Below are 56,480 nucleotides of genomic sequence, written 5' to 3' on the forward strand. Positions count from 1 at the left end.
TTTTTACTCGGTGCGCGGGGCGGTTGCACACCCGTTGCTCCTGGCCGGCTTAATTTGGGGGGTTTGGGGGGGGGGCGGCCTTCCTGCATTTCGCCGGCGGGGGGGCGACCTTCGCCAGCACGCCGCAGCCCACCCCGCAATAGGGGCAGGTGGTCCTCACCTCGCGCGCTTCGTCGATCTCCATGGGTTCAGGCCGCGCGGCTGGCCAGCGCTTCCAGCGCAATGAACAGATGCTCGCCTTCGACCCGCACCGGAATGGTCCGCACCGCGCCCTCGTCGGCGCCGAGCGCCTTGCCCGTCTCCAGCGAAATCACCCAATTGTGCAAGGGACAGGTCACCGCCGTGCCATGCACGATGCCCTGGCTGAGCGGTCCGCCCTTGTGCGGACAATGGTCGTCGATGGCGTAGACCTGATCGTCGGCGGTGCGGAAGACCGCGATCTTCCCCTCGGGCGTGGCGACGCAGCGCGCGCCGCGGCGCGGGATGTCGGAGATGGAGCCAATGGCGATCCAGTTCATCATGATCACTCCGCCGCCTGCGCAAAGCCGACCGAGGCCATCGGCCGGAATTCGTGCTTGTCCTTGCCGGATACGCGTTCCGACCATGGATCGACCTGGGCGAATTTCTGGCTGAAGACGAAGCGGTCGTAATAGGCCTTGCGCTTCTCCCCATCGTCCATGATCTGGCGCTTGATCTCGGGGATGCCGACGCGCTTGGCCCATTTGTAGATGCGCTCGAGATAGCGGCCCTGCTCGCGGTACATCTGCGTCAGCGCCACGATGTGCTCCAGCGCCTCATCCTCGGTCCTGACCAGTCCGAGCACTTCGGTGCCCTTGATGTCGAGGCCGGCAGCCCCGGCAAAATGGATCTCGTAGCCACTGTCGACGCAGATGACGCCGACATCCTTGCAGGTCGCCTCGGCGCAGTTTCGAGGACAGCCCGACACCGCCATCTTGACCTTGGCCGGGGTCCACGAGCCCCACATGAATTTCTCGATGCGGACACCAAACCCCGTCGAATCCTGCGTGCCGAAGCGGCACCAGTCGGAGCCGACACAGGTCTTCACGGTGCGCAGGCCCTTGGCGTAGGCATGGCCGGAGACGAAGCCGGCCTGGCCGAGATCGGCCCAGACCGCCGGCAGGTCCTCCTTGCGGATGCCGAGCATGTCGATGCGCTGGCCACCGGTAACCTTGACCATCGGGATCTCGAACTTGTCGACGACGTCGGCGATGGCGCGCAGTTCGGCGGCGTTTGTCACCCCGCCCCACATGCGCGGCACCACCGAATAGGTGCCGTCCTTCTGGATGTTGGCGTGGACGCGCTCGTTGATGAAGCGCGACTGGTAGTCGTCGGCATAGTCGTCCGGCCAGTCGCAGACGAGATAGTAGTTGAGCGCCGGCCGGCATTTGGCGCAACCGCAGGAGGTCGTCCATTCCAGCTCCTGCATGACCGCTGGAATGGTCTTGAGGCTCTTGGCTTTGATCAGCCGGCGCACCTCGTCATGGCCGAGCGTCGTGCAGCCGCACAAAGGCTGCACCGCCGCCGGATTGTATTTGTCGCCGATGGTCAGCACCATCAGCTTCTCGACCAGTCCGGTGCAGGAGCCGCACGAGGCCGACGCCTTGGTGTGTGCCCTGACGTCGTCGAGCGAGGTCAGGCCCTTGGCCGTGATCGCGCCCGTGATCTTTCCCTTGCAAACGCCGTTGCAGCCGCAGATTTCCGCATCATCCGGCAAGGCTGCAACGGCCGCCATAGGGTCCAGTGGGGCACCCCCCTGGTAGGACTGGCCGAAGATGAGCGTATCGCGCATCTCTGAAATATCGGTCTGTTTCTTCTTCAGATCGTTGAACCAGGCGCCGTCGGCCGTTTCGCCATAGAGCACGGTGCCGATGATGCGGTCGTCCTTCAGCACCAGGCGCTTGTAGACGCCGGCGGAGGCATCGCGCAGCACAATCTCCTGGCGGTCGTCGCCCTCGGCGAAGTCGCCGAGCGAGAACAATTCGATGCCGGTGACCTTGAGCTTGGTCGGCGTGTCCGAATGGACGAAGGCCGCGGCCTCGTCGCCGGCAAGCTGGCTGGCGGTGACGCGTGCCATCTCGTAGAGGGGGGCGACCAGCCCGTAGACCTGGCCATTGACCTCGGCGCACTCGCCGAGCGCGTAGATGTCGGGGTCGTTGCTGCGCATGCCGGCATCGACGACGATGCCGCGATTGACGGCAATGCCGGCCTCCTTGGCCAGCGCCGCGTTCGGCCTGATGCCGACCGCCATGACTACCAGCGTCGCCGGAATGACGGTGCCGTCGGCAAGCTCAATCTGCTCGACCTTGCCGTTGCCGGTGATGGCTTGGGTGTTGGCCTTGGTGATGACCTTGATGCCGCGCTGCTCGACGGCGCGCTGCAGGAGATAACCGGCGGCCGGATCGAGCTGGCGCTCCATCAATGTCGGCATGACATGCAGCACGGTGACATCCATGCCTTGCGCATTCAGCCCGGCCGCGGCCTCCAGTCCGAGCAGACCGCCGCCGATGACCACCGCCTTGGCCCGCGACTGCGCGGCAAGCATCATCGCCCGGACGTCGTCCAGATCGCGATAGGTCAGCACGCCGGGCAGATTGTGGCCGGGCACCGGGATGATGAACGGCACCGAGCCGGTGGCGATGACGAGCTTGTCATAGGGCTCGGTAACGCCATGATCGGAGGTGACGGTCTTGGCCTCCCGGTCGATGGCAACGATCTTGTGGCCCTTGTAGAGGGTGATGTTGTTGGCGATGTACCAGCCGTCGCCGTGGATGATGATCTCCTCATAGGCCTTCTCGCCCGACAGAACGGGCGACAGCATGATGCGGTCGTAATTGACGCGCGGCTCGGCGTTGAAGATGGTGACTTGGTAGCGGCCAGGGGCCTTTTCCAAGAGATGCTCAAGCATGCGCCCAGGGGCCATGCCGTTGCCGATGATGACGAGTTTTTCGGTCATATTCCTGATCCGCTCCGGTGTCACTCAGCCGCGTATGAAAGGGCTGGGGCTTCGGAAGATGCCGCGCGCTCCATCCGCCGAATGCTGAACTGCATCCAGGCAAAGCAAGCGACGACGATGACAAAGAGCAGCATGAAGCAGCTCGACCAGACGCCCGTGAGGTCGTTGAGCGCGCCGAAGGCAATCGGCAGGACGAAACCGCCGAGCCCGCCGATCATGCCGACGACGCCGCCGACCGCGCCAACGCTGCCTGGATAGTAGGCCGGTATGTGCTTATAGACGGCAGCCTTGCCGAGGCTCATGAAGAAGCCGAGCACGCTGGCGACCGCGATGAAAGCCACCGGCCCGATGGCGAAGTGGAAAGCGATCGGCCCGGTAATGCCGTGCACGATATAATCGGTGGGTGGCAGCGACAGGATCAGCGTGGCGGCGGACGACACCGCGAAGGTCCAATAGAGCACGGTGCGAGCTCCGATCCGATCGGAAAGCACGCCGCCATAGGCACGGAAGACGCTCGCCGGGATCGAATAGGCTGCGCCGATCATGCCGGCGGTCGCGATGCCGAAACCGTAAACACCGATCAGGTAGCGCGGCAACCACAGCGACAGCGCCACGAACGCGCCAAAGGCGAAGAAGTAGTAGAAGGCGAAGCGCCAGACCTGCACGTTCTTCAGCGGCGCGAATTCCTGCCAGAAGCTTCTCGCCGGTGCCGCCTTGCCGGCGCGGCGCTCGCGGATGACCGGATCGTCGCCGGTGGTGAACCAGAAGACGGCAGCCATGACGACGAGTGCTGCCGCCCAGATCAGCGCGACCGACTGCCAGCCCCAGGACAGAAGCACGAACGGCGCAAGGAACTTGGTGACCGCGGCCCCGACATTGCCGACACCGAAGATGCCGAGCGCCGTGCCTTGCTTGCCGGCGGGGAAGAAGCGCGAGACATAGGCGACGCCGACGGCAAAGGAGCCACCGGCGAGCCCGACGCCGAGCGCGGCGATCAGCATCTGCCCGTAGGTGTGCGCAAAAGCCAGCAGGAAGGTCGCGACCGCGGCCGCAAGCATGGTCGCGGTGTAGACCAGCCGTCCGCCAAAGCGGTCGGTCCAGATACCGAGCAGCATGCGTACGAGCGAGCCGGTGAGAATTGGCGTGCCGACGAGCAGGCCGAATTGCGTTTCGTTCAGCCCAAGCTCCGTCTTTATGCGGATGCCGATGATTGAAAAGATCGTCCACACCGCGAAGCAGACGGTGAAGGCGATGGTGGACATCATGAGCGCCTGCCGGGAAGCATTGTCCTGGCTCGGCGCGGCTGGGAGATTTGCGGTCATTATCAGGCTCCGGTTTGCGGCGTGGGAGGCACCGCGCTTGTCTGTTCGTTCGCGACTGTCAGCGGCCCGGCATCGGCGAATTGGGTGAAACCGACGTTTGCGCGGTCACTTCGAGGCCCTTGCCGTCGGTCTTGGCGCCTGCGGGAAAGAGGATGAGCGCAGCGGTGAACAGCGCCGCCGTCAGCGCGCTGCTGGCCAGAAAATCGCGGCGCGCGAAGTCCGCGAGGGACGCGCCAGTTCCGATCCGTTTCGTCATCGTCGTCTCCAGTTGGGCGCCGCTTGGGACCAGCGCCGTCGATTGCGTGTTCGGTCAAAACAAAAAAGCTGCTGGCCAGGCCGCCGCGTCCGTCTATCCGGATCGCGTATTGACCTGAGCAGCAGCTTTGCTTGTGGCGCCCGCCATTGGACGCCGTGTCACTTGACCCTTGCGGGCCTACATTCTGAGAAGCAGGAAACGTGCCAATTCGACAGCACTCTGAATTGTCGAGTGAAATCAATGAGAACTGCAGCCGCGCGACTTTTGACCAAGCCCGGCAGCGGATCAAAGATTAGTCAGAATGCCTTGCAGGGCGGCATAATATTTGTGCAATGCGGTATGTTGCCGATTGCCGATGCGGATTGTTTTTCGGTCACGGCCTTACTCCGCGGCTTCGACGAAGCGGTGGCGTTCGTAGAGGAACTTCAGCACCGCCTCGCGGCAGCGCAGGAAGGTGCGGTCGGAAGAGAGTTCGACGCGGCGGCGCGGCCGGGCCAGCGGCACGGCAAGCACCTCGCCAATGGTCGCCGCCGGGCCGTTGGTCATCATGACGATACGGTCGGAGAGCAGCACCGCCTCGTCGACATCATGGGTAATCATGATCGTCGTCGAGCCGAGCCTGGAATGGATGTCCATCACCGCGTCCTGCAGATGGGCGCGCGTGAGCGCGTCTAGCGCGCCGAACGGCTCGTCGAGCAGCAGGATCTTCGGCTCCATGGCCAGCGCCCGGGCAATGCCGACGCGCTGCTTCATGCCGCCGGAGATTTCCGCCGGGCGCTTGTCCTTGGCATGCGCCATCTGCACGAGGTCGAGATTGCGCATGATCCAGTCATGCCGCTCGGCCTTGCTTTTCGAGCGACCGAAGACCTTCGACACGGCGAGGTTGATGTTTTCGTAGACGGTCAGCCACGGCAGCAGCGAGTGGTTCTGGAACACCACGGCGCGTTCGGGTCCGGGGCTGTCGACCTCCTTGTCCTCGAGCAGCACGGCGCCGGCGGACACCTTGGTCAGCCCGGCGATCAGGTTCAGCAAGGTCGACTTGCCGCAGCCGGAATGGCCGATGATGGAGACGAATTCACCCTTGTCTATGGTCAGCCGGATGTCCTTCAACACCTCGCTGACCTGGTTGCCGCGGGCGAAGGACTTGTCGATATGGTCCAGTTTCAGATAGGCCGTCATCGCCCCTCTCCTCACTTTGCCGTTGCGCCGCGGGTGACGAAGGCGCCGACCGCCGCGACCAAACGGTCGAGGCAGAAGCCGGTGACGCCGATATAGGCGAGCGCGACGATGATGTCGGGCAGCCGCGACGAGTTCCACGCGTCCCAGATGAAGAAGCCGATGCCGACGCCGCCGGTCAGCATTTCGGCGGCGACGATGGCGAGCCAGGAAAGGCCGATGCCGATCCTCAAGCCGGTGAAGATGTACGGCGCGGCGGCCGGCACCATGATTTTCACGAAGAACTCGAACTGGTTGAGCCGCAGGATGCGCGAGACGTTGCGGTAGTCCTCGGGGATGTTGCGCACGCCAACGGCGGTGTTGATGATGATCGGCCAGATCGAGGTGATGAAGATGACGAAGATCGCCGACGGGCTGGAATCGCGAAACGCGGCCAGCGACAGCGGCAGCCACGCCAGCGGCGGCACGGTACGCAGGATCTGGAACACGGGGTCGAGACCGCGCATCGCCCAGATCGACTGGCCGACCAGCGCGCCGAGCGCCACGCCGACGATTGCCGCCAGGCCGAAACCGATGGCAACGCGCTGCAGCGAGATCAGCACGCGCCAGGCGAGCCCGATATCCTGCGGGCCATTGTCGAAGAACGGATGCGCGATCAAATCGTAGGCCTCGTTCCACACCTGGCTCGGCGGCGGCAGGCTTGACGTCGGCGACGAGCAGGCGATCTGCCAGACGACCAGCATGAGCGCGATGACGATGGCCGGCGGCACCAGCGCACTGGCCAGCTTGCCAGCGATGGCGAGCAGATCGAAGCGGCGCCGCGCCTTGGCGGTGAACGCGATGACCGCCGCCGGTTTCGCGGGGAACGCCTTCACCTTTGTGTCCTCGATAGTCTGGATCGACATGTCCGGGAAAAACTCCGTGGTCGGGATTTGCGACAAGCGGCGCGAGCGCTGCTTGCGTGCGACAACGGCGCGAGAGGCGCCGTTGCTCTTGGGGTCGACAAACGGCGCATTGCGCCGTTTGCGACGGTCAAGCCGAAGCCTTTATCTTCAGGCTGTCGAGATAGGCGGATGGGTTGGCCGGATCGAAGACCTTGCCGTCGAAGAAGGTCTCGACGCCGCGCGACGGCGACGCCGGGATGTCGGCTGCCGCGACGCCAAGGTCCTTGGCCGCCTCGCGCCACAGATCCTCGCGGTTGACCTGGTCGACCAGCGCCTTGATGTCGGTGGCCGGCGCGAATTTGCCCCAGCGGATGTTCTCGGCGAGGAACCACGTATCATGGCTCTTGAACGGATAGGAGACGCCGCCTTTCCAGAATTTCATGTAGAGATCGGTGCCGTTGGCGACGCGGCCGTTGCCGTAATCGATGTCGCCCTTGAGGCGGCCGATGATGTCGGCGACGGGCACGTTCATCCATTGCCGCTTGCCGATGATGGCGGCCATCTCGTCCTTGTTCTCGCTGGCCTCGCACCATTGCTGGGCTTCCATGACGGCCATCAGGATCGCCTTGGTGGCGTTGGGGTATTTGTCGATGAATTCGGCGCGCAGGCCGAGCGCCTTTTCCGGATGCCCCTTCCACAATTCACCTGTCGTGGCGGCGGTGAAGCCGACGCCCTGGTGGACAAGCTGCTCGTTCCATGGCTCGCCGACGCAGAACACGTCCATGTTGCCGACCTTCATGTTGGCCACCATCTGCGGTGGCGGCACGACGATGGTCGAAACGTCCTTGTCGGGATCGATGCCGCCGGCGGCCAGCCAGTAGCGCAGCCACAAATCATGCGTACCGCCCGGGAAGGTCATGGCGGCCTTGATCTCCTTGCCGGCCGCCTTCTTGGCGGCGAAGACGTCCTTCAGCTTCGAGGCATCGAGGCCGACACCGGTGCCGGCATATTCCTGAGCGACCGAAATGCCCTGGCAGTCGTAGTTAAGCCGCGCCACGATCGCCATCGGCATCGGCTGGTTGTTCTGCGTCACCTTGCCGGTGTGCATGAGGTAAGGCAGCGGCGTCAGGATGTGCGCGCCGTCGATGCCGTTGGCCGCACCGCCGAGCATCAGATTGTCACGCGTCGCGCCCCAGGAGGCCTGTTTGAGCACCTCGACTTCGGGCATGCCGAACTTGGCGAACAACCCTTTCTCCTTGGCGATCATCAGCGGAGCCGCATCGGTCAGCGCGATGAAGCCGAGTTTGGCGCCGGTGACTTCCGGAGCGGCCGTTGCGGCATAGGCGCCGGAGGGCAGCAGCGCGCGCGCGGCCGCCAGGGTTGCTGCGGTGGCAGCACTTGCCATCAGGAAATTGCGGCGAGTCATTCCCTCGATAGGGGCTTCAGTCTTGATGCGTTTCGTCATCATCGTCTCCCGTTGGGCACTGCTTGGGATCAGCGCCGTCGATTGCGTGTTCGATCAAAACAAAAAAGCCGCCGGCCAGGCCGCGCGCGTCCGTACATCCGGGATCGCGTGTTGACCTGAGCGGCAGCTTTGCCTGTAGCGCCCGCCATTGGACGCCTGTTCCGTGACCCTGAGAAGAGTCTGCTTATTGCAAAGCAGGAACCATGCCAGTTTCAGACTAGATGACAAACGTCAATGAGATCAACGAGATGCCACAATTGTCGGCGATCCGGCCCGCCGGGCAAGCAAGCCAAAGATTGTTCATTAGCGCAGTCGCACGCACAACTTTTGTGCAATGCACAAGAATGGCGCGGAAATGATCAGGCCTGGATGTCGGCGGATTTCTGGCCGGCAATGTAGGCGTCGATCTCGTCGGGATCGAAGATCTGGCCGTCGAAGAAACCATCCGGGCCGAGTACCAGGCCGGCCCCTGTCGCGCCGACCGCGGTCGCTGCCTTGAGCGCGCCCTCGACCTTCGAATTGGCGCCGGGAAGTGCGACGCCAAGCGGCTTCAGTGCAGAACGATAACGGTCCGGCCGGTAGCAGTTGCGGGCGATGGCGAGATTTTCCGGCGTGTGCGCCACATGCCCCCAGCGCACCATCTGCGTGTAGAACCACAGCGCATGGCTCTTCCAGGGAAAATTCGCCGCCTTTTCGAAGGGCAGGAAGAAGTCGTCGATGGTCCGATCGGCCCCGCCGCCCAATTGGAGATGGCCGGTCAGGATCGGCATCTGGACGGCCGGTGGCAGGCCGAGGAAGCCGGGCTGCGCCATCACCGCGGCCAATTCGCCATGATTGGCTGGGTCCTGACACCAGCGCGCCGAATGATGGAGCGCGCGCAGCAATGCCGCCAGTGCCTCCGGGTTTTCGTCAGCCCACGCCTTGCGCACGCCGATCACCTTCTCCGGGCTGTTCCTCCACAGCAGCGCCTTGACGGTGACGATATGGCCCGTGCCGGCGGCCACTGAGGCGCTGTTCCAGGGTTCGCCGACGCAATAGCCGTCGATCCGCCCAGCGGCCAGCGCGTCGGCCATGAAGGGCGGCGGCACGATTACGATCTCTATCTGCCGCTCTGGATCGATGCCGCAGGCGGCGAGCCAGTAGCGCAGTTCGTAATTGTGCCCGGAATGCGGATGCACCACCGCGAAGCGCAACGGGTCGTAACCGGCCATAGCACGCTCGCGGATGAGCGCGCCAAGTGCCGCACCGGCGCGCGCCGGGTCGAGATCGGGTTCGGCGCCATGCCCCGCCATGCCGGCCCAGACGGCGTTGGAGATGGTGACGCAATTGCCGCCGAGCCCGAGCGAAAACGGCACTATGGTCTCCGAAGCGAGCGGCGTCAGCCCGAGATTGCAGGCGAGCGGCATCGGTCCCAGCATATGGGCGAGATGGAAATGGCCGATGGCGATGCGGTCGCGGATGTTGGCCCAGGACGTCTCGCGGTGCAGCGTGAGGTCGATGCCTTCGCGCGCGGCAAAGCCAAGTTCGCCGGCCGCGACCAGCACGGCGCTGTCGAAAAGCGGCATGAAGCCGGCGGTGATCTGGTGCTCGGCGCCCATGCTCATTCGTCCTCCGCCGGTCCCAGCAGCCCGGCGGCGGTCACCAGGCTCTGGGCGATGTCGCTGATCTTGCGGTTCTGGTTCATTGCCGTCTTGCGCAGCAGCGTGTAGGCGGCCTCTTCGGAGAGGCCGCGCGATTTCATCAGGATGCCCTTGGCGCGGTCGATCACCTTGCGACTCTCGAGCTCGCCGCGAACCTCTTCCAGTTCGCGCGCCATGCGCGAAAAAGCGTTGAAACGGCTGACGGCCATGTCGAGGATCGGCTTGACGCGCTCTTGCCTGAGCCCGTCGACGACATAGGCCGAAACGCCGGCATCGACCGCGGCCTCGATCGAGGCCTGGTCGGAACGGTCGACGAACATGGCGATCGGCCGCTTCACCGCGCGCGACAGCTGGAACATATTTTCCAGCATGTCGCGGTTCGGGTTTTCGAGATCGATGACGATGACATCGGGCTCGATCTCGGCGATCCGCCGTGCAATGCCGGTCACGTCGTGGATGACGGTGACCCGCTCATGGCCGGCCTCGCGCAAACCCGCCTCGATGATCGCGGCGCGGATGCGGTTTTCGTCGATCACCAGGACGGCGAGAGAAGTTCGGACCATGCCTGCATTGTGACCAAGCGAAGGAATTGTGCAATGCGGTATGATCGAACAATCCCGACATTCGCTGAGCGCGGCGATTGCTGCCTGCCGGCGCGCATAGCGCGATCGCCACCGCCAGGCCGAAGCAGGTCGTCGTCGACCGCGGCGCCCGCGCCTTCCGTTTTGGCGAGAGGGATACGCCCACTATCGCCCCTTGCGGACAGGAACTCCAAAATCGTCCACGAAAACGATTGCCCTGGTCCATCCTGAGCTTTCCAAGTTCAGAGGGGTTCGAGTCCCTGACTTAATCGAGCTTTTTGTGGGCAAAAATCAGAAATCTTCCCGTATCGTTCCGTATGGTTTCCGCGACCGCCTCGTCCAGTCGAATTTCACTTAGCCTATACGCGCCCAAGAAAAGCCTGAACTGAAAGTCAGGGACCGCGCCCAGAAACGGACAGCTTTTGATCAGCCCCAGCCAATGGCGAAAAATCGAATTTGGCCAGCACCCCAGCTATCCTGGCAAAGCTGACAAATGCCTGTCGCGCCTGTTCGGTTGTCATCTGCCCGGCAATCGCGGCGTTGCAGCTTCTCACCGCGCAACTGTATACCGGTCCGCGACGGGCCTTCGGCCATTGATTCAAGAATACGAGCGCCTCCCGAACAGAGTTGATGTCGTTTATCGCGTCACTGGTCTTAACCTGCACGGGGGCAAGGAAAGCCAGACTGTTCATTGTTGCCTCCCTGTGATTGTAAGAGTTGATTCAGCTTCCCATGATGCGGCTCTTTCGTTTGAGGCTATCGGACATCATTTGACCATCCTCGCTATCCTGCGAGGGCCGGGGCTCGCCCCGGCCCTCCTTCGCGACCGTTAGTTGGTGCCGTTGATCGCAATGCGCTTGGCGCTTGCCTGCGCCTGTTCGGACTTCGGCAGCATTACGGTGAGCACCCCGTTCTTGAACGTCGCTGCCACCTTGTCCTCGTCGATCTCGCGGCCCATGCCAAAGCGCCGTTCAAAGCGTCCATAATAGCGTTCGCTGAACTGGCGATCCTTGTCCTCGGTTTCGGATTTCTTCTCGCCGCGAAGCGTCAGGACGCCGTCTTCCAGCATGACCTCGATGTCTTTTTCCTCGAGGCCCGGCACTTCGGCTATCAGTCGAATTTCCTTGTCATTCTCCGAGAATTCGACGCTTGGCCAACTGCCGTTTCCAGGAGTCATCCGGCCGAACACCGAGGGGGTGTCAAATCCGCGTAAGACTTCATCGAAGAGCTTGTTAACGTCACGATGCAACGACATGAATGGATCCACGTCACCACCGCGGTAGACACTGGGGTGGTTGTTGCCCCGGTTCCAAGGCACCAAGTCACGTACACTCATTGTCTTTTCTCCTTTTCTTTTGTTTTTATGGGTCGTAGCCCACCCGTCGGGACGGGAGTGTTCGCGAAGGCCGATCGCCGAAGGTCAGGCGGCTACGTTGCCTTCAATCCGCTTCGACGCTGGCCCGTTGCCGGGTTCGGTATTGATGGCGATGCGGCGCGGCTTCATCTCCTCGGGAATTTCCTTCTTGAGGTCGATGATCAGCAGACCGTTTTCGAGCCTGGCTCCGACAACGCTCACATGATCGGCCAATTCGAAACGGCGGAAGAACGGCCTCAGTGCCAAGCCATGATGGAGGTACTGAACCTCCTCGTTCTCCGCCTTGGTGCCCTCGATCACGAGCATATTTGGCTCATGCGTGATCGTAAGCTCGTCTTCACCGAAACCTGCGACCGCAACGACAATGCGGTAGGTATCCTCACCGAGCTTGGCGATATCGTAAGGCGGCCAGTTATCCGCATTCTGTGAAGGGCTGGCGTTTTCGAGCAGGTTGAAAATACGGTCAAAGCCGATGCTCGACCGGTAGAAGGGTGAAAAGTCCAGGTTCGTTCTCATAACTACATCCTCCTTGGAGCAACATAGATACGAGGGAACGCCAAGAAGCTTGGCGCTCCCTGACACATCGGCCCCATAACGGCGACCGATCAAAAATGAGTTGGGAATCGATTTCCGCAGCGTCAAGGGGGGAAAGACTGCCGAGGCAGTTTCGCGGCCGTCTTCAAATATCTATTGGCAAGCGCTCCATCGAATACCCATGTGCTTCGCTGGTATTTCGAACGGAGGAAAAAAGATGACCATGACGCGCCAAGACGTTATCTCGGTCCTCGGGCCCGTGGACGACGCGACGATTGCCGAAATCATCACGTCCGGTGCCTCGCTCGAGGAATTGAGAGAGGCATGGGCATGGGCCTTTGGTGACGAGGCATGGATGAACCAAGGCCGGCCGCTGCCGGGAACACGGGTGGCAGCGCTAATCGACCTGATCGAGCCCGACGACGAAGGCGACCTAGCAGATCTGGCCCAGGGGGACCCGGGCAAATCATGAAGATGCCGCCGGCGGCTCACCATTCAGGCAGCAGCGTTTAATCGTTTGATCCGTTTGGCAAGTTCCTGCTGAAGGCATCTATATGATCAGGCAACGATAAGGAGGTTCGGCTTCCGCTCCCGTTGCCGCGATGACGCACCGTTCCGCGGCGGTAAATTGCCGCCGCGGTGAATCCAGCGTCCCCCTCTTAAAGGAATTTAGCCATCACTTTCTAAAAGATAGTCTCCTTGGATCTTCGGCCCTGTCATCCATGGCGGCGCTGCGGGTACGGCCTCAATGACACCCACCCTATGTGCCCAAGTGGCAAAGGCCTTATGTGCCGCCTCGACAGACTTTCTGCCATCGTACGCAGAGTAGCATGCATCAGACGCCGCTGCGTGGAGAAGCCCGCGCCTTTCAACCGGCCATTCTTCCAGAAACTCTATCGCATCCATGGCACAGCCGATCTCTTGGATACCATAGCCGTCGTCTCTTACGAAAACCGGCTGTTTGAACGTCGCATTTTCCATTGGTGACCTCCCTTCAAACCGTGCGGCAACTGATCCTGCCTCACCGTGTGCGGCGACGATGTCAGTTCCCGGCATGCCGTCGAGCTTGGCAACGCCATGGCAGACCGGGACGGAAACGGGATTTTCAAAGAAAATCGCCTCCATGCGCTCCTTCCGCTTCTGTTCGATTCGACATCCGGCAACCGCACATAGGAAAAAGATTGGAAACACCTCTTTTCAGTTCAAGGGGAGTTTGGCGAAACGAACAGAAGACCTCCCGAAGCACCTTCGCACACATGCCGGGCTGCTTCGGGATCGCTGCTAGTGTCCTGATTCCGAAGTTTGAGCCATTTCGGTTTGGTGTTGTGCGACTTGAAGCGTAGCCAGACAGAAGCGCTTGATGGTGTTGAGGATATCGTCGGCCGACTTGGTCCATCTGAAGGGCTTTGGATCGGCATTGACAGCTTCGATGTAAGTTCTGATTGCCGCCTCCAACTCCTGTGTCGACCTGTGGACGCCGCGCCTGATCTGCTTTTCGGTCAGGTTAGCGAAGAAGCGTTCGACCTGGTTGAGCCATGAGGCGGCTGTCGGTGTGAAGTGAATATGCCAGCGGGAACGCTTGAGGAAGAAAGCGCGCACGGTGCTGGTCTCGTGGGTGGCGTAGTTGTCCATGACGATGTGGATATCGAGGTCAGCCGGGACATTGGCCTCGATCTCGCGCAGGAATTTCAGAAACTCCTGCGCGCGGTGGCGCTTAAAGCAGCGGCCGATGATGGTGCCGGTGGCGGCATCGAGGGCAGCAAACAGGGAAAGGGTGCCGTGCCGCGTATAATCGTGGCTGCGCCGCTCGATCTGGCCGGGGCGCATCGGCAGCACCGGCTGCGTGCGATCCAGCGCTTGGATTTGGCTCTTCTCGTCGACGCACAGGACCAGCGCTCGCTCGGGCGGGACCAGATAGAGGCCGACAATGTCACGCACCCTTCTCCACAAACAGCGCATCCGATGATAGTTTGAAGCTCTCTGCGCGGTGCGGCTGAAGGCCGAAGGCCGTCCAGATGCGGTGGATGGCAACTCGCTTGCCAACGTGATCACCGGCAACACCGGCAACAACACCTTGGCAGGCCTGGGCGGCGCCGACACACTCATCGGTGACGCAGGCACCGACACGCCCAGCTATGCGGCGTCGGCGGCCGGTGTGAATGTCAGCCTGATGACCGGTGTGGCTCAAGGCGGCGATGCCGAAGGCGACACCTTCTCCAGCATCGAGGGCCCTCTGGGCTCTGCACAGAACGATACGCTCGAAGGCGATGGCGGCAACAACGTGCTGAATGGCGGCGCCGGCATCGATACGCTGAACGCATTCTGTGGCCAGCTTATGAGCCAAGTCGTCATCAAACGCTCTCCGGGCTGTACATATCGAATGGAAACGTGATCCTAAATACCCCATTATCAGGACCTGCGTTCTTCGCTTTCACCAGAGTTGCAATAGTCTCTGATGCAAAACGTTCTATGGGGTGTGACAGGATCAGCGAAATCGTACCGTCTATCAAAGCAGCCCGCGTATCTTCAAAGAGTTCATAGCCTACGGTAACGAAGTCTTCCCGTTTTGGGGTAGCCCTGAGTGCGGCTATCGCACCTGTAACACCACCCCCTGAGATGAATAGTCCGCACATATCCGGATGGTCTGTCAGCAGCTTTTCGACATGTTCACGGGCAACCACGGCTGACTCGTAAGTTGGCAGCGGTTCGAGCAGCGTGAATCCCGAATTATGTTCACGGAAGTAAGAACGAAACCCGCTTTCGTTCATTTCCTGGTTTCGCAATCGGTGGCTGCCCAAAAGAATGCCTATTTTCCCCGGCTGTCTCACCATGCGGTCAAACGCCCAGGCAGCGGTGCGTCCTACTTTCCAATTATCGAGCCCCACAAAGCTGATGCCTCCCTTGGCCGTAAGGGGGCCGATAAGTGAAACGACCGGCACGCCGCTTTCAAGAACTGCGTCAATCGCGTCAGCAACGGCAGGATGCTGCGGCGCTACAATCGCAAGTGCTTCGCACCGCCCGCCGAGCGACTGAATATGTGCCGCGACTTTCTCCGGCGTGAGGTCTTCCATGTACTCGACCGTTAGATCGATATTGCAGGCAGGATAAGCTTCCGCAGCTTGCGCAATTGAATCGCCGAGTAGGCGATAGAAGCGTCTCTCCCGTCGCTGCAGCAAAACCCCGACACGGTGGATCACCTCTTGTGCCTTCGCCGCCTGCTTGATGGTGCCAAGTCCGTAGAAGCCGATTTCCTCAGCGGCTGCCAAAACGCGTGTGCGCGTATTGCTCCGGACCGATTCAGGCTCGGACAGTACACGATTGACCGTTGACACGGATACACCTGCGGCTTTTGCCAAGTCTGGAATGGTTGGTCTCTTCATGTCAAAAATTCCATTACTCTGGTTTCGGCATCTCAAAAAATATCATTCATACAAATTTTCGAAATGATTTGAGACGAATTTCTGAAGCGATAGTAATCCAGATTGACCTGAAAGATGTCAACGTAGCATTCATTGCGCGTTGACGGTGCTCAGCGATCTAGGAGCCGTCAGCGCTTTGGGGGGAGGCCCGGCGCACAATTTGGACGAGGAGGCTCAACGTCGTTGCGTTGAGATCGCGGACTTGCGCGTGCCTGCCGGGATCGGCCGCACGGCCAAAAAAGGCAAAAAGTATGTCGAGCCGCAGCCATGCGGCTTTAACCTGAGGAGGAATTCGACATGTCGTTCACCAAGAAAATAGCCACCGCAGCCATGGCATTCATGCTGGCATCCAGCGCTCATGCGGGTGACACGGATATCGCCGTCATCGTGGGCTCGGCCCAAGATGGCTTCTGGAACATGGTCAAGAAGGGCGTCGATGATGCTTCGCTGATGGTCAAGGCTAATGGCGGCACCGTCAATTTCATGCAGACCCAAAACTATGACAACTTCGGCCCGGACCTCGCTTCGCTAATCGAACAGGCTGTAGCCCAGGGTGCTAAAGGTATTGCTATCCCGAACTGGCTGCCAGAATCCGAAACCCCTGCCCTCAAGGCTGCGCGGGACAAGGGCGTGGTGATCATCTCCTTCAACGCTGGCCAGAGTGAGATGGATAATTACGGCTCGCTAAACTATTTCGGGTCGGACGAATATCTGGCAGGTGTTGAGGGTGGCAAGTATCTGGCTTCTCATGGTGCAAAGAAAATTCTCTGCCACATCCAGAACCCAGGTGCCGTAAATCTCGAGACCCGCTGCAAGGGCGTTCAAGACGGTGCGAAGAAGGCTGGCGCAGACACCTTCATCCTCCGTGTTCCTGCTAACCTTGACCAGGACATGAATGGTACCTCTGAAGCAATCAAATCCGAGCTGATCGCCGATCCGTCCATTGACGCCGTCATCACGCTCGCTGCATGGGCTGCAGATGCTGCCGCTAGCTCCATCGATCAGCAGAGCAAGATCGGCAAGATTCAGCTTGGTACCTTCGATATGTCCGCCTCGGTTCTGGATCGCATTTCGAAGGGCACCCAGACCTTCGCAATCGACCAGCAGCCTTATCTGCAGGGGTTCCTCGCAACCTCCATGCTGTTTGCAAACCTGAAGTTCGGCACTGCGGTTGCAACGAAGCCGGTTCTGACTGGTCCGGCGATTGTCGACAAGACCAATGTTGCTTCGGCAATCGACGGCGTCAAACTCGGCGCACGTTGAGGCTGGCCCGAGGCTGAGACCTGGCCGCTAACCTGGCCGGGTCTCATCCATGCTCCCTCTATGTAGCTTCGTCTGCGCTAACTGAGGATTTTGCTTCCATGACCACCACAAACCTAAGAACCAGCACCGTTGAAACACCCGCCATCGAGAGTGAATCGGCCATTTCATCCATTAAGGCCTTTTTTCGCACCCCCGCCGCTGGTGCTTTCATGGGTTTCGTGGCTGTATTCATCCTTTTTGCGATGTTCGGGTATAGCCGCAACTTTTTGTCCGTAGCTGGTGTAACTACGTGGGTGAACTTCGCGTCACTCATAGGAATGATTGCGATTCCGGTCGGGTTCCTGATGATTGCCGGTGAACTCGATATTTCAACCGGTGCTGTACTTCCCGCGTCCACGATGACAGTTGCGATTGTCTGCGAGCACTATCAGATGCCTGTGCTTGTCGGTGTAGCTGCAGCGCTTGCCATCGGTGCACTGATCGGCTTCATCAATGGATACATCGTAACTCACACGCGCGTGCCGTCGTTCATCGTGACATTGGCGACGCTCTTTGCAGTGGCAGGCATCACGCTCTACCTGTCGATCTTCTTCATCAACAACACCAATTCCTTCTATCACGCGCCAGATTGGGCAAAATCGCTCTTCGGCGGGAAGGTGTATGGCTTCAATTCTTCCGTCTTCTGGTGGGGTGGGCTTATCGCAGCATTCGTCTTCTTTCTGCATTACTCTCCGAAGGGAAGCTGGGTGTTCGCTCTTGGTGGAGACCAGGAAAGCGCGAGAAACGCAGGTATTCCTGTAACCAGGATGAAGATTGCACTCTTCATGCTGTGTTCCATATCGGCGGCCTTTGCTGGTGTCCTTCAGGTGATGACATTCAGCTCCGCAACGTCTCAGGCCAATTTTGGCCTAATCTTCAACACCATTATCGCCGTGGTCGTAGGTGGCGTTCTCCTCACGGGTGGTTTTGGTACTGTAATGGGCATTGTCTTCGGGGTGCTGACCCTTTCGATTGTTACCCAAGCTATTGGTTTCACAGAGATCGACAGAAACCTGTCCTTCCTAATTATCGGTGTCATGCTTTTGATCGCTGTCCTGCTCAACGACACGTTTCGTCATTTGGCCACCAGCTGGTCGACGTCCAAAAAGAAATAAGGAGAGCGACAATGTCCGATAAGAAACCCGTTCTCGAATTTCGAAACGTCGACAAATCGTTTGGCCATATTGATGTTCTGAACGATATCAGCCTCAAGGTCGGTGAAGGTGAAGTGCTCTGCCTGCTTGGCGACAACGGCGCGGGTAAGTCGACGCTCATCAAAACGCTGTCTGGTGTCTATCAGCCGACGCGTGGCGAAATTCTGATGGATGGTCAGCCCGCACTTTTCTCCAGTCCCCGTGAGGCTCAGGAACGCGGGATAGCTACAGTTCACCAATTCGGTGGGACATATCCTTTGATGTCCATAGGACGTAACTTTTTCATGGGTTCGGAGCCGACAAAGGGTTGGGGACCGTTCAAATATTTCGACCGCAAAACCGCCACCCGAGTGGCAGTTGCAGAGGTTCAGAAAATGGGGATCACACGCATCACCGACGGGGATCGCTTGGTCGGTGGCCTTTCCGGAGGGGAACGCCAGTCGCTCGCGATTGCCCGTGCTGTCTATTTCGGAGCCCGTGTTCTCATCCTTGACGAGCCGACGGCAGCCCTCGGCGTCAAGCAGGCTGCTCACGTACTGCGTATCATCAATGAAGCCAAGCGTCGTGGCCTCGCGGTCATTTTCATCACCCATCAGGTGATGCATGCCATGGCAGTGGGCGATCACTTCGCAGTGCTCATTCGGGGTGCAATTGCGGCTGACTTCCGCAAGGGGGAAAAGACACGCGAGCAGATCGCTGATCTGATGGCCGGTGGTGAATCCATGGCCAGTCTCGAAGCCTCACTTGAAGGGTATATGGAGACCCATGACGGTCTTCCGCCACCGCCCGCTCACTGACTGAATATTGGCATTGCCGCCAAGTAGTGGAATTCGTTGAATGGAAGCGGTTGAGCTCTTGTGCCAGCCGAATGGAAGGAGTTTGTCCAATGGTGCGTGTAGCAGTCATGGGTGCAGGGCTGATGGGCGCTGACCACGCCAAGATCGTCGTGGAGGAAATGCCGGGCGCGACCCTTCAGGTGGTCTGCGACATGGATGAAGTCCGCGCTCGCAAGGTGGCCGATGCCCATGGTGCGGCAGACGTTGCAAGTAATCCGGAAGCCGTGATTGCCCGTGCCGATGTGGATGCGGTGATCGTCGCGAGCCCGGACTTCACTCATGCGCCGCTGTCACTCGCCTGCATCAACGCGGGCAAGAAGGTGCTCTGCGAAAAGCCCCTATCGCAGTCCTCGGCCGAATGCCTCTCGATCATGCAGGCCGAACAGGAAGTTGGTCAAAAGTTCGTCCAGCTCGGCTTCATGCGGCGCTACGACCAGTCCTATGTCGAGATGAAAGAGGCAATTGAAAATGGCACGCTTGGCCGAGTCCTGATGATGCACAACTTCCACCGCAATGTGGAAACGCCAGCCTCCGACTTCACCGGTGCCATGGCAATCACCAATTCCGCCCCGCATGAGTTCGACGTCGTGCGCCATGTACTTGGCACCGAATATGCCTGGATCTCTGCCTTCCAGCCGAAGCGCTCTGATCGACGCGTCGCGCCCGTCTTCATGATCCTCGAAACCGTCGATGACCAGCTCGTCAACATCGAGATCAACAACAACGCTGCGTACGGCTACGACGTTCGTGCCGAACTCGTGGGCGAGCAGGCGAGCATTTCCATGAGCCATGTCGCTTATACCCGTCTCGAACGCTCGCTTGGCGTCCACACCGGCTACGATGCCGATTGGCGGACCCGCTATTTCGATGCCTATCGCCGCCAGAACCGCGCCTTCCTACGCTTCGTCGACACAGACGTGTTTCCCGAGATCGCATCAAGCTGCTGGGATGGCTATGCCGCAGCAGTTGCCGCGGAGGCAGGCGTAACGGCACTCGCTTCCGGACAGAAGCAACCCGTCACCATGATTTCCAAGCCGGAGTTCTACGCATGAAACTGGGTTTCGTATCCGACAGCCTTGGGGGCATGCCGCTCAATGACCTTCTCGACAATGCTGCCCGCATGGGTGTCTCGGGGGTTGAGCTCAACACCTGCGGCTGGTCGACCGCTCCGCATTTCGACCTGAAATACATGCTCGGCAACACGGCCGCGCAGAAGGAGTTCCGGAAGTCCTTCTCTGACCGTGGGCTTGATGTGATCAGCCTCAATGCCAATGGCAATCCGCTTCACCCGACCGATCCGGCTCAGGGCGAAGGTCTGAAGAACACCATCCGGGTCGCGGGCGAGATGGGCATCAGGACGGTCTGCACCATGTCTGGCCTGCCTGCGGGCAATCCGTCCGATACCATGCCAAACTGGGTCGTCTCTTCCTGGCCGCCGGAAACACAGGCGATCCTCAAATACCAGTGGGAAGAAAAACTCTTCCCGTTCTGGACCGAGATCGTGGCGCTGGCAAATGAATGCGGTGTGGAAAAGATTGCGCTCGAACTGCATGGCAACCAGTGCGTCTACAATGTGCCGTCTCTGTTCAGGCTCCGCAACGAAGTCGGCCCGGTCGTTGGGGCCAACCTCGATCCCTCGCACCTCTTCTGGATGGGAGCCGATCCGCTGATCGCGGCCGAAACGCTGGGCGACGCCGTCTATCACGTCCATGCCAAGGACACTTTCCTCAATGCCCCGAAGCAGGCGACGACCAGCCTCTTGGAAAACGGCAGTCTCACCGACATCCCGGCGCGAAGCTGGTCCTACATCACGCTCGGCTTCGGCCACAGCGAGGAATGGTGGCGGCAGTTCTGCTACCGCCTCAAGATGGCAGGCTATGACGGCTGGCTCTCCATCGAACATGAGGACGTCCTCCTTAACGCGCTCGAAGGGCTCGAGAAATCCGTGACCCTTCTGAAGGGCGTCATGCCTGTCGCCCCAGCCGATTTCAAATTGCAGGATATCTGACATGAGCTTTCAACTGGCAGCCTGTGCGGAAATGCTCTGGCAGGACAAACCGATACATTGGCGAGCGTCCCGCTTGCATGAGATGGGGTTTGGCGTCGGCCTGTGGAATTATCCCGCCTGGGACCTCGATGAACTGGAGAAAACCGGCGCGACATTCACAATAATGAACGGCTATCTTGAGGGGCGATTGGCTGACTCAGAGGGGGCCGACCTTATCCTCAAATCTGCGCGGGAAACCGCACAGGTTGGCAAGCGCCTTGGTGTTCATCGCCTGAACCTTCATGGTACTGGTCTTGGAGATCAGGGGCTGCCCATTCAGCAAATGGCACATGTCGCACCGGGCATGTGGCTGAAAGCACGCGATACCCTGCACCGCATCTGCGACATGGCAGAAGAAGAGGGCGTCACGTTCACCCTTGAAAACCTGAACCTTCGCGAACATCCCGGCTGCCCGTTCAATTCAACGGCAGATGTACTTTCGCTGGTCGCTGCCGTCGATAGACCGCAGCTCCGGATCAATCTCGACCTCTATCATACCCAGATCGGCGAAGGGGATGTGATCCGCCATGCAGAAGCGTGTCTTCCATGGATCGGAGAAATCCAGGTCGCCGACAATCCCGGGCGATGCGAACCGGGAACGGGTGAAATGAACTGGCCGATGATTGCAAGAGCGTTGGACGCCATTGGGTATGCGGGGCCTGTGGGGATGGAAGCCTTTGCGAAAGGCAACCCGGAAGATGCGCTAGAGGCATTCCGTAATGCGTTCACGATTTGAAACAGTAAGGAAATTGATATGCTGAAAGTAGGTCTCCTCGGGGCAGTCCGCATCGCAGGCGTCCACGCAACGGCCATCTCCACGAATCCGGGCAGCCGGGCAGGATCCGGAAGGGTATCGACTGGTCAATCGCTCAATTCGAATAGGTGGCCATTCAACGAGCATCCAGCTTGAGGCCACTTTTTGGACGTTGTTGGACGAGATCGCCCACGGACAGGGGATGACGGCGCCGAAATTCCTCTCGACACTTTACGATGAAGCACTGGAAACCAACGGCCATATCCCGAACTTTGCCTCCATGCTGCGCACCACGTGCGCGCTCTGCGCGACAGGCAACCACTCGACAGCGAACCCTCGGAATTGACGAACAAGGCAGCCTGACACGCGGGCACTACTCAAAACGTCCGAATACCGGAAATCCCGTGTAGCAGCCGCCTGCTACCAGCGACCCGAATTTTGGCGCTATCTATTAGCATTGGCGGATCTGACGGAGGCGGTGTAGGGTTCGCGTCACAAGAAGAATGAGCCGTATCCACGGCACTGCGAATCTGGGAGGATTCATGGTCGAGATTATCTCCAAGCGGGATGGCCCGCGGCGCGAGGACGTACAAGTCAAAAGACTGATCGAGCAGAACCGCTCGACCATCGTTCGCCTTGCCGACCAGATCAGCGGCGGCGGCTATTCGGCTTCCAAGAAGCCACGCCAGCAACCAAAGGCCGAAGGCCTGATCATCCATGTTGGCGGTGGTGCCTCGCCTGTGGCTGAAGCCAAACCGTCCATCCATGTCACCATGAACGGTCGTGTGATCTCCAAGGATCAGAACACCGGCCGCCAGCTTCATCATATCGGCGATGTCCGCAACCGGGATGGTAGCCAGATTTTCGTCCTGGCAACGAAGCAGAACGGCTTTTTCTCACCAGTCGACGAAACCGTCGCCGAGGCGCTTGCCGAACTGGACGGGGCCCACCTGACTGCGACCTATAGCGAAGAACAGCTTGCCGCCGACATCGGCGCGAAACTCGGCATCGACTGACCACCGGCACTCGGGCGTCGCTGAGCACGCCCAATCCGCGACAGCATACAGAAATGGCATACCTCAAAGGTACTGTGATGACTGAATGAGACACGCGAACGGCCCCGATCAGATGAAGACCGATGCTCTTCCGGCGCGTGCGTCGATGGCCACCGGACAGTTGGTTCTGGACAACATCGACTATGACGAGCGCGCCACCATGCGCGCTTGGGAAAGTTTTCTGGCTGACGAGCCGAAGTGCGCCCGCGATCCGGTCCATGTCCGCTCGCTGATCCACGATTCCTGGTATCGCAGCGCCACCGGCGGCATCAACGCGCAAGGCATCGAAGCGCCGCTGAGCAGCGATCGTGACGAGATCGAATATCTGACCCGTGCCAATGCCGAGCTGCTTTCGGCGGCGCGGCGATCGTTTGCGTCCCTTGGCCAGTTGCTGGAAGGGACGGGAGCGATGCTGGTGCTCGCCGACAGTGATGGCGTGCTGATCGACGCGATCGGCGACAAGAAGACCTTGCATGACGGCATGGACATTCATCTGGGCATCGGCGGCAAATGGAACGAGGACGCCGTCGGAACCAACGGCATCGGCACGGCGCTTTGGACCGGCGAACCGATTTTCGTCCACGCCGCCGAACATTTCTGCGCCGGCATCAAATCCTGGACCTGCGCCGGTGCGCCGATCCGCGATCCCCTGGACGGCAAGATCATCGGTGTCGTCGACCTGTCAGGCTATTCGCCGATCTTCCGGCCGCACAACACGGCGCTCGTCGCCGCCACCGCCAGGCAGATTGAAAAGGCACTCGCCGAACAACAGCAGGAGCAGCGCACGCGCCTGCTTGAGGCCTTCATTTCCTCGGCACCCAGCTACCGCCGGAAAGACGGGTTGGTGATCGTCGATCATCGTGGCCGCGCGATCTTCTGCAACAACGTGCCCAATGGCGATACGACGGAGATGATGGACGGCCCGATGGAACCGGGGCGTGGTCGTTGGCTGATGAACCTGCCGGCCTCCGGCTCGGACACCGATCTCGCCAACGCACTGCCGGCGCATCTGCGATCCTGCCATGTCACGCCGCTGAAGCTTGATGGCGATCTTCGTGGCGCGGCTCTGGTGTTTCCCTCGGTGCCGGCCGTCTCGGGCATGACGGTGATCCGCCGGGAGGAGAGCAAGCACCTGCGAACCGCCGCCGCCATGATCGTCGGCGAAAGCGAAAAATTGCTGGCCGCCGTCGATGTCGCCTCCCGTGTGGCCGGGTCGAAGGGTGTCACCTCGTTGCTGATCGAAGGCGAGACGGGTGTCGGAAAAGAGTTGTTTGCACGACTTGTCCATGCCGGCAGCCGGCGCACCGAAAACGACCCTTTCATCGCCATGAACTGCGGTGCAATCACCAAGGAACTGTTCGGCAGCGAATTGTTCGGCCACGTCGGCGGCGCCTTTACAGGAGCTTCGCGTGACGGCAAGCCGGGCATCTTCGAACTCGCCAATGGCGGCGTGCTCAGCCTTGATGAAATCGGCGAGTTGCCGCTCGAAATCCAGCCCTTCCTGTTACGTGTGCTGGAGGAGCGCGTCGTCCACCGCATCGGTGACTCCAGAGGCCGGCCGGTGGACGTGCGACTGGTCGCCTCGACCAATCGCGACCTCAAGCAGGAAGTCGCGGCCGGGCGCTTCCGCAGCGATCTCTATTACCGCATCGGTGCGGTCTCGATCCATGTCCCGGCGCTGCGCGAGCGCGGCGACGACGTGCTGCTGCTGATCGAGCATTTCAACCGTCAGATCGCGAAGCTGGCAGGCAACGAACCGTTGGAGTTTTCAAACGCCGCGCTCGATGCGCTGCTTGCCTACCGCTGGCCGGGCAATGTGCGCGAGTTGAAGAACCTGGTGGAACGCCTGCATATACTGGCGCGCGGGGGCACGATCGACTTGCAGGACCTTCCCGGAGAAATCAGTGCGGGCGATCGCAGCGCGATAGCCATGCACGGCGACCATCCCGCAGCCATGCTTGAAGCACCCGTATGTACATTCGAGGACGCGGAACGCCAGGCGATCAAGAATGCGCTTGCCGCGGAGAGCGGCAATCTCAGCAAGGTTGCGCTCAGGCTCGGCATTTCGCGGCCGACGCTCTATCGCAAGCTCGGTCAATACGGGATCCGGCGCGGCTTCCTTTAGGCGCAGCTCCTTTCACCTCCGCAATAAAAAACCGCGGCATTCGCGCCGCGGGATTGGGAGAATTCGTCGACCGAGATTGCCTTCAGGCAGCGGTCGCGGAAATGATCAGGCCTTTACGACCGCACCGGTCACTTTCTCCGAGACGTAGCCGAGGATGTTGCCGATGATCAGCGAGATCACCACGGCGGCAGCAACCTTGATGATGCCGCCGGCACCTTCGCCATAGGCGGCGGCAGCAAGCAGAAAAAGCGCGGCAGTCGTTGCATAGCCATAGACCGCCGACGGAATGGCGCTCAGCAATGGCAGCTTGGCGGCGAGGATCAGGACAATGATTGAAATGCCGACACAAATGCCGGCCATGATCGCGGTAACACCAATAGACGTCAGTGCTATCAGTGCGCCGGCGGCGCAGATCGCTCCCCAGAGGTTTGCAACCGCCGAATTCTTGAAACCGGCTTCCTTGCCGCCACAGTGATAGAAACTTCCCCAGCCGACAAATACCGCCCAGATCAGCAAATAGGGGTTGCCGATGGTGATCGCTGCCCACGTTGCAATGCCGCCCATAATGCCGATGACGACGGCCAACCCTGTGATAAGATCCATATTGTCCTCCCGTTTTTCCAAAGCTCGAAGCAAAGAATCTCGATCGGGATCGCGCTTCGCTGACGTCCCGACACGGAAAACGCCATGGCATCAGCCACAGGGTTCAAGAAAAGGCCTGCCGGATCAGGCAAGCAGTCGGATCGAACCGGACGTGGCACCCGTCCGCGCGAAGTCCGGTCCAAATGTTTCAGGGCACGATGACGCCACGGCCGGTGAACCGGCGGTTCTTGAAATCGTCGAGCGCGGTGTTGATGCTGGCGAGATTGTATTCGGTGTAGTGCATCTTCACCTTGCCGTCGGCGTTGAGCTCCATCAGTTCGACAAGCTCGGTGAAATTGCCGACCAGGCTGCCGCCGATGTTGATCTCCTCGATGACAAGATGCGCGGTCGGCACGTTTATGTTGCCGCCATAGCCGACGACGAACAATTGCCCACCCTTGCGCACCATCTTCCAGCAGATGTTCTCGACACCGAGTTCACCGACGAAGTCGATCACCACATGGGCGCCGCCACCGGTGATCTGGGCGACTTCCTCGACGACATTCGGCCCACCATCGAGGATGAAATCGGCGCCAAGGTCCTTTGCCAGTACCCGCGCCGCCGGCTCGCGATCGACGGCGATGATGCGACAGCCCGAAATCGCGTGCAGCGATTGCAGCGCGATGTGGCCAAGCCCGCCTATGCCGAGCAGCACGCAATAGCTGCCTGGGCGGAGCAGTTTGGCGGCCCGCTTGGCGGCGCGGTAGGCGGTGATGCCGGCGTCCGCCAGCGGCGCCACTTCGATCGGCGTGATGTTGGCATTGAGCTTGATCAGCGATCGCTCGCTGGTGATGAAGTATTCGGCGAAGCCGCCATTCATGCCGAGGCCGGGGAACTGGCCGTTGTCGCAATACATGTCCTCGCCATGGCGGCAGTTGAGGCAGATGCCGCATGAGCGGAAGGGATGGCAGATCACGGCGTCGCCGCGCTTGACCGAGCGGACGCCGCTGCCGACCTCCTCGACCCAGCCGGCATTTTCATGGCCCATGATGTAGGGCAACAGCGTGCCTTCGGGATCCATGGTCGGCTTCCACACGCCCTCGATGATGTGCAGGTCGGTGCGGCAGAGGCCGGCGGCACCCACCCGCACGATCACCTCGTCGGGAGCGGTGATCGTCGGTGCCTTGACCTCCTCGATCTTGAGTAGGACGTTCATCTTCGGGTCGTACTCGTAAAGTCTGGCAGCTTTCATGGCTGTGTCCTTTCAACGTCGAAATCGTTCCGTCGGAATTGTCGCCTCAGGCGCGGCCGAGCCTTTCGGAGCCGCCGCCACGTGCCGGGCCGGCCGTCGGATCCTCATCCTCGGCAAGATCGCCAATCAGCGTTTCGGTGGTCAGGATCAGCGTCGCCACCGAAGCCGCGTTGGCGAGCGCGGTATAGGTGACGCGGACCGGATCGATGATCCCTGCCTCGAACATGTTCTGGTATGCGCCGGTCGACGCGTTGTAACCGTAGCCGCCATTGATGCGGGTGACCTCGGTCACCACCGCTTCAGGATCGGCGCCGGCATTGGCGGCGATGCGCCACAGCGGCCGCGACAGCACCGAGCGTACGAGGCGCACGCCTTCGGCAACATCGCCATCGACGCCGGCCGCCAGCTTGTCGAGCAGTGGCGCGATCTGGGCGAGCGCCGAGCCGCCGCCGGCGACCACGCCCTCTTCGGACGCGGCGCGCACCGCGTTCAAGGAATCCTCGATCAGCTGGATGGTCCGCTTCTGCTCGACCGGCGTGACGCCACCGGCATAGAGGATCGCGGTGCCGCCGGAGAGCTTGGCCAGGCGTTCGCGCAGCTTGTCCTGGTCGATGTTGGGCGGCGAGGCTTCATACTGCCGCTGCACCTGGGCGCGACGCGAGGCGATTGCCGCATGGTCGCCGCCGCCGCGAATGATGGAGGTGTAGGACGAACTGGTCTTCACCCGGTCGGCCGTGCCGAGATCCTCGGCGGTGATATCCTCCAGCCGGCCGCCGAGATCGCGCGCGATCACCTTGCCGCCGGTGATGATGGCCAGATCCTCCATCATCGCCTTTCGCCAGTGGCCATATTCCGGCGGATGGACGACGAGATATCGTCCTGGCCCCTGCTTGCCGAGCAGCGTCACCACCACTTCCGGCGACATTTCCTCGGATACGATCAGCAGCGGCCGGCCATCCTCGTCGGCGATGCGGCGAACCGCATCGAGCTGCCCGGGCTCCTTGATCTTGAGGTCGGTCATCAGGATGTAGGGCCGTTCGAGAACAGCCTCCATCTTCTCCTGATCGGTCACCATGTGATGCGAGAGGTAGCCGCGTTCGAAGGACATGCCCTCGACGACGTCAAGCGTTGTCTCGGTGGTGACGCTGAAGTCGGTGGTGATGACGCCTTCGGCGCCTACCCGCTGATGGGCTTCCGCCACCAGCGCGCCGAGCTTGCTGTTGGTCGCGGCGATGTTGGCGACCGACGCAAGAATGCCGTTGCCCTTGGCCGGCTTGGCCGAGGCCTTGAGTGCCGCCACCACCGCCGCCACGGCGAGGTCGATGCCCTTGCACAGATCGACGGATTTCACGCCACGCTCATTCGCCTCGACGCCACTCTGGATGAGCGCGTTGGCGAGCACGATGGCCGTCGTGGTGCCGTCGCCGGCGATCTCGTTGGTCTGCATCGACACTTCGCGCACGACTTGCGCGCCCATATTTTCGAAACGGTCGTGCAGCTCGATCTCGGAGGCGATGCTGACGCCGTCGCGGGTCACCATGGGCGTGCCGATCGGCCGGTCGATCATGGCGTTCATGCCTTTGGGGCCGAGCGTCGGCTCGACGGCGGCTGCAAGCCTGAAAACGCCACGGGCGAGAGCCCGGCGAGCCTCGGAATTGTGGAGCATTATCTTGGGCATGATTCCTCCTTCCGCCTTACGGGCGGGTTGTTGGTTGGGGGCCTCGTGCGAGGGAGGCCGTTGCTGTCAGCGCTTCAGGCGGCCGGTGTCGTCCCGGTCGGCACACGATCCAGAATGAAATCGACGAGCGTCGGTTCGCCATCGACCACATCCAGTTCCTTGTATCTGGTCTGCTTGAGCCCACGGCACAGCGCGCCGTTGAACTCCATGTTGATGCGCACACCGCGCAGTTCGGCGAGATGGGCACTGAGTGCGGCCGGCGGGATTTTCTGCCCTTCCCATGTCACGAACACAGGATCGTCGGCCCGGCGGTTGGGAAAACGCTCGAGCAGAGCCGCCCTGTATCTCGGCTTCTGTTTGGCCGCCTCGCCCGGTTCGAACCGCGCGACGTCGTAACCCGGCAGGTCCGTGCCGAGGATTTCCCGATCGGTAAGGCCGTGCGCCTTGAGGCCGCGCAGGACCGCCTCCTGGCGCCGCTTGAAGGCCTTCATCGCGAAGGTTTCGCGCAAGCCGCCGAGATCCTGATCCTCGGCAAGCACGGCAAAAATGTCGCCGAAGCTCTTGCCTTCCGCCATGCCGCGATTGACCTCTTCCGCGAACATGTGATCGTGCAGCTTGACGCGATAGGCTGGCTTCCAGGAGAGCTGGTCGAGCGCCTTGCGGACGCCGTCCAGCATCAGGAACGCGAAGTTGGGCGAGCACCAGTAGGTCGGCAGGCGGAAGTCGACTTCCACGCTGCCATCGCCTGTCACCTGCGCCCGCTCGACGAAGCCCATCTCGGTGACGGGTTCGTCGAGTTCCGGGTCGTTGACCTCACCAAGGCGCCGCCACAGTTCCTTCTCGCGGCCGCTGGATACACTGGCGGTTGCCATGGCTCCTACTCCGCCGCGATGCTGAAGGGCGAGCTGGCAAGCGCCTTCTTCTTGGCTTCGATGTCGATGTTGTAGAGACGCGCGGCGTTGAGGCCGAGGATCTTCTCCTTGATCTCGTCGGTCAGCTGCACACCCCGTTCAGCGGCGATGTCCTCTGGGATCTGATAGGCCCAGAATTTCTCGACCAGCCAGCGCGGCGTCCAGATCGCATAGTCGGAGCCGAACAGGATCTTCTCCGGCCCGAGCCAGAACAGCAGTTCGGCGATGACCTCGCCGAAATAGCGCGGGCGGGAATGGATGAAGGGCAGTGCCACCGCCAGTCCGCCGTAGACGTTGGTTTCCTGTGTCGCGATCCAGCAGAAATCGTCGAGACGCGGCAGGCCGCAATGCTCGATGATCCAGTTGAGGCCCTGAAAATCCGTCGCCGCGTGATCGACGTCATGGACGTCGAACGCGTCCTTCGAGAGCGGCAGGATGGTCGGGCCTTTGTGGACGTGGATGTTCCTGATGCCGAGCTTGTCGCAGAGTTCGAAGCACTTGTAGGCATCGGGATCGGTGAGCTTCCAGCCCTTGGAGGCGCCGTTCCATTCGGCCGTGTACATCTTCACGCCCTTGACGTCGTAGGTCTCCTTGAGGAAGTGGATGTATTCCAGCGCCTTCTCGCCGTCGCGCGGATCGAAGGCGCCGTTGACGATGAAGCGCTCGGGATAGCGCTTGGCCACCTCGGCGTTGCGCTCGATGGTGTTGAAGCCGTTCTTGTAGAAATCCTTAAGATAGGTCGACTGGACGATCGCCACATCGTCGGGACCGTCGATGAACAGGTCGCGATAGAGATCGTCGGCGCTGTATTTCTCGAATTTGCTCTTCTCCCACAGCTGGTCCTTCGGGCTCAAGCCAGTGTGATAGGCATAGAAGCACTCGATGAACTGCTTGCCGTGGATGTTCTTCTGGTTTTCCGGGCTGCCGTCCCAGAAATGGGTGTGGCCGTCGACCACGAAAATGTCCTTGCCTTCCGGTGTTCTGTACATGGTTGCCTCCGCAGCAATCGCGTTGATCGGTTCGGCGCGCCGCACCCAGCGGCACGCCGGATTTTTCGTGGCGGCTATTCGATGTATTCGAACATCTCATCCATGTTGCCGAACAGGATCACAGTGTTGTCGTCGACGCGAACCATGCGGCCGTAGTGGGTGGAGCTGTTGACCTCGAAGGTTTCCGCCGTCATCTCGCGGCCGAGATATTCGCTGATCTCGTCCATCTTGAAGATCAGCTTGCCGGTGCCGTCGATGCGGATCATCGCCGGTTGGTAGGTGACGGTTACGTTCGGCTTCTGGCCCATGAATTCGGCGATGGCCCTCGCCTCGACAGAGTCGTTCATGGTGACGCCGCACTGATGCGAAATCGTCTGTTCGAAGGTGATGTCCTTCATCGCCTTGAAGATGTTGGAATGCGTTGCGTCGCGTGCAGATAGTGACATGACGATTTCTCCTGTTTCAGCGCTTGAGGCCGAGTTCGCCGAGGATCTGGCCAATCCGCTCTTCGGATTTGGCACGGACGTCAGTGAACGCGACCGGCTTGGAATGCGGCATCGACCAGATCGGCTGCAGGCCGGCGGCTGCCTTGTCGGCGAGCGCGCCGTGTTTCTTGACCCAGCCCTGGAAGAGCTTCTTGTTGGCGGCGCCATGCTTCCCGTCATTGGCGAGGAGATGCATGAGGTCGATCGTGTTGGCGAGGTTGCGCTCATAGTCGGCCTCGGCTGCCGAAATCACCGCCGGCGTGATGAAGTCGTGGTTGGCGGCGGCGATCTGCATCAGGAAGCCGGAGCGGAACACTTCGCCCACCAGCGGCTCGAAGATGATGTTGATGGCGAAATACTGCTCGAGATAATCGGTCGCGCCCATGATGGTTTCGACCGCTTCGCGGGTGCCTTGCCAGTTCCTGTCCTCGAGCCAGGCTTTCTTGCCTAGCTCATCGTCCCAGTCGGGAAGATCCATCCCGATCTCGGCGAGGTAGAGGGTGATGTCCTGGGCGAGCCTGAGCTTGTAGGACGAGTTGGTCAGCGTCGCGTTGTTGATCATCTGGGTGTAGCCGTAACGCTGCGCCTGCATCAACGACGTACCGAGCCCGAATTCGGCGTGTTTCCAGGCGCCGAGCTGCGTCTGCAGGATCTTGACCCAAGCCTTGTCGAAGGTCTTTGGGGTGCCCGACTTGCGCGCATTGTTGATGACGCTCTGCACCATCGCCTCGATCTTCGACTGGCGCTGGTAGTGCGTGCGCTCCCACTCCTGGTCGGGAGCGCGGAAGGCATGCCAGTTGGAGCTCTGCGCGGCGGTGTTCTGCTTGACATAGGCGCCCTTGCCGTCGGCGAAAGAGATGATCCAGTCCTGGATCAGGTAGCGTTCCGGGTCGGGCTGGACGTCGACCGTCATGTCCTCGTAGTGGGTGGCGCGCTGGCCTTTCGGGTCGAAATACCGGTACTTCCGGCTGTCGGAGTCGGCGAAGATTGCCGCGCCGGCGGCTCCTGATCCGACTGAACTCGAGGTTGCAGGCATAGTCTCTCTCCCTTGTTGCAGTTGTGGTTGGCTGTGCGCGACCGCCCTCAATGGGCCGGCGTTGCACCTGCCGATGTGGTGAACTTGTCGAAGAAGATCCGCTCCGTTTCGAAGCCGTTCATGAACAGGACCGGCTGCAGCGCATCGATCATCGGCGGCGGGCCACAGGCATGGACATCGCCCTGCCCGTCGACCGCCAGTTGCTTGAGCACGACGTCGACACTCTGGTGCACGAAGCCACGTTCGCCCTGCCATTCGGCGTCGTCATTCGCGTGCGACAGCACGGGAATGAAGGTGACGTCGGAATGATTGCCGACCAGCTCGGCGATCCTGTCGAGATAGAACAGGTCGTTGCGGGTGCGGGCGCCGTAGAAGAAATAGACCGGACGTTTCTCGCCGCTCTTCAGGTGATCGTTGAGGATCGACCATATCGGCGACATGCCTGAGCCGGCACCGACCAGGATCAGGGGTCCTTGCCGTTCGTCGCGGCGGAAGCAGGTTCCGTAGGGTCCGACGACGGTGACTTCGGCTCCGGCCTTGATTCCTCCGGAATCGAGTTCTCCCGAGAACTTTCCCTCAGGGTATTTTTTGATGATGAAGGAGAGTTTTTCGGTTTGGTCCGGCGTATTTGCCATGGAGAACGAGCGCGTAATCGTCTCCCCTTTTTGCGTGGTAACCGTGATGTCGACATATTGCCCCGCCCAGAACTTCATTGGGGAGCCGAGTTCGATCTCAATGCCGCGAATGTCGTGGGTCAGCTGCTCGATGCGAGCAATCCGGCCCTTGTACGTCTTCACGGCGATCGCTTTCGCCAAAATCTCCTCGTCGTAGTTGAGAAGCTCGACTTCCAGGTCGGAGAAGGCGATGCAGCGGCACAACAGGACGTGGCCGCTCTCCTTCTCCATGTCGTTCAGCGCGAAGGTCGAGTATTTCAGCATGTCGACTTCGCCTTCGAGCAGCACGCTTTTGCAGGCCGAGCATTGCCCTTCCTTACAGCCGTGCGGCAGGGCAATGCCCTGGCGGAACGCGGCGTTGAGCACCGTTTCGCCATGCTCGACGTCGAATTCGACGCCGACCGGGCTGAGCCTGACCGTGTGGGTTTCCGACATACGGACCTCCAGTGTGAAAAGAGAGGGCGGGACGAACCCGCCCCCTCTGGCCTGATCAGTTGCAGGGATTGATCGTGAAACCGGCCCGGTATTCCGCCAAGTGCTTCTCGCGGTCCGCGGGCGACATGGCACGCAGCGCGTTGAGCGGCGATCCGAGCGTGTTGCCGCGCACGTCATCGAGCGTCCACATCTCCTTGTCGTCGAAGCGAAGATGCGGCTGCGGAACCAGCGTCTTGCCGTCGGAACGGACGAAGTTCAGGTCCTTGATCGCATCGGCCAGATCCCAGCCGTCATAGAGCGTCTCCCACTCGCGCTTGCCGCTGAAGCGGCCCATCGCGGGCGTCGGCCGGCCCTGATACTCGTCGGCGAAGGCGACTGTTGCGGTCCACTTGTCGAGTTCGTGGGCGAAGGTATGGAGCTGGCCGTCGATCTCGCCGACCACCATGTCCTCGCGGATCAGGCACGGAACGAGGCAGGACCAGCAGCGGTGCGGATAGACGTAGCCGACATCGCTATTGAACAGCAGCACCTTCTCGCCCTTGTGGCTGAGCTTGGCGTACCATTTCCAGAAGTCGCCGAACTCGGCGTACCAGCCCGGATATTTGTGCTCGAACCACTCGAAGTCCTTGTCGGTCTGGGCTTCGATACGCCAGAAATTGACCGGCCAGCCGACCGCGAAGAACTGCCCGACCTTGTGAACATAATTCTTCTTGGTGATGCGTTCCCAGGCCGCCTGGACGTCGTCGTGATGGACCTTGATGCCGTATTTTTCGAGCGGCAGCATGTAGGTGCGATAATAGTCCTCATAGATCCAACGGTGCCACATCTCCGCGTAGGATTCCTTGTTCTTGTCGCGGTTGGTGGTGCCGTATTCGATGAAGGTGCCGATTGCCGCATCGACGATGGCGTGGTTCTGCCAGAAGGCGTAACGCAGATCGCGCTCGAGCAGGAGGTGGTTTTCCGGCTCCTTGAGTGCGGCCATCAGCAGCGAGTGGCCATTGCCGATGTGGCGGCTCTCATCCGACTGCACCGACAGGAAGACGGTCGGCAGCGCGTAGTCGCCGTTGCGGGCGGCTTCCGAAGGCATGGCGACGAACAGCGTGTTGGTGAAGGCGGTTTCAGCCACCACGGTCAGGTACATGCAGGCGGCGGTCATCGTGTCGCCGGTGATGAAGCCTTCGGCGAACTGTCGGCCGATGGTCGTGGCGTAGCATTTTCCGAAGGCTTCTTCGGTGATGTCGAAGCCGGCCGGATCGATGTAGTTCTCCATGTACCATTTCTTCAAATTCATCTGGATCGTCGAGTGACGAAACTCGTCGATCATCTGCATGGTGAAGCCGGTTCGGAGTTCCTCACCAGGCGCGATGCGGGCAACCATCGCCATCGAGCGGGCAGCCGAGATTTCCGGGAACGGAATGATGGCCAAGAAGAGCTTCATCCACTCGACCCAACGCGGCTCGACGTTGCGGAACATGTCGCCGCGCAAGGCCGCATCGAGCGCGCCATAGACGCGGTTGTCTTTTTCTTCCTGCATCGGGAAGTACGACCGCAGGACCTGCTTCATCGGGTCGCGCGGCGTCTTGTTGATCTTGTAGTCGGTCGGAAACGTCATCGCTTCCTGGACGTAGGAAGGATTCCAGCCGAGATCGGCAATCTTCTTGGTCGCCTCGCCGACGGAGATTCCGCGTTGCGAGGTAATCTTGTTAAGCGTCAGAGACGTCATGGTCATAAGCCTCCACCAGGTTTGAGCCGCAGGTCCCTTGACCCCGGCATGAAGCGGCACAAAGCACCGCCAGTGAGAGTGCGAACGGCACGACAAAGGGTTGCGCATTCAGGCGCGACTCATGGTCCGGCCGTTCAAGTGGATCGCGGCAAAGGTTCTCGAGGTGTTTTGGCGGAGACCCGCGGCGCCAACCGCATGGGCGATGGGCGTATCGAAGCGGTCTCTGCTTCCTCCGTTCCTTCGTTCTTTTGGCACCGCGTCAAAAATGCGATGGGCTTCTTGTGGAAAGGTACAAAGCAAGCGCCGTGCCAGTTTGAAAAGAGCGCCCATGGCTGACGTTCAAACAAAATCGCCACTCTTTCGGCATATGAGCAGATGGCCGACCGTAACGTTGTTTTACAGTTGTAAAGTACGCTTGTAATATTTAAAATCTATTCGCATACGCAATATGTTTAGTTAGCAAGTGCAGCAAAAAAAAGAAAACAGATATCATCTATTCAATTCTTCGTCTTTCTCTACTATCTGAAGGAGACGGCCGTGGATGGGCCTGGCGCTGGAGAGAGACCATGCCGAACGATAGAGACAGCCGGAGGCCACCAGAGCCAATGTCCAGCCAGGCCGACGGCGTCACCGGCGATCTTGTCAGGCTGATGCCCCGCGATCTGGTCTTTGTCATGCGCTTCATGGGCGAGAGCCAACATCGCCTCCAGAGCCACTTCCAGGACTTCATCCGGGCCGAGCTTGCCGCCGGCGGCGTCACCACGGAAACGCATCCGATGATCCATCTGTTCATCGAAAACCACGCGATCCTGTTGCGGGACTTCGTGTTTTCCGGCGTTTCGCTGACGCGCCAGTTCCGCGTCGACGAGATCGAGCGCCTCACCGGTGACACGACATCGATGATCCGTGTCGACATCTGGGATCAGCTCAAGAGCCATATCGAGACGGCCGAAAGGCAGTTCCAGTCGCAGGCCGGTACGTTGCCAAAATTGCTGTCGGCTTTCGAAAAACCGCCGGGATCTTTGGGGAGCAAACAATGACGGGAGGATCCGATATCGCCAGACGCCACGCGCTGCTCGCCCGCCGGCTCGATCTGGTCGCCAATGTCTCCGCGCTCACTGCCGAGGCGCTGCGGCTCAATCAGAAACGCTCCGGCATCGAGATGGATGTGCTGCGCCTGGAGCTGGAAATCGGCAGAAGCGGCGCCAGCGAGCAACTGGTGCGGGACTTGCATGAGGCAGAGCAGAGCGCGGCGGCGGTCATGCAGGCATGCGCGGTGTGCGAGCAACGCATCGTCGCAGTGGAAGGCGATGTCGAGGACATTGATCGCCGGCTTGCCGCGACGGCGAACGAGGACTGACGGGAGAGAGAGCATGAACCAGCAGACGATGCAGAACCTGACCTTGTTCGACCTTCTGGCGCGGAGCTGGCGTCGCCCGTCGGCAATCGCCGATTTGCGCTTCAGCGCCGATGGCTCGGCTGTTGCCTTCGCTTCAGTGGATGCAACCATCGCCATTGCCACGGTCGCGGATCACGAGCCGCCGGAAACGCGGATAAGGGTAAGCAACGATCTGGGGCAGACGACGATCCGCCCAAGGGAAAGGCCACCTGTCCCGTTGATCGCCACGGCGGCATTCGGAGATGGCGATGTCCCGCTCGCCGCCTATGCGCATTCCGCCTTTCTGGTCGGCGCGGCCAGCGGTGAGGTGCTGCATCTGACCCCCGACGGTGAAGCAGCGGCCCCTTTGGTCCGGATCGACGGACCGATCGTAGCCATCGATCACAACGCTAGGACGGACATGACAGCCATCAGCAATGGGCATGATGCCTTTCTGTCGCGCGGCCAAGGCGGCGCAGTGCAACTGAAACACGCCGTGACATCGTCCATGGACGCCCTTGCTTTCTCGCCAGGCGGGCGGCGCCTCGCCTGCGGCGGTGGTGATGGACTGTCGATCTGGTCTGTCGAAGGCGACGCTGCCTTGATACGCGATGTCTCCTTTCCAGCGCGCCCGGTGTCGATCCGTTGGAGCGGCGACGGCACGTGGTTGGCCTGCGGGCTCGAAACCGGAGGCTTTGCCCTGGTCAGCATGACCGATGGCCGCGCTGACATCGTCGCGGGATTTCCATCGCCGGTGCGGACCGTGTGCTGGAGCCGGCCGGCGAATGCGCTGTTTGCCTCGGGCGCCTTCCGGATTGCCGGGTGGTCGATGACCGCGCCGCCGGTTGGCGGCGAAACCTCCGGCGCGCTGGAGACGGGTCGTGCCGGGCTGGTGCTGGTCGAAACGGTGGCGGCGCACCCTGAAAAGAAACTCATCGCGGCCGGCGACGCCAACGGCCGGATCACCATCGCCGAGATCGGCGCCCGCGACGAACTCCTCGTCAGGCCTTTCGGCAGCGCGGTCACCGCGCTTGCCTGGTCCGGCGACGGACGGCATCTGGCGGTGGGCGCCGTCGACGGCACCGCCGCGATCGTCACCTTTCCAGCCCAGATGTTCAAATAACGGACGCAGTCCGTATGAAACAGGAGGATAGAATGCAGACCGAACTCACCGCAGAGGACGAGAGCAAGGACGAATTTTTCGAGCGGCTGGCCAAGCTGTCGGAAGAGATGGTGGCCAAGCACGGCAAGGATTTCAGCATGGGCGCGCTGGTCCTCGCCGCCCGCTGGATCGCCGAAAACCGCGTCGGCCAGTTGAAGACCAACTAAACTAACGAGGCTGACCAGCCGGTCGGTGATGTATTGTCTACCTCCGGTGTCTCAGCGAGCTGACGGATGATCCTACCCGGCGCTTCGAGGTCTGGTGCGCATTCCACAGCGGACAAGCCGCGCCGAAGCGGGCAGATTGCAGCTTGGCAGTACTGTGGCGTTTGGTGATGTTCCCGGCCCGGTCGATGCGCGCGAAACCTTGGTCGTTCGATCCTGCGCAAGAGGCCGGCTGCGGCCGCCTTAAGTTCTGACGCCGAAATCACTGCGACGTATTCTGCATATCACCAAGGGCATCACCGCCAGCATCTTCCACATCATCAACAGCCTCGCCGTCGACGCCATCGAGAGCGGCCGCGAGTGCATCACCGATGCATCGATTGAGAACTGGGAGCCGGAGTTCGATGCCGAGGCGGCATTCGCATAATGGAGAACATACGAGAACGGCAATTACCGGTGCGGTTGCCGCCCCCATTCGGACGAACCTCTGTCGTCCTGGATCAGTCGCCATGCGGCCTTCAACGCGGCCTCTCCGTTTGTCATGCTTTGGCACTGCCTTCCAGAGGTGCCGTCGCTGCGCAGCGCCGACCTCCATCTCAGCGACGCTGACCAGATCAGGCTGGCCAACATGTTCGCCATCAAACCGACCGTCTTGCGCGGCATGACCTTCACCAGTGCACCAACGTTGTCGCATCGGCACCGGACACAAATAGAACTCCGTTGCGTTAACAAGGCTTACAGGTATATGATGTAAACCTAGCGTCAATCAGGCACCTGAAGTCGCCTAGGTATATCGAAGGAACCCATTATGCTTGAACTGGAACCGCTCTGCTTTTCTTCTGAATGCCCGAGCCGGGCTCTATTCGATCAGATCGCCGACAAGTGGTCGATGATGGTGATTGCGGTTCTCAATGAGGGACCGCAGCGCTTCAATGCCATCCGCCGCCGCTTGCAAGGGGTGACGCAGAAGGCTCTCACTCAGTGCCTTCGCCGCCTCGAGCGCAACGGTCTTATAGCGAGAGAGGTAATTTCACTCTCCCCAGTGGCGGTGCAATATCAGCTGACGCCACTCGGCCATACCTTGCGGGAGCCCCTTCAGGAACTGCACAAGTGGACGTTGGTGAAACTGCCGGAGGTCACCGAAGCGAGAGAGGTTTTCGACAGCAAGGGCGGCGGGCAGAAGGCAGCAGACAGGTCGCTGATACAATTACGCCTGTGACACGAACTGAGCGGCGGATGCTTTCAACAGATGGTTCGCCATCGTGCACGGAATGATGAACCCGGGTCAAGTATACTCTGCCCTACCAGCGCGACTTCAAGTGCCTGATTGACGCCAAGTTTACAAAAGATACTTATGGCTCCATCAACAATGATGGAGCTTTCTCATGCGTAACAATCTTCAATTCTATATCGACGGAACCTGGGTGCAGCCCAAAAGCACAGCCGTAATCGATGTTATCAATCCCGCGGACGAAACCGTCATTGGTCAAGTCGCGCTGGGCGATGCGAGTGACGTGGACGATGCGGTTTCAGCCGCGCGAAAGGCATTTGAAACGTATTCACTCACCTCGATTGAGGAGCGAATTTCGCTCTTCGACCGGATTATTGCTGCCTACGACAAGCGAGCTAGCGACCTAGCCCTAGCGGTAATGGATGAAATGGGCGCGCCGCAATGGCTTTCAGAGCAACTGCAGGTGACCGTCGGTGTTGCCCATTTCCAGATTGCACGAGCAGCGCTTGCGACCTACCGTTTCGATGAGCCGCTTGGCACAAGCGAAGTCGTACGCGAGCCGATCGGCGTTTGCGCCCTGATCACGCCGTGGAATTGGCCATTGATGCTGATGGCCGCAAAGGTGGCACCTGCGCTCGCTGCGGGTTGCACCGTGGTGTTGAAACCATCTGAAATCGGACCGTTCTCAGGTACGATCTTTGCTGAGATCCTCCATGACGCCGGAGTTCCCAAAGGAGTGTTCAATCTTGTTCATGGCGATGGCCGCGTTGTCGGCAATGCTTTGACGAGCCATCCCGACGTGGATCTTGTCTCCTTCACCGGCTCCACCGCGGCTGGGATCGAGGTGGCTCGCACCGGTGCGCTGACTGTCAAAAGAGTACATCAGGAACTTGGAGGAAAGTCACCCAACATCGTCCTGCGTAGTGCAGACCTCGCATCTGCTGTCGAAGGCGGTGTAGCTCAGATGATGCTGAACAGCGGACAGTCCTGCAGCGCACCGTCTCGGATGCTGGTCCATGTCGATCAGGCTGCCGAAGCTATTGGCTATGCCAAGACAGCCGCCGAAACCTGGTCGGTCGGCCATCCTTCTTCCAATGCAAAAATGGGACCGGTAGCTTCGGAAGCGCAATGGAACAAAATCCAGCGTCTGATCCAGTCGGGGCTCGATGAAGGCGCCACGCTTGTGACTGGAGGGCTTGGCCGTCCCGATGGACTTGATGCTGGCTTTTACGTCCGGCCTACGATCTTTGCCGATGTGCGCAACGACATGACGATCGCACGTGAAGAAATCTTCGGGCCAGTCCTGGTCATCATCGCCTATTCCGACGAAGAGGAAGCAGTGAGGATCGCCAACGACACGACCTACGGCCTTGCCGCCTATGTGCAGGGTGAGCGGGTTGCGGCCGAAGCCATCGCGCGTCGCCTGCGTGCCGGCCAAGTCTACTTGAACAATGTTAATCTTGATCTGGCTGCACCCTTCGGCGGCTACAAGCAGTCCGGCAACGGACGTGAATGGGGTCCGATGGCAATTGCCGAGTTTCTCGAGATCAAGGCCATCGTTGGTTTCCGCGATGCAGCCTGACATCTAGGTTACTTTGACAATGGATGCCCGGAGCCAGATTGGTCCGGGCATTCAGCGAATGTTTACCAACTGGCAACCAAGTTATTCGTGGGACTATTTTTGAAAAGCCACGATGTTCTCACTCAACCAGGCAGCGACAGATCGCGGCGCCTTGCCGGTCAGGTCTGTAAAAGTCGCTGTCGTTTCCGCGAACTCCCTGAACAATCGGTCGATTCCCAGCAGAACATCGGCCACCAGGTCGCTGGCGCCTGAACCGATCAGCGAGTGACGCACCTGCCGCTCCTGCCGATAGACCTCCCGGATGAGATCGTGGGCCGAGGAGTTCAACGTAGAACCGTCGCGACCGATCCTGATCGGTGCAGATGAGCGCGACGTGGTGAATGGCCTTCAGCATACTACGAACTCTAGCCAAGCTGGGGTTTGAGGCCAAGGTCACGGCGTCGCAGTGCCCGCTCTGATGGCTTGGTGAGACCACGCCTGTAGCCGGCGGCATGGACCTTGAACGTCTTTGCTCAATCCTGGGGAATCCCAATTCAGCTAGAATGCGCAGCTCGGAGCCAGGGAGGCATCGCCCCCCTGATCGTGAGAATCGTTCCCCGCGCATGGTCGCCGGGAAGCCTCGCAGGTGCGTTTGGCTGTGCAGGGCATGGACCGAGTCGTACGGCTGGTAACGTGCAAGCCGCTGCTTGGCGAGCCTGTTGGCGAACCTCGTGGCGAACCCGCCAATAAGCCACTGATAAATAACGATAATGGTGGGCCCGGAGGATGTGCGAGAAATATTGATTTCATTGGCTTTTTCGTGGGCCAAAATAAAAAGTCTTCCCGTATTGTACCGTATCGTCCCGCGACCGCTTTAAAGTACCCTTACCTCCTTCACAGGCAGGTACAGGTCCATCTTCGCGGCAGGTAAAAAACCGTCATTTCCGCTAGAGATCGCGCTTCCCAACACGATCTCCCAAAAGCCTGGGTTAAGGATGATCCCGTCCTCTATTCCGCGGCCAGTGCCGTCACTTCTCGCCGGAACGGCAGCGCGTCGCCGATATCGAGTTCGTCCAGCTCACGAGCGAAACGATGGCCGGCGTAGGTCGCCCAGGCAATCGGGCCTGGCGCCTCGGCATCGCCGATGACCTTGATCGAGCGAATGCCACTATCGGCCCACTCGTCCCGCCGCGCCTTCAATTCGCGCCAGACGCCATCGTCCTGTTGGCGCGACGTCACCAGCACCACGCCATCTGCGGCGATGTCATGTCGGGTGCCCGTATAAGCACAGGCAGTGACAACACCTCCCGACACGATGTGAGTCATGATCTGGTTCAGCACGATCTCGACGCCGAGCTCGGCCAGCCGGCGATGGATGGTGCCTTGCTCCAGCGTGTTGCGGGTCCAGTCGGACACATAGGCGGACGGCGTCACCAGCGTCACCTTCGCGCCCCGGCGCGCCATAAGCTCTGCCAGAACGCCACCCATGTAGTAGTGGTCGTCGTCGAACAACACGACGTTGCCGGTCGGTACATTTCCGCTCATCAGGTCGTCCGGGGTATAGAGCGGCATGGCCAGATCCATCGGCATCGGCACGACATGCGCACGCGCCACGCCGTCACGGCGCCATGTCGAGCCGGTGGCAATGGCGATGTTCTGAAACCCGAAGGCCAGGATATCCTCGGCGGACAATCGGCTCTCGAAATAGACGTCGACATTGGACATCTGGCTGAGCTGATATTGGCGATAGTCGCGTACGCGACCCCAGGCGGAGAGACCAGGCAAGCGGCACTCGCGTGCCACGCGGCCGCCGAGCTCGGTGCCGGCCTCGGCGATCGCCACCTGGTAGCCGCGCAGGCCGAGTGCGCGGGCGGCCTCAAGCCCGGCGGGACCGGCGCCGACGATCAGCACGCTCTCACTGTCGCCCTTGGCCTGCATCCGCTCCGGATGCCAACCCTTGCGCCATTCCTCCATGAAGGTCGGGTTCTGCGTGCAGCGCGAGATCGACATGGTCATGTCGCCGGCGATGCAGATGTTGCAGCCGATGCATTCGCGAATGTCCTCGATCCGCCCCTCTTCCACCTTCTTCGGCAGGAAGGGGTCGGCAATCGACGGGCGCGCGCAGCCGATGAAATCAAGCGTACCGGACCTGATCATCTTCACCATCACGTCCGGCGACGTAAAGCGCCCGACGCCGACGACCGGCTTTGAGGTCAGCTTCTTGATGCCGGACACGAGGCTCTCCTGCGCGGCCTCCTCCTTGAACCGCGACGGCCCGGAGCAGTCCTCCCAGGCGCCATGGGCCAGATCCCAGAGGTCGGGCAGGTCGGCATGCATCTCGATCATGTCGCGCACTTCGGAATTGGCGAAACCCAGCTCGCCGATCATCTCGTCCAGCGATAGCCGCAGCGTCAGGCCGCAAGTGTCGCCGATGGCGTCCCTGCCCTCCTCAATCAGCTCCCGCATCAGCCGCGAGCGGTTTTCCAGCGAGCCGCCATACTCGTCGCTGCGCTGGTTGGTGGCGGTCGACAGGAAGTGCTGGATGATGCCGAAGCCATGCGCGCCGTAGAGACAGACCAGGTCGAAACCCGCCAGCTTGGCGCGTTTGAAGGCATTGCGATGCCAGCGGCGCAGGTCGCGTATATCCTGCTTGTCCATGGCGCGTGCCTGAACCGGGTCATTGGTGAAGGTGCGGATGGGCAAGGCCGACGGTCCGCGCGGCACTTCCTTGGTGTAGAGGTTCGGTCCGTTGATACCGGAATAGGCCAGCTGGATGCCGGCCAGCGCGCCATGCTGGTGCATGGCCTTGGCCATCCTGGCGAGCGCCGGGATATCGGCGTCGTCCCACAGCCTGAGCTCGATGAAGGGCGTGATCTCCGAGGTGTGGTGCATCTCGGTTTGCTCGGTGAAAATGACACCCCAGCCGCCTTCCGACTTGATGCGCCGCATCTCGGCCGCGGCGGACGGATCGCGATAGCCGCCGCCATTGCAGTGCGGCACCTGGTAGAAGCGGTTCTTGGCGGTCACCGGACCGATCTTCACAGGCTCGAACAGAATGTCGTAGCGTGGATCACGCATGGTGCTTCCTTCCTGCCAGCGTCGCATCGCGGCATGCGCGGTGATGCTTTCAAACCTTGACGGTGGGTAGATGCCGTGAACCTACTCATAAGTTGCGGCGCGCGCCGGAAAACTACAGATTTCTTCTGTGCCGATTAGGACGCGCCTAATCAGCCCCCGCCGCCTGGGTTAGCATCCGGTGAATCCCGGCTGAGCCAAATGCGACTTCAGCGCCGCGGCCACGCGATGCTAGATAGCGCGCACGGCCAATGAGACATACAACACATGGACAGCATCCGAATCCTTGAAAAGCTGATCGCATTCCCGACGGTGAGCCGCGTTTCGAATCTCGACCTCATCGGCTACGTGACGGAGTTGTTGGCGGCACAGGGCATTGCATGCCAGATCGTCCGCAGCGCGGACGGCCATAAGGCGAACCTTTTCACCACCATAGGGCCGGCCGACACTCCCGGCGTCATGCTGTCCGGCCATACCGATGTCGTCCCCATCGACGGCCAGGACTGGACGCTGCCGCCTTTCGAGATGAGCGCGCGCGACGGCAAGCTTTACGGCCGCGGCGCGGCCGACATGAAGGGTTTCGTGGCCTGTGCGCTTGCCGCGTGCCTCAAGGCCTCGAAAATGAGCCTGCAAACGCCCTTGCATCTGGCGCTTTCCTACGACGAAGAGGTCGGCTGCATCGGTGTGCACAGCCTTATCGACATGCTGCATGCTGCGCCGCACCGGCCATTGTTGTGCATCGTCGGCGAGCCGACCAGCATGCAGGTTGCGACCGGCCACAAGGGCAAGCTTGCGGTGCGCGCCATCTGCAGGGGACGGGAAGGCCATTCGGCGCTGGCCCCCTTGGCACTCAATGCCATTCATCTGGGCTGTGACTTCGTCTCCGCACTGCGCCAAGAACAGGATCGGCTGGCGCGCGATGGCGTACGCGACGGCGACTACGACATTCCCTACACGACCGTCCACGTTGGCAAGATGAATGCCGGCGTGGCGCTCAACATCGTGCCGAACCTCTGCCAGCTCGACTTCGAGATCCGCAATGTCGCGGCCGACAATCCCGACCAAATCCTCAATGGGTTGCGCGCGGCGGCAGCGCGCATTGCCGCTGCGGCTTCAACGATCGCGCCAGAGGCGGCCATCGACATCGATATCACCAACACCTATCCAGGGCTGGACACGCCTGCGAACTCGCAGGCCGTAGGCTTCGTCAAATCGTTGACCGGCGCCAACGACACCATCAAGGTTGCCTTCGGCACCGAAGGTGGATTGTTCAGCCGCGACCTCGGCACGCCGACCATCGTGTGCGGACCAGGCTCGATGGCGCAAGGGCACAGATCGGACGAATTCGTCAGCGTCGAACAGATGCGCCGCTGCGACGGCATGCTGGACAATCTGCTGCGGCGGCTTGCCGATCGCCGGCTTCAGGTGGCATGAAGCAACGCCGCTATTCCACGACCCTACCGCTGCCGAACACGCCCTGTTCGACGACGAAACGGCGGCAATGATCGATGAATGCCTGCACCGTTTGGGTGCGATGCTCAGCGTTGGGTAATGCAACCCCCATGGTCAGAGGCCGCAAATCCCCCTCCAGAGGCACGAAGACCAGAGGCTTGCCGTCCGGCGCCAGCGTGTTGAGCGGCCGCATGTTGGCGATGCCATAGCCGAAGCCGTTCGCAACCATCGAACGCATCACCGCGATGTCGCCGGTGCGCTCGGCAATGTTCGGCCGGATGCCTCGCGAATGAAAGGCCGAGAGGAAATATTCGCGGCTATATGGCAGGTCGAGCAGCACCATCGGCTCGTCGGCCAGCTCTTCCGGCGTGATGGAAGCCTTGCCGGCGAAGCGGTGCCCCTGTGGCAACATGACATAGGCCGGAACCAGCATCAGCGGTTCGAACGTCGTGTCCTGCGACAGTTCTAGATCGTAGGTCAGCGCCGCGTCGATTTCGCCTCGTTGCAACATTTCGAGCAGCTGACCCTGGTTGCGTTCGAACTGCCTGAACCGCACCTCGGGATAGGCGCGCTCGAACTTCATGCGCAGGGTCGGCATGACGATTTGCGCGAAGGTCAGCAGGCATCCGACCGCCAGCGGCCCACGCACCTTCTCGGCGATGTCGCCGGCAATATCGTGCAAAGCGTCGGCGTCGGCCAGCAGCCTGGCGGCCTCCTTGAGGAAAACGCGCCCGCCGGCCGTGAGTGACAGGCCATGCGAATGCTTGCGCACAAAAAGCTGGACGCCGAATTCGGCCTCGAGCTGCGCGATGGACGCCGAGATCGAAGGCGGCGAAACATTGACCTGTTCGGCCGCCTTGGTAATGGAGCCGGCTTCGCCGACGGCGACGAAATATTCCAGTTGTCTCAGCGTGAAGCGTAACGGCATGGGCGGCTATGTTGCCGGTTTGGGCGCTGCGATCAAGCGCCCGCACTGCCTCAGTACTTGATCCATGTCGTTTTCAGCGCGGTGTACTTGTCCAGCGAATGCAGCGACAGGTCGCGACCGAAGCCGGATTGCTTGATCCCGCCGAACGGGGTCATCGGGCTCAGCGCATCGACCGTATTGACGGAAACCGTGCCGGCGCGGAGCCGGCCGGCAACGCGGTGCGCGCGCGAGAGACTGTCGGTCCACAGTGATGCGGCCAGTCCGTACGGGCTGTCATTGGCAATGCGGATAGCCTCCTCTTCGTCGTCGAAGGCTATGACCGAAAGCACCGGTCCGAATATCTCGTCGCGGGCAATCGGGTCGTCATGGGCAACATTGTCGAAGATGGTGGGCTGTATGAAGCTGCCGCGACCGTTGATCGTGACCCGATCGCCGCCGGCAACCAGGCGCGCGGTCTTCTTGCCGGCCTCGACGAACCGCATGACGTTGGCGGCGTGGTGGGCATCGACCATGGCGCCCATTTTCGAGGCCGGGTCGAGCGGATCGCCAGGCTGGGTGGCCGCAGCGCGCTCCGCCAGCTTCTCCAGAAGCGCATCCTTGATGCCGCGTTGCACGAGCAGGCGCGAATTGGCCGAACAGACCTCGCCCTGGTTGAAGAAGATGCCGAACGCCGCCATGTCGGCTGCCGCATCGAGATCGCCGCAATCGGCGAAGACAAGGTTCGGGCTTTTGCCACCTGTTTCAAGCCAGACCTGCTTCATGTTCGACTGGCCCGAATACTGCAGGAACATCTTGCCGACCGAGGTCGATCCGGTGAAGGCAAGGCAATCCACATCCATGTGGCGGCCGAGCGCCTGGCCGGCCGTCTCGCCAAGGCCAGGCACGACATTGAACACACCGGCGGGCAGGCCCGCCTCCATGGCAAGTTCCGCCAGCCGGAGTGCCGAGAAAGGCGACTGCTCCGCAGGCTTCAGCACTACCGAATTGCCCGCCGCCAGCGCGGGCGCGCATTTCCAGGTCGCCATGTCGAGCGGAAAATTCCACGGCACCACGGCGCCGATGACGCCGAGCGGCTCGCGCCGCACCAGCACCAGATCGCTTCCGCCGGTCGGCGCCACTTCGTCGTAGATCTTGTCGATGGCCTCGCCATACCACTGGAAGATCGCCGCAGAACCCGGGACATCGACAGTCGCCGCATCCATGACAAGCTTGCCCGTGTCGAGCGACTCGAGCAGGGCAAGCTCCTCCAGGTTTTCGCGCAGCAGCCGCGCCAGCCGCAGCAGCACCTCCTTGCGGTGCGCCGGTCTTGTGCGTGACCAGACACCGGCCTCGAAACTGCGGCGCGCCGCGGCAACGGCGAGATCGATATCTTCCTCGCCGCAGGACGCCACCTCGGCCAGCGTTTCGCCGGTGGCCGGGTTGATGCTGGCGAAGGTTCGGCCCGAACGCGCCGCGACCGTCTTGCCGTCGATGAACGCCTTGTCGCGAAAACGGATCGCGGATGCCTTGCTGATCCAGTCCTTGTGACTCACGCGGATGCCTTCCCCCTGTGTGCCGGCTACTCGTCGCCCGGCACACCGTAGCTCGGCGCGTCGGACGGATTGATCGCACGGGTCACATAGGCATCGAGCTGCGGCTTGTAGATTTCCCACAGGCTTGCCAATTGCTCGATCGGGCAGTCGTCTGTCCAGTCGCAGCGCAGGTCCGCGACGGGCCATGCGACTTCGCGCACCAGTTTCATTCCAGCGGAGTGGACCGGGCCCGCCTCGCCACCCACTCTCAGCGTGGCGCGCAGGGTCGCGATCAGGCGGTCGCCGAGATGCCCTTCAGAGGCGAGGAAGGCCTCGACCATGGCTTGCGGCACGCCATCATGGGCCAGCATGTTGCCGCCGCAGGCGACATTGTCCGCACGCGCCTCCGCCCAGATGCCAAGCGCCTTAGGCCCGGAGTGAATAGCGGTTGTCCCGGCGACATCGACAGCCAGCACCTGACGGTAGTCGCTGTAGGCGCCGGTGCGCTTCAGGATAGCGACCGCCTCGGCGGCCGAGGCACCGCGCGCCAGCAGTTCGAGCCCCCTGGTGCCGAGCGTCGGATCGGTGACGTTCTGGCTGGCGACCGCGCCCACGCCCGCCTGCGCATAGGCGCAACGCGCCGCCACCGCCGGAGAGGAAGACGACACCGCGACGCCGAACATGCCGGTGCGGCTGCATCGCGCGACGATGGAGAAGGTCATGATGATCAGTCCGGAATGACGGCGGTGCCGTCGATCTCGACCAGCCAGTCCGGCCGCGCCAGGGCCTGCACGACGAGGCCGGTCGAAACGGGATGCACGCCTTTGATGTACTCGCCTATGGTGCGGTAGACCGCCTCGCGATGGCGCACGTCGGTGATGTAGACGACCACCTTCACCAGATGCTCCATGGTGCCGCCGCACTCCTCGATGAGCTGCCTGATGTTCTGCATCACCTTGTGCGTCTGCTCGGCCGGATCGTGGCTATCGACATTCTTGGCGGTGTCGAGATCCTGAGGACACTGGCCGCGCAGATAGACCGTCCGGCCGCCCCGCGTGACGACCGCCTGGCACAGATCATTGTCGAGCTTCTGCTCGGGATAGGTGTCTTTCGTGTTGAACTTGCGGATTCTCGTATGCGCCATTCTGGTCTCCATCAGATCGGGCTCGTGGCTGTTGTCGGTCAGGCGTCCATGGTCTCGCGCCGTGCGGCAGCATGGTAGGCCAGATATTTGCGCTGCGTCGAAATCCGGTCTGCGACATGCTTGGCATCATGCCAGACGCCCCAGATGAAACTCGATCCTCTTCGCGACTGCCAAGGCAGGCCGAGAAAATAGATTCCAGGCTCGGTCGAGACCCCGCGCTGATGCCTTGGCCGGCCCTTCTCGTCAAAGGCATCGACCTTCAACCAGCTGTAATCGACGGCAAAGCCTGTCGCCCAGATGATCGCCGCGATCCCGGCCCCGGCCAGATCGAGCTCACGAAGCGGATTGACCAGGCATTCCGGATCCGGGTCGATCCGCCGGGCCGCGGGCTCCTCCGGGAGGTCGAGACCGTTGCGCGCGACATAGGCGTCGGCCTCGTCCAGAAGCGACATCAGGTTGGCGTCACCGCGGGCAATGTTCTTCGCCAGATCGGGGGCGAAGGTCAGCACGCCGCCCTGATATGTCTTGGTCATGCCGACGAGGGTAAGCCCCTGCGCGGCCAGCCGACGGAAATCAATCGTTTCGCCCCCACGCGCGCCGCTCACCGCAATCGTGACATGTTCCGTGCCAGGCCCCGGGGTTTCGAGGTCCCATTTGCCGAGAACGCCAAGCCACCAGCAGAAATCGCGCCCGCGATAGGCTCGTGGCGGGCGGTCGTGCGGGCCGACCGAGAGGTAGACGCGCCGCCCCGAGCGCTGAAGCTCGTCGGCGATCTGCACACCTGACGATCCCGCCCCGACCACCAGCACCGCGCCCTTTGGCAACTGTCCGGGGTTGCGGTACGCGCTGGAATGAATCTGCAGAATGCCGGCATCGCCGGGGACAAGGGCGGGGATGACGGGGACCTGGAAAGGTCCGGTCGCCGCGACGATGCTGTTGGCTTCGATCACCCCATCGGACGTCTCGACTCGGAATCCGGGCCGACCGACATTTCTTTGCGCGAGCTTGACCTCGACGCCGCAGCGGATCGGCGCATTGATCTGCCTTGCATAGGCGGCGAAATAGTCCGCAACCTCTTCCTTGGAGGGAAAGCCGTCGGGACCCGTCACGGGATATTCCATGCTCGGGAAACGGTCATGCCAGGCTGGCCCATTGGCAACGAGCGAGTCCCATCGCTGCGAACGCCAGCGCTCGGCGATCCGGCCACGCTCGAGAACGAGATGCGGCACCGCGCATTTGCTCAGATGCTCAGACATAGCCACCCCGGCCTGGCCACCGCCGATGACAAGCGTGTCTATTTTTTCCACCGACATTTCTGCGTCCTTTCCCCCCAAGAGTTTCTGCGGATGCGAGGAGGTCAGATCGCTGGTGTACCGGAGGGACTGATTACCGAAAATTACGATTTCACGTGGCAGTGGTTAGCTTGTCCCTAAATGCCAGGAGAGTCGGCCAACGCGAGACTACGACAGCATCGCCCTGGCCGCCTTTTCGCCGATCATCATGGACGGCGCATTAGTGTTGCCGCCAATCAGCGTCGGCATGATCGAGGCGTCCGCCACGCGCAGATTGCCGAAGCCGCGCACCTTGAGGCCGGCGGGATCGACCACTGCCATTGCATCGGTGCCCATCTTGGCCGTGCCGACCGGGTGATAGACGGTCAATGCTTCGGCACGCAGATAGGCGAGGATCTCGTCGTCGGTGACGACATCGGGTCCCGGCAGGATTTCCGGTCCGCGAATATCGGCAAAAACTGGCGAAGCCAGGATCGAGCGCGCCAGCTTGATGCCTTCGACAAGGGTCAGGGCGTCCTGCCCGCCGCTGAAGAAGCGGTGATCGATCAGCACGTTGCGGCGGGTGCCGTCACGCTCAAGCGTGATTTCGCCGACGCTTCCGGGTCTGAGCACGCAGGTGTGCACGGCATAGCCGTGGCCATATTCGACGAGCCGGCCGCGATGGCTGCGGTAGCCCGGAACAAAGTGGAATTGGACATCGGGAATATCGCCGGCATATTTCGTCTTGGCGAAGCCGCCGGCCTCGACATAATTGGTCGTCAGCATGCCCTTGCGCCAGACGAAATACTGAAAGGGTGCAGCCAGCATCGCCGGCAGATTGGCGAGCGACAGGCCAAGCGTCCTGGCGCCGTTCGACCGCACGGTGATCATGCCGTCGACATGGTCGCGCAGGTTCTTGCCGACGCCCGGCACGTTCATAAGCGGTTCTATCCCCGCCGCCTTCAGCTCGTCGGCCGGCCCGATGCCGGAAGCAAGCAGGATGCGCGGCGATCCGATCGCGCCCGCGCTGAGCACGATTTCGGCGCGGCATGTCAGCCTTTGGACCGCGCCGTCCTTGATCACATTGGCGCCCGCGACGCGCCCGCTTTCGACGGCCAGATCGAGCACCTCGACGCCCGACAGGACCTGGAGGTTCGACCGGCCGAGAACCGGCCGGACGAAAGCGGTGTAGGCCGAGAAGCGCTGGCCCTTGTCCTGGGTGACGTTGTAGATGCCCAGGCCGAGTTGGCCATCGGCGTTGAAATCGCGGTTTTCGGGCAGGCCCAGGCCCCGACCCGCCTCTACCCACAGATGGGATACGGCGTTGGGATCCCGCGGATTGTCGACCAGCAGTTCGCCCTCGAAGCCATGATAGGCCGGGCTCTGGGACAGGAGGTTCCGCTCCAGTCTCTTGAAGACCGGCAGCACGTCGGCATAGGACCACCCCGCACAGCCGAGCGCTGCCCACTCGTCGTAATCCTGGGCGGCGCCGCGAATATAGACCATCGAATTGATCGAACTCGATCCGCCAAGAAGCTTGCCCCGGTTGACCGGTATACGGCGGTTGTTGAGCAGCGGCTGCGGCACACCCTTGTAGCCGTAGTCGAAGGCCGGATTGCCGTAGAGCGAGAGAATGCCGGCCGGCACACGCACCCTTGTGCGGTCGTCACTGCCGCCGGCCTCGATGAGGCAGACGCGGTTGGCGGGGTTGGCGCTCAGCCTGTTGGCCAGGACGCAACCGGCCGAGCCCGCGCCGATGACGATATAGTCGAATCCCACGGTCGCGATGCTCATGCCGTGCCTATTTCGTGGTCCACAACGAAGACCACCGGTCTTCGTTTCATGCATGTCGTCTTCCCAAAACCGAGGTCACTTTTGGGCGACATGCATTTAGTGCTCTTCGTCTTCGTCGTTCTTCAAGAGATCGAGGATTTCCCGCTTCATGGCGATGAAGTTCGGCTCCATGACCAGATCCATGCTGCGCGGACGCGGCAGGCCGACGCGGATTTCCTTCTTGATCTGGCCCGGCCGGCCGGACATGACGAGCACCCGATCCGCCAGCAGGATCGCCTCGTCAATGTCGTGGGTGACGAACAGGACGGTTTTCTTGGAATGGTCCCAGATCCTCAAGAGAAGCTTCTGCATGGAGTGGCGGGTCTGGCTGTCGAGCGCGCCGAAGGGTTCGTCCATCAGCAGCACCTGCGGATCGTTGGCGAGCGCGCGCGCAATCGCCACGCGCTGCTTCATGCCGCCCGACAGCTGCGAGGGATAATGGTTGGCGAATTTCGCCAGGCCGACCTCATGGAGAAAATGCTCGACGATCGCCCTGCGCTCGGCCGCCGACATGCCCTTGCGCTTCGGACCGTATTCGACGTTCTGCGCCACCGTCAGCCAGGGAAACAGCGTGTAGGCCTGAAACACCATGCCGCGATCCGGACCCGGCTCGGTGACCGGCTTGCCGCCGACGGCGATCGTGCCGCCGGTGCGCTCCTCGAGTCCGGCGATGAGATAGAGCAGGCTCGACTTGCCGCAGCCGGATGGGCCGACGATCACACAGAACTCATTGGGCGCGACATGGAACGAGATGCCGTCCAGCGCCAGCACGGCGTTGTCGCCCGTGCCGTAGCGCAGCGCCACATTGTCAACGCCGATGTCGGCGCTCTTCGGTTTCGTCGCGAGTGTCAGGGCGTCCATTTCAGCAAATCCTCAATTGGCCCAGGGAGCGACGAGGCGGCGGATGCCCCGGAACAATTGGTCGGTGCAAAGACCAAGGATGCCGATCATGGCGATGGCCATGAAGATGACGTCGACCTGGAAGCCGCGCATCGCCTTGAGCGAGATGTAACCAAGTCCGCTGCGGGCGGCGACGAGTTCGGCGACGACGAGATAGGTCCAAGCCCAGCCCATAGTGACGCGCAGCACGTCGAGCACGTTGGGAAGCGTGGCCGGAAAGACAATGTGGAAGACGGTGTCGCTGCGTTTCGTGCCAAGCGTATAGGCTGCGTTGACGAGGTCGCGCTGGACGCTGCGGGCGCTGTCGGCGATCATCACCAGCTGCTGGAAGAAGATGCCGAAGATGATGACGGCCACGCGCTGCTCGACGCCGATGCCGATCCACAGGATGAACAGTGGTACGAAGGACGTCACCGGTAGATAGCGGATGAAATTGACAAGCGGATCGAGCGCCGCCTGGACGATGCGGTAGGTGCCCATCGTCAAGCCGAGCGGCACCGCCACGATACTCGAAATGACGAAACCGATCAGCACCACCTGGACGCTGGCGAGCACGTGCTCCCACAAGGAGCCGTCAAGCACCATCCTGATGGTGGTGGACAAGACGGATTCCGGGCGCGGCAGGAACATTTCCTTGACCGCTCCGGAATAGGTCAGAGCGAACCAGCCGCCGATGACCGCACACCAGACCAGGACGCTGAGCGTGATGGAGAGAGGGCGCGACACGGCCTGAAACGGCGTGGCGACAGCTTTCCAGGCGGATCGACCGGGCTGATTTTTATCCACGCTCTTGGTCACGATATGGCTGATGGGAGACGTTGCATTCGGTGCCAATGTCACAGGGAAACCCTTTGGGCTGGATAGACCGCAGGCGAAAGGCTCGGCCTGCGGTCCAACGAACTCGCTTTGCGAGGCCAGATCACTTTGTCAGGAAGGACGGATCGACGAGGTCATCGTATTTGATGTCCATCTTGAGCTTGCCGAAGCCGCCCCAGACGTCGCCGCCGAGCTTGATCAGCTTGCCGGCTTCGCCATTCTCGCCACCGGCGAAAAATTGCGCATTGCGCTCCTTGCCGTAGAAGTTCACGCCCGCGGCGGAGGAGGCGAAGTCCTTCGGATCCTTGAGCCAGCCGCCGACGCCCTTAGCCATCACTTCATAGGCTTTCTCGGGATTTTCCTTGATGAACTCGTTGGCCTTGTAGAGCCCCTTCACCAGCGCCTCGACATCCACTGGATTCTTCGTAATGTAGTCGCAGTTCAGCGCCACCACGTCGACGATCAAGCCGGGCGTCTTCGACGAGTCGATTAGGACCTGGCCCTTGTTTTCCTTCTTGGCCAACGTCAGATGCGGCTCCCAGGTGACGGCAACGGGAATGCGATCGGCCATGAAGGCGGCGGCGGCATCATCCGCCGTCATATTGGTGACCTTCACATCGGCCTGGCTAAGACCGGCCTGCTTGAGCAGGATGTTGAACCAGAACTGCGAGACCGAGCCTTCATTCAGCCCGACTTCCATGCCCTTGAGGTCGGCGACGCTCTTGACGCTGCTCGGCGCCAAGACGCCGTCGCCACCATGGCTGTCGTCCAATGCATAGACCGATTTGAAGCAGACGTCCTTCGAACGGTACTTCATGATTTCGTCGATGGTCGAGGCGCTGCCGTCGAGCTCGCCGGCGGCGACGGCCGCCATGTACATCGATGCTTCCTCGATGACTTCGAGCGAGACTTCGAGGCCGCCTTCCTTGAAGTAGCCCATGTCGCGCGCAAGGAAGAGCGGGCCGTATCCGACCCAGGTCGTCATGCCCAGCTTCAAGCTGCCGGCTTCGGCGTGGAGGCTCACCGAAAGCGCGCTGAGGGCAATGCCGGCCGAAAGCGCGGCACGGCGAAACTTCGAGATTATTGTCGTCATCACGTTCCCCTGTCTTTTTCTGAGGTCAGGCGCTGTCCGCACCAAAACAACCCGCCTTCGGACGCATCGCCGAAGGCTGCCACCTGACGTTCTTTTTGTTCTCTTTCAGCCGGCGGATGGAGCAAAGCACGCTGTGTGCGATGCACAAATAATGATTTTCGATAATTCTGCTTAGGCTGGGCCTAACCAAGCCGGCGCTGCCGCGTCTGCGCCACCCACAGACTTTGGCGTGAGGCTGACGATCCCGATGACCTCATCGTTGCTTTCGGAGACGTCAACGACGGTCGCCTCCTCTGTATGGCCGGAACTGGCGAAGCCAGCTATTGACCTAGCTTCTAGGCCGCGACCTGCCCTCGCGCATTCAATGGCGACATCAACACACGAGCGCCTTCGAGCAATTTGAGGCTGTGGCCGAGTTCAGAACCCGCCTAATTGCACGTCGTTGCCGCCGATTACCGCACGCATCGCTGAAAGGTCTTTTGGAGCCGGGAATGTTGAGCTACGTGTGACGGGTGCCATTAAGAAGACGGAGAAAACTCACGAACGGCCCAAACCATTTTACCCCGAAGCCATAGATTTACCCGGCAGCGCTCAATTCAAACTCGATGAATTAGGCGTAAGATATTGATATATAATAATATAGTGGGCCCGGAGGATGTACCGGAATCATTGATTTCATTGACTTTTTCGTGGGCCAAAATCAGAAATCTTGCCGTATATTTCCGTATGGTCCCGCGGCAGCCAAACAGTCGAATATGGCGACCCTATGCCCCCTTCGCACCAGGACCGGCCATCCAGATCGCTTCGCGCGTCATTGGCACTTTTCGGACGGCGCCAAAGCTCGGCCTGTTCGGAGATCGCCAGTTCGTCGTGGAGGTCGAGATAGCGGGCGATGCTCACTCTGCCCGAACCTCTGCAAGTCCTGGCTTTATGACAGGTTGATCACCATATTGCGCAGGAGCGCGACGGATTTTCGCATACCTTCCATCGGGGTTAGCTCGTGTCCTCGTGCTCGATCGACAAGACATCGTCGTCGCCGACCTGCTTGAGCACGGTACCGAACTGCCGCCACTAGTTTATGATGGCTCCGGGCCGGCGACCTTTCGAAGGGTCGCTCGACATACTACGCCGATTGGGAACGTTCTGCTGGTATGGCCCGGTGCTTGGAGGCCCGGGTCCGCTCGATATCACGAGCCTGCCTAAGAGCATCAAGATCGGCTATGCAACATTTTTCGACCATATCCATACGCCCGATCGGCGCGCACGGTTTGCACGGCATCTACCTTACAGTTCCAGGATTGCTGAACCTGGCCGCCAATGGCGAGATCGCCGGACGCATCGCGCCACGACCGCAATTTGTCGGCATGGGCGACCAGGATCCGTTGGCGCCGCCGGCAGCTGTCGATTGCGCGCTCTCGCAAACACGAGCCGCTATGAGCGGGCCAGAGCCGGCGACCATCTCATCCTTCACCGGGAACCCGAGAGCGGCCATGTCGAAACGCCAGCCATACGCGCCGCCGTGGCCGGCTTTTTCCGGCGCTTCCTTACTGACGATTAGCGCGAGGCGACGCGCAGCCCGGCGGAATCGAAGAGGTGCAGCCGCTCCGGCGGCAAAGCCAGGCTGAGCGGCAGGCCCTGCGTTTCGACGCCTTGCCGCTTGAGCACGGCGACCAGCTTGTTGTCGCCGGCAATAATGGCATGAACGACAGTTTCCGGGCCCAGCGCTTCGGCCAGCGTAACCTGCGCGCTGACCGCGCCGCTGCCGCCGTCCGAAAGTTCGATGTCGTGTGGCCGGATGCCAAGCGTCGCGTCGTCTCCCGGCTTTAGCGCGGTCCCGTCGGCTGCGACCGCGGCCGAAAGCCCGCCCGGACCGTCGACATGCACCTCGGTCGCGCTGGCGGAACACACCTTGACCGGCAGCAGGTTCATGCGCGGCGCGCCGATAAAGCCTGCGACGAACAGGTTGGCCGGCGCATTATAGAGGTCGAGCGGTCGGCCGATCTGCTCGATCTTGCCGGCGCGCATCACCACGATGCGATCGGCGAGCGTCATCGCCTCGACCTGGTCATGGGTGACATAGATCATCGTGGTGGCCAGCCGCTTGTGCAGGGCTGCGAGTTCGGCGCGCGTCGAGATGCGAAGTTCAGCGTCGAGGTTGGACAGCGGTTCGTCGAGCAGGAAGGCGGTCGGATTGCGCACCACCGCACGGCCGATCGCCACGCGTTGCTTCTGGCCGCCGGAGAGCTGCCCTGGCCTGCGGTCGAGATAGGGCGCGATTTCCAGCATGCGCGCCGCTT

54 protein-coding genes and 4 pseudogenes (1 of these 58 running past the window's edge) are annotated in these 56,480 nt (G+C 61.1%); 19 read left to right on the forward strand and 39 right to left on the reverse strand.

Translation table 11 applies throughout. The features are described 5' to 3' along the window. Positions 1–103: 103 nt before the first annotated feature. The 13 genes and pseudogenes from NKH19_RS33580 to NKH19_RS20310 form a co-directional block, all read right to left on the reverse strand. Positions 104–184 (reverse strand): annotated as a pseudogene (locus NKH19_RS33580) (hypothetical protein); the annotation flags it as partial. 4 nt (positions 185–188) lie between these two features. Beyond that, positions 189–518 (reverse strand): nitrite reductase small subunit NirD, encoded by a 330-nt coding sequence (gene nirD / locus NKH19_RS20255; RefSeq protein WP_352606443.1) that lies wholly within the window; start codon positions 516–518, stop codon positions 189–191. Between the two features lie 5 nt (positions 519–523). Continuing rightward, positions 524–2,974, reverse strand: a complete 2,451-nt coding sequence (nirB, locus tag NKH19_RS20260) for a nitrite reductase large subunit NirB (RefSeq protein WP_352982699.1) — start codon at positions 2,972–2,974, stop codon at positions 524–526. Positions 2,975–2,994: 20 nt separating this feature from the next. After that, the gene (locus NKH19_RS20265; RefSeq protein WP_352863487.1) at positions 2,995–4,296 is read right to left on the reverse strand and encodes an MFS transporter; all 1,302 of its coding nucleotides are present in this window, start codon (positions 4,294–4,296) and stop codon (positions 2,995–2,997) included. Positions 4,297–4,354: 58 nt separating this feature from the next. Next, positions 4,355–4,552, reverse strand: a complete 198-nt coding sequence (locus tag NKH19_RS20270) for a hypothetical protein (protein WP_352863489.1) — start codon at positions 4,550–4,552, stop codon at positions 4,355–4,357. A gap of 381 nt (positions 4,553–4,933) precedes the next feature. Beyond that, positions 4,934–5,731: an ABC transporter ATP-binding protein gene (locus tag NKH19_RS20275; protein WP_136620067.1), complete on the reverse strand. Its 798-nt coding sequence runs from the start codon at positions 5,729–5,731 to the stop codon at positions 4,934–4,936. Between the two features lie 11 nt (positions 5,732–5,742). Then, complete coding sequence (gene ntrB / locus NKH19_RS20280) at positions 5,743–6,633, reverse strand: nitrate ABC transporter permease (RefSeq protein ID WP_352863491.1); 891 nt, start codon at positions 6,631–6,633, stop codon at positions 5,743–5,745. Positions 6,634–6,760: 127 nt separating this feature from the next. Beyond that, on the reverse strand, positions 6,761–8,077 hold the full coding sequence (locus NKH19_RS20285) for a CmpA/NrtA family ABC transporter substrate-binding protein (RefSeq protein ID WP_352863493.1): 1,317 nt from the start codon (positions 8,075–8,077) through the stop codon (positions 6,761–6,763). 359 nt (positions 8,078–8,436) lie between these two features. After that, complete coding sequence (locus NKH19_RS20290; RefSeq protein ID WP_352863950.1) at positions 8,437–9,675, reverse strand: CmpA/NrtA family ABC transporter substrate-binding protein; 1,239 nt, start codon at positions 9,673–9,675, stop codon at positions 8,437–8,439. 2 nt (positions 9,676–9,677) lie between these two features. Further along, positions 9,678–10,280, reverse strand: coding sequence for an ANTAR domain-containing response regulator (locus NKH19_RS20295; protein WP_352863495.1), 603 nt, complete (start codon positions 10,278–10,280; stop codon positions 9,678–9,680). 410 nt (positions 10,281–10,690) lie between these two features. Beyond that, on the reverse strand, positions 10,691–10,990 hold the full coding sequence (locus NKH19_RS20300; RefSeq protein WP_352863497.1) for a DUF982 domain-containing protein: 300 nt from the start codon (positions 10,988–10,990) through the stop codon (positions 10,691–10,693). Positions 10,991–11,127: 137 nt separating this feature from the next. Further along, a complete protein-coding gene (locus NKH19_RS20305; protein ID WP_352863499.1) occupies positions 11,128–11,634 on the reverse strand; it encodes an Hsp20/alpha crystallin family protein in 507 nt (168 codons plus the stop codon). An 84-nt stretch (positions 11,635–11,718) separates the two neighbouring features. Continuing rightward, complete coding sequence (locus NKH19_RS20310) at positions 11,719–12,189, reverse strand: Hsp20 family protein (protein ID WP_352863952.1); 471 nt, start codon at positions 12,187–12,189, stop codon at positions 11,719–11,721. Positions 12,190–12,424: 235 nt separating this feature from the next. Here NKH19_RS20310 and NKH19_RS20315 point away from each other — a divergent pair, with 235 nt between their 5' ends. Continuing rightward, positions 12,425–12,679 carry a hypothetical protein gene (locus NKH19_RS20315; protein WP_352863501.1) on the forward strand — a complete coding sequence of 85 codons (255 nt, stop codon included), beginning with the start codon at positions 12,425–12,427 and terminating at the stop codon, positions 12,677–12,679. A gap of 197 nt (positions 12,680–12,876) precedes the next feature. Here the strand turns inward: NKH19_RS20315 and NKH19_RS20320 are convergent, their stop codons facing one another. Together NKH19_RS20320 and NKH19_RS20325 are read right to left on the reverse strand one after the other, a co-directional pair. Further along, the gene (locus tag NKH19_RS20320) at positions 12,877–13,332 is read right to left on the reverse strand and encodes a DUF982 domain-containing protein (protein ID WP_352863503.1); all 456 of its coding nucleotides are present in this window, start codon (positions 13,330–13,332) and stop codon (positions 12,877–12,879) included. Between the two features lie 156 nt (positions 13,333–13,488). Further along, a pseudogene (locus NKH19_RS20325) lies at positions 13,489–14,233 on the reverse strand (IS630 family transposase); the annotation flags it as partial. 18 nt (positions 14,234–14,251) lie between these two features. Here NKH19_RS20325 and NKH19_RS20330 point away from each other — a divergent pair. Beyond that, complete coding sequence (locus NKH19_RS20330) at positions 14,252–14,599, forward strand: hypothetical protein (RefSeq protein WP_352863505.1); 348 nt, start codon at positions 14,252–14,254, stop codon at positions 14,597–14,599. On the opposite strand, the gene NKH19_RS20335 is transcribed toward NKH19_RS20330, so the two are convergent. Further along, on the reverse strand, positions 14,559–15,587 hold the full coding sequence (locus NKH19_RS20335) for a LacI family DNA-binding transcriptional regulator (RefSeq protein WP_352863507.1): 1,029 nt from the start codon (positions 15,585–15,587) through the stop codon (positions 14,559–14,561). The genes NKH19_RS20330 and NKH19_RS20335 overlap by 41 nt on opposite strands. Before the next feature lie 336 nt (positions 15,588–15,923). Here NKH19_RS20335 and NKH19_RS20340 point away from each other — a divergent pair, with 336 nt between their 5' ends. From NKH19_RS20340 to NKH19_RS20380, 9 genes are all read left to right on the forward strand, one after another. Continuing rightward, positions 15,924–16,889 (forward strand): substrate-binding domain-containing protein, encoded by a 966-nt coding sequence (locus NKH19_RS20340; RefSeq protein WP_352863508.1) that lies wholly within the window; start codon positions 15,924–15,926, stop codon positions 16,887–16,889. Positions 16,890–16,987: 98 nt separating this feature from the next. After that, positions 16,988–18,043, forward strand: coding sequence for an ABC transporter permease (locus tag NKH19_RS20345; protein ID WP_352863510.1), 1,056 nt, complete (start codon positions 16,988–16,990; stop codon positions 18,041–18,043). 11 nt (positions 18,044–18,054) lie between these two features. Continuing rightward, on the forward strand, positions 18,055–18,879 hold the full coding sequence (locus NKH19_RS20350) for an ATP-binding cassette domain-containing protein (RefSeq protein WP_352863512.1): 825 nt from the start codon (positions 18,055–18,057) through the stop codon (positions 18,877–18,879). Positions 18,880–18,968: 89 nt separating this feature from the next. Then, positions 18,969–19,970, forward strand: coding sequence for a Gfo/Idh/MocA family protein (locus tag NKH19_RS20355; protein WP_352863954.1), 1,002 nt, complete (start codon positions 18,969–18,971; stop codon positions 19,968–19,970). Further along, complete coding sequence (locus NKH19_RS20360; RefSeq protein ID WP_352863514.1) at positions 19,967–20,926, forward strand: sugar phosphate isomerase/epimerase family protein; 960 nt, start codon at positions 19,967–19,969, stop codon at positions 20,924–20,926. Before NKH19_RS20355 ends, NKH19_RS20360 begins: the two co-directional genes overlap by 4 nt. 1 nt (position 20,927) lies before the next feature. Next, on the forward strand, positions 20,928–21,701 hold the full coding sequence (locus tag NKH19_RS20365; RefSeq protein ID WP_352863516.1) for a TIM barrel protein: 774 nt from the start codon (positions 20,928–20,930) through the stop codon (positions 21,699–21,701). Between the two features lie 85 nt (positions 21,702–21,786). Beyond that, entirely contained in the window at positions 21,787–22,065 is a 279-nt protein-coding gene (locus NKH19_RS20370; protein ID WP_352863956.1) for a ribbon-helix-helix domain-containing protein, read from the forward strand. A gap of 196 nt (positions 22,066–22,261) precedes the next feature. Then, the gene (locus NKH19_RS20375; protein ID WP_352863518.1) at positions 22,262–22,735 is read left to right on the forward strand and encodes a hypothetical protein; all 474 of its coding nucleotides are present in this window, start codon (positions 22,262–22,264) and stop codon (positions 22,733–22,735) included. Positions 22,736–22,820: 85 nt separating this feature from the next. Then, on the forward strand, positions 22,821–24,899 hold the full coding sequence (locus tag NKH19_RS20380; RefSeq protein ID WP_352863520.1) for a sigma-54-dependent Fis family transcriptional regulator: 2,079 nt from the start codon (positions 22,821–22,823) through the stop codon (positions 24,897–24,899). A gap of 105 nt (positions 24,900–25,004) precedes the next feature. On the opposite strand, the gene NKH19_RS20385 is transcribed toward NKH19_RS20380, so the two are convergent. From NKH19_RS20385 to NKH19_RS20425, 9 genes are all read right to left on the reverse strand, one after another. Next, entirely contained in the window at positions 25,005–25,502 is a 498-nt protein-coding gene (locus tag NKH19_RS20385; RefSeq protein ID WP_352863522.1) for a DUF1097 domain-containing protein, read from the reverse strand. A 187-nt stretch (positions 25,503–25,689) separates the two neighbouring features. Next, entirely contained in the window at positions 25,690–26,733 is a 1,044-nt protein-coding gene (locus NKH19_RS20390) for an NAD(P)-dependent alcohol dehydrogenase (protein ID WP_352458624.1), read from the reverse strand. A gap of 46 nt (positions 26,734–26,779) precedes the next feature. Beyond that, complete coding sequence (locus tag NKH19_RS20395) at positions 26,780–28,411, reverse strand: molecular chaperone GroEL (RefSeq protein ID WP_352863524.1); 1,632 nt, start codon at positions 28,409–28,411, stop codon at positions 26,780–26,782. Positions 28,412–28,485: 74 nt separating this feature from the next. Next, positions 28,486–29,283 (reverse strand): iron-sulfur cluster assembly protein, encoded by a 798-nt coding sequence (locus tag NKH19_RS20400; protein WP_352863526.1) that lies wholly within the window; start codon positions 29,281–29,283, stop codon positions 28,486–28,488. Between the two features lie 5 nt (positions 29,284–29,288). After that, positions 29,289–30,311, reverse strand: coding sequence for an amidohydrolase family protein (locus NKH19_RS20405; RefSeq protein WP_352863528.1), 1,023 nt, complete (start codon positions 30,309–30,311; stop codon positions 29,289–29,291). 74 nt (positions 30,312–30,385) lie between these two features. Then, on the reverse strand, positions 30,386–30,757 hold the full coding sequence (locus NKH19_RS20410) for an MmoB/DmpM family protein (protein WP_352863530.1): 372 nt from the start codon (positions 30,755–30,757) through the stop codon (positions 30,386–30,388). 16 nt (positions 30,758–30,773) lie between these two features. Continuing rightward, positions 30,774–31,832: an aromatic/alkene monooxygenase hydroxylase subunit beta gene (locus NKH19_RS20415; protein ID WP_352863532.1), complete on the reverse strand. Its 1,059-nt coding sequence runs from the start codon at positions 31,830–31,832 to the stop codon at positions 30,774–30,776. Between the two features lie 47 nt (positions 31,833–31,879). Beyond that, positions 31,880–32,941: an NADH:ubiquinone reductase (Na(+)-transporting) subunit F gene (locus NKH19_RS20420; RefSeq protein WP_352863534.1), complete on the reverse strand. Its 1,062-nt coding sequence runs from the start codon at positions 32,939–32,941 to the stop codon at positions 31,880–31,882. A gap of 55 nt (positions 32,942–32,996) precedes the next feature. Then, a complete protein-coding gene (locus tag NKH19_RS20425) occupies positions 32,997–34,670 on the reverse strand; it encodes an aromatic/alkene/methane monooxygenase hydroxylase/oxygenase subunit alpha (RefSeq protein WP_197033322.1) in 1,674 nt (557 codons plus the stop codon). Between the two features lie 599 nt (positions 34,671–35,269). Between NKH19_RS20425 and NKH19_RS20430 the strand changes: the two genes are divergently transcribed. Genes NKH19_RS20430 through NKH19_RS20445 form a run of 4 tightly spaced genes read left to right on the forward strand, consistent with a single transcriptional unit; the run spans position 35,270 to position 37,371 of the window. Next, positions 35,270–35,704 carry a hypothetical protein gene (locus tag NKH19_RS20430; RefSeq protein ID WP_352863536.1) on the forward strand — a complete coding sequence of 145 codons (435 nt, stop codon included), beginning with the start codon at positions 35,270–35,272 and terminating at the stop codon, positions 35,702–35,704. Then, positions 35,701–36,024, forward strand: coding sequence for a hypothetical protein (locus NKH19_RS20435; protein WP_352863537.1), 324 nt, complete (start codon positions 35,701–35,703; stop codon positions 36,022–36,024). Before NKH19_RS20430 ends, NKH19_RS20435 begins: the two co-directional genes overlap by 4 nt. 13 nt (positions 36,025–36,037) lie before the next feature. Beyond that, entirely contained in the window at positions 36,038–37,165 is a 1,128-nt protein-coding gene (locus tag NKH19_RS20440) for a WD40 repeat domain-containing protein (protein ID WP_352863539.1), read from the forward strand. 32 nt (positions 37,166–37,197) lie between these two features. Continuing rightward, a complete protein-coding gene (locus NKH19_RS20445; protein ID WP_256750209.1) occupies positions 37,198–37,371 on the forward strand; it encodes a hypothetical protein in 174 nt (57 codons plus the stop codon). 41 nt (positions 37,372–37,412) lie between these two features. Here the strand turns inward: NKH19_RS20445 and NKH19_RS20450 are convergent. Further along, positions 37,413–37,567 (reverse strand): annotated as a pseudogene (locus NKH19_RS20450) (short-chain fatty acyl-CoA regulator family protein); the annotation flags it as partial. A 609-nt stretch (positions 37,568–38,176) separates the two neighbouring features. On the opposite strand from NKH19_RS20450, the gene NKH19_RS20460 reads away from it, so the two are divergent. Together NKH19_RS20460 and NKH19_RS20465 are read left to right on the forward strand one after the other, a co-directional pair. Continuing rightward, positions 38,177–38,587 (forward strand): winged helix-turn-helix transcriptional regulator, encoded by a 411-nt coding sequence (locus NKH19_RS20460; protein WP_352863541.1) that lies wholly within the window; start codon positions 38,177–38,179, stop codon positions 38,585–38,587. 166 nt (positions 38,588–38,753) lie between these two features. Next, a complete protein-coding gene (locus tag NKH19_RS20465) occupies positions 38,754–40,181 on the forward strand; it encodes an aldehyde dehydrogenase family protein (protein WP_352863543.1) in 1,428 nt (475 codons plus the stop codon). A 93-nt stretch (positions 40,182–40,274) separates the two neighbouring features. Here the strand turns inward: NKH19_RS20465 and NKH19_RS20470 are convergent, their stop codons facing one another. Continuing rightward, positions 40,275–40,454, reverse strand: coding sequence for a hypothetical protein (locus NKH19_RS20470; RefSeq protein WP_352982708.1), 180 nt, complete (start codon positions 40,452–40,454; stop codon positions 40,275–40,277). Between the two features lie 714 nt (positions 40,455–41,168). Further along, positions 41,169–43,238 carry an oxidoreductase gene (locus NKH19_RS20475; protein WP_352863545.1) on the reverse strand — a complete coding sequence of 690 codons (2,070 nt, stop codon included), beginning with the start codon at positions 43,236–43,238 and terminating at the stop codon, positions 41,169–41,171. Between the two features lie 264 nt (positions 43,239–43,502). On the opposite strand from NKH19_RS20475, the gene argE reads away from it, so the two are divergent. Continuing rightward, on the forward strand, positions 43,503–44,669 hold the full coding sequence (gene argE / locus NKH19_RS20480) for an acetylornithine deacetylase (RefSeq protein WP_352863547.1): 1,167 nt from the start codon (positions 43,503–43,505) through the stop codon (positions 44,667–44,669). Between the two features lie 10 nt (positions 44,670–44,679). On the opposite strand, the gene NKH19_RS20485 is transcribed toward argE, so the two are convergent. The 10 genes from NKH19_RS20485 to NKH19_RS20530 all read right to left on the reverse strand — a co-directional run bounded on the left by NKH19_RS20485 (position 44,680) and on the right by NKH19_RS20530 (position 55,083). After that, positions 44,680–45,615, reverse strand: coding sequence for a LysR family transcriptional regulator (locus NKH19_RS20485; RefSeq protein ID WP_091581784.1), 936 nt, complete (start codon positions 45,613–45,615; stop codon positions 44,680–44,682). 50 nt (positions 45,616–45,665) lie between these two features. Beyond that, entirely contained in the window at positions 45,666–47,147 is a 1,482-nt protein-coding gene (locus tag NKH19_RS20490) for an aldehyde dehydrogenase (RefSeq protein WP_352863548.1), read from the reverse strand. Positions 47,148–47,173: 26 nt separating this feature from the next. Then, complete coding sequence (locus tag NKH19_RS20495) at positions 47,174–47,848, reverse strand: DUF1028 domain-containing protein (protein ID WP_352863550.1); 675 nt, start codon at positions 47,846–47,848, stop codon at positions 47,174–47,176. A gap of 5 nt (positions 47,849–47,853) precedes the next feature. Beyond that, positions 47,854–48,270, reverse strand: coding sequence for a RidA family protein (locus tag NKH19_RS20500; protein WP_352863551.1), 417 nt, complete (start codon positions 48,268–48,270; stop codon positions 47,854–47,856). Positions 48,271–48,308: 38 nt separating this feature from the next. Beyond that, positions 48,309–49,583 carry a flavin-containing monooxygenase gene (locus NKH19_RS20505; RefSeq protein WP_352863552.1) on the reverse strand — a complete coding sequence of 425 codons (1,275 nt, stop codon included), beginning with the start codon at positions 49,581–49,583 and terminating at the stop codon, positions 48,309–48,311. 147 nt (positions 49,584–49,730) lie between these two features. After that, on the reverse strand, positions 49,731–51,335 hold the full coding sequence (locus NKH19_RS20510; protein WP_352863554.1) for a GMC family oxidoreductase: 1,605 nt from the start codon (positions 51,333–51,335) through the stop codon (positions 49,731–49,733). Between the two features lie 96 nt (positions 51,336–51,431). Next, positions 51,432–52,235 (reverse strand): ABC transporter ATP-binding protein, encoded by an 804-nt coding sequence (locus NKH19_RS20515; protein ID WP_352863555.1) that lies wholly within the window; start codon positions 52,233–52,235, stop codon positions 51,432–51,434. A 12-nt stretch (positions 52,236–52,247) separates the two neighbouring features. Next, positions 52,248–53,060 carry an ABC transporter permease gene (locus NKH19_RS20520; protein WP_352863557.1) on the reverse strand — a complete coding sequence of 271 codons (813 nt, stop codon included), beginning with the start codon at positions 53,058–53,060 and terminating at the stop codon, positions 52,248–52,250. Positions 53,061–53,193: 133 nt separating this feature from the next. Beyond that, positions 53,194–54,183, reverse strand: a complete 990-nt coding sequence (locus NKH19_RS20525; RefSeq protein WP_352863558.1) for an ABC transporter substrate-binding protein — start codon at positions 54,181–54,183, stop codon at positions 53,194–53,196. 675 nt (positions 54,184–54,858) lie between these two features. After that, positions 54,859–55,083, reverse strand: coding sequence for a hypothetical protein (locus NKH19_RS20530; protein WP_352863559.1), 225 nt, complete (start codon positions 55,081–55,083; stop codon positions 54,859–54,861). 168 nt (positions 55,084–55,251) lie between these two features. On the opposite strand from NKH19_RS20530, the pseudogene NKH19_RS20535 reads away from it, so the two are divergent. Next, positions 55,252–55,432 (forward strand): annotated as a pseudogene (locus tag NKH19_RS20535) (quinone oxidoreductase); the annotation flags it as partial. Positions 55,433–55,737: 305 nt separating this feature from the next. On the opposite strand, the gene NKH19_RS20540 reads toward NKH19_RS20535, so the two are convergent. Continuing rightward, positions 55,738–56,480: the 3' portion of an ABC transporter ATP-binding protein gene (locus NKH19_RS20540; RefSeq protein ID WP_352863560.1), read on the reverse strand. The gene runs 346 nt beyond the window's last position; 743 of the gene's 1,089 nt are visible here — the last part of the coding sequence; its start codon lies off the right edge, out of view; the stop codon is at positions 55,738–55,740.

The sequence above is a fragment of the Mesorhizobium sp. M1338 genome (assembly GCF_040318045.1).
GTDB lineage: Bacteria > Pseudomonadota > Alphaproteobacteria > Rhizobiales > Rhizobiaceae > Mesorhizobium.

What these genes read in the sequence shown, in the direction of transcription:
- nirD (WP_352606443.1), bottom strand. Translation starts at nt 518, where the DNA reads ATGAACTGGATCGCCATTGGCTCCATCTCCGACATCCCGCGCCGCGGC.
- nirB (WP_352982699.1), bottom strand. Translation starts at nt 2,974, where the DNA reads ATGACCGAAAAACTCGTCATCATCGGCAACGGCATGGCCCCTGGGCGC.
- NKH19_RS20265 (WP_352863487.1), bottom strand. Translation starts at nt 4,296, where the DNA reads ATGACCGCAAATCTCCCAGCCGCGCCGAGCCAGGACAATGCTTCCCGG.
- NKH19_RS20270 (WP_352863489.1), bottom strand. Translation starts at nt 4,552, where the DNA reads ATGACGAAACGGATCGGAACTGGCGCGTCCCTCGCGGACTTCGCGCGC.
- NKH19_RS20275 (WP_136620067.1), bottom strand. Translation starts at nt 5,731, where the DNA reads ATGACGGCCTATCTGAAACTGGACCATATCGACAAGTCCTTCGCCCGC.
- ntrB (WP_352863491.1), bottom strand. Translation starts at nt 6,633, where the DNA reads ATGTCGATCCAGACTATCGAGGACACAAAGGTGAAGGCGTTCCCCGCG.
- NKH19_RS20285 (WP_352863493.1), bottom strand. Translation starts at nt 8,077, where the DNA reads ATGACGAAACGCATCAAGACTGAAGCCCCTATCGAGGGAATGACTCGC.
- NKH19_RS20290 (WP_352863950.1), bottom strand. Translation starts at nt 9,675, where the DNA reads ATGGGCGCCGAGCACCAGATCACCGCCGGCTTCATGCCGCTTTTCGAC.
- NKH19_RS20295 (WP_352863495.1), bottom strand. Translation starts at nt 10,280, where the DNA reads ATGGTCCGAACTTCTCTCGCCGTCCTGGTGATCGACGAAAACCGCATC.
- NKH19_RS20300 (WP_352863497.1), bottom strand. Translation starts at nt 10,990, where the DNA reads ATGAACAGTCTGGCTTTCCTTGCCCCCGTGCAGGTTAAGACCAGTGAC.
- NKH19_RS20305 (WP_352863499.1), bottom strand. Translation starts at nt 11,634, where the DNA reads ATGAGTGTACGTGACTTGGTGCCTTGGAACCGGGGCAACAACCACCCC.
- NKH19_RS20310 (WP_352863952.1), bottom strand. Translation starts at nt 12,189, where the DNA reads ATGAGAACGAACCTGGACTTTTCACCCTTCTACCGGTCGAGCATCGGC.
- NKH19_RS20315 (WP_352863501.1), top strand. Translation starts at nt 12,425, where the DNA reads ATGACCATGACGCGCCAAGACGTTATCTCGGTCCTCGGGCCCGTGGAC.
- NKH19_RS20320 (WP_352863503.1), bottom strand. Translation starts at nt 13,332, where the DNA reads ATGGAGGCGATTTTCTTTGAAAATCCCGTTTCCGTCCCGGTCTGCCAT.
- NKH19_RS20335 (WP_352863507.1), bottom strand. Translation starts at nt 15,587, where the DNA reads ATGAAGAGACCAACCATTCCAGACTTGGCAAAAGCCGCAGGTGTATCC.
- NKH19_RS20340 (WP_352863508.1), top strand. Translation starts at nt 15,924, where the DNA reads ATGTCGTTCACCAAGAAAATAGCCACCGCAGCCATGGCATTCATGCTG.
- NKH19_RS20345 (WP_352863510.1), top strand. Translation starts at nt 16,988, where the DNA reads ATGACCACCACAAACCTAAGAACCAGCACCGTTGAAACACCCGCCATC.
- NKH19_RS20350 (WP_352863512.1), top strand. Translation starts at nt 18,055, where the DNA reads ATGTCCGATAAGAAACCCGTTCTCGAATTTCGAAACGTCGACAAATCG.
- NKH19_RS20355 (WP_352863954.1), top strand. Translation starts at nt 18,969, where the DNA reads ATGGTGCGTGTAGCAGTCATGGGTGCAGGGCTGATGGGCGCTGACCAC.
- NKH19_RS20360 (WP_352863514.1), top strand. Translation starts at nt 19,967, where the DNA reads ATGAAACTGGGTTTCGTATCCGACAGCCTTGGGGGCATGCCGCTCAAT.
- NKH19_RS20365 (WP_352863516.1), top strand. Translation starts at nt 20,928, where the DNA reads ATGAGCTTTCAACTGGCAGCCTGTGCGGAAATGCTCTGGCAGGACAAA.
- NKH19_RS20375 (WP_352863518.1), top strand. Translation starts at nt 22,262, where the DNA reads ATGGTCGAGATTATCTCCAAGCGGGATGGCCCGCGGCGCGAGGACGTA.
- NKH19_RS20380 (WP_352863520.1), top strand. Translation starts at nt 22,821, where the DNA reads ATGAGACACGCGAACGGCCCCGATCAGATGAAGACCGATGCTCTTCCG.
- NKH19_RS20385 (WP_352863522.1), bottom strand. Translation starts at nt 25,502, where the DNA reads ATGGATCTTATCACAGGGTTGGCCGTCGTCATCGGCATTATGGGCGGC.
- NKH19_RS20390 (WP_352458624.1), bottom strand. Translation starts at nt 26,733, where the DNA reads ATGAAAGCTGCCAGACTTTACGAGTACGACCCGAAGATGAACGTCCTA.
- NKH19_RS20395 (WP_352863524.1), bottom strand. Translation starts at nt 28,411, where the DNA reads ATGCCCAAGATAATGCTCCACAATTCCGAGGCTCGCCGGGCTCTCGCC.
- NKH19_RS20400 (WP_352863526.1), bottom strand. Translation starts at nt 29,283, where the DNA reads ATGGCAACCGCCAGTGTATCCAGCGGCCGCGAGAAGGAACTGTGGCGG.
- NKH19_RS20405 (WP_352863528.1), bottom strand. Translation starts at nt 30,311, where the DNA reads ATGTACAGAACACCGGAAGGCAAGGACATTTTCGTGGTCGACGGCCAC.
- NKH19_RS20410 (WP_352863530.1), bottom strand. Translation starts at nt 30,757, where the DNA reads ATGTCACTATCTGCACGCGACGCAACGCATTCCAACATCTTCAAGGCG.
- NKH19_RS20415 (WP_352863532.1), bottom strand. Translation starts at nt 31,832, where the DNA reads ATGCCTGCAACCTCGAGTTCAGTCGGATCAGGAGCCGCCGGCGCGGCA.
- NKH19_RS20420 (WP_352863534.1), bottom strand. Translation starts at nt 32,941, where the DNA reads ATGTCGGAAACCCACACGGTCAGGCTCAGCCCGGTCGGCGTCGAATTC.
- NKH19_RS20425 (WP_197033322.1), bottom strand. Translation starts at nt 34,670, where the DNA reads ATGACCATGACGTCTCTGACGCTTAACAAGATTACCTCGCAACGCGGA.
- NKH19_RS20430 (WP_352863536.1), top strand. Translation starts at nt 35,270, where the DNA reads ATGTCCAGCCAGGCCGACGGCGTCACCGGCGATCTTGTCAGGCTGATG.
- NKH19_RS20435 (WP_352863537.1), top strand. Translation starts at nt 35,701, where the DNA reads ATGACGGGAGGATCCGATATCGCCAGACGCCACGCGCTGCTCGCCCGC.
- NKH19_RS20440 (WP_352863539.1), top strand. Translation starts at nt 36,038, where the DNA reads ATGAACCAGCAGACGATGCAGAACCTGACCTTGTTCGACCTTCTGGCG.
- NKH19_RS20445 (WP_256750209.1), top strand. Translation starts at nt 37,198, where the DNA reads ATGCAGACCGAACTCACCGCAGAGGACGAGAGCAAGGACGAATTTTTC.
- NKH19_RS20460 (WP_352863541.1), top strand. Translation starts at nt 38,177, where the DNA reads ATGCTTGAACTGGAACCGCTCTGCTTTTCTTCTGAATGCCCGAGCCGG.
- NKH19_RS20465 (WP_352863543.1), top strand. Translation starts at nt 38,754, where the DNA reads ATGCGTAACAATCTTCAATTCTATATCGACGGAACCTGGGTGCAGCCC.
- NKH19_RS20475 (WP_352863545.1), bottom strand. Translation starts at nt 43,238, where the DNA reads ATGCGTGATCCACGCTACGACATTCTGTTCGAGCCTGTGAAGATCGGT.
- argE (WP_352863547.1), top strand. Translation starts at nt 43,503, where the DNA reads ATGGACAGCATCCGAATCCTTGAAAAGCTGATCGCATTCCCGACGGTG.
- NKH19_RS20485 (WP_091581784.1), bottom strand. Translation starts at nt 45,615, where the DNA reads ATGCCGTTACGCTTCACGCTGAGACAACTGGAATATTTCGTCGCCGTC.
- NKH19_RS20495 (WP_352863550.1), bottom strand. Translation starts at nt 47,848, where the DNA reads ATGACCTTCTCCATCGTCGCGCGATGCAGCCGCACCGGCATGTTCGGC.
- NKH19_RS20500 (WP_352863551.1), bottom strand. Translation starts at nt 48,270, where the DNA reads ATGGCGCATACGAGAATCCGCAAGTTCAACACGAAAGACACCTATCCC.
- NKH19_RS20505 (WP_352863552.1), bottom strand. Translation starts at nt 49,583, where the DNA reads ATGTCGGTGGAAAAAATAGACACGCTTGTCATCGGCGGTGGCCAGGCC.
- NKH19_RS20510 (WP_352863554.1), bottom strand. Translation starts at nt 51,335, where the DNA reads ATGAGCATCGCGACCGTGGGATTCGACTATATCGTCATCGGCGCGGGC.
- NKH19_RS20515 (WP_352863555.1), bottom strand. Translation starts at nt 52,235, where the DNA reads ATGGACGCCCTGACACTCGCGACGAAACCGAAGAGCGCCGACATCGGC.
- NKH19_RS20525 (WP_352863558.1), bottom strand. Translation starts at nt 54,183, where the DNA reads ATGACGACAATAATCTCGAAGTTTCGCCGTGCCGCGCTTTCGGCCGGC.